General features: G+C 69.4%; 38 protein-coding genes and 1 pseudogene (1 of these 39 running past the window's edge). 22 read left to right on the top strand and 17 right to left on the bottom strand.

The features are described from left to right. From AC3WVS_RS26955 to AC3WVS_RS26930, 6 genes and pseudogenes are all read left to right on the top strand, one after another. A pseudogene (locus AC3WVS_RS26955) lies at positions 1-183 on the top strand (3-hydroxyacyl-CoA dehydrogenase); the annotation flags it as partial. A gap of 28 nt (positions 184-211) precedes the next feature. After that, a complete protein-coding gene (locus tag AC3WVS_RS26950) occupies positions 212-1,378 on the top strand; it encodes a thiolase family protein (protein WP_492321052.1) in 1,167 nt (388 codons plus the stop codon). Between the two features lie 17 nt (positions 1,379-1,395). Then, positions 1,396-1,794 carry a Zn-ribbon domain-containing OB-fold protein gene (locus AC3WVS_RS26945; RefSeq protein WP_492321051.1) on the top strand — a complete coding sequence of 133 codons (399 nt, stop codon included), beginning with the start codon at positions 1,396-1,398 and terminating at the stop codon, positions 1,792-1,794. A 65-nt stretch (positions 1,795-1,859) separates the two neighbouring features. Further along, positions 1,860-3,959 (top strand): acetate--CoA ligase family protein, encoded by a 2,100-nt coding sequence (locus AC3WVS_RS26940; protein ID WP_492321050.1) that lies wholly within the window; start codon positions 1,860-1,862, stop codon positions 3,957-3,959. A 66-nt stretch (positions 3,960-4,025) separates the two neighbouring features. Continuing rightward, positions 4,026-5,258 (top strand): acyl-CoA dehydrogenase family protein, encoded by a 1,233-nt coding sequence (locus tag AC3WVS_RS26935; protein ID WP_492321049.1) that lies wholly within the window; start codon positions 4,026-4,028, stop codon positions 5,256-5,258. 31 nt (positions 5,259-5,289) lie between these two features. After that, positions 5,290-7,029 (top strand): long-chain fatty acid--CoA ligase, encoded by a 1,740-nt coding sequence (locus tag AC3WVS_RS26930; RefSeq protein ID WP_492321048.1) that lies wholly within the window; start codon positions 5,290-5,292, stop codon positions 7,027-7,029. A 92-nt stretch (positions 7,030-7,121) separates the two neighbouring features. Here the strand turns inward: AC3WVS_RS26930 and AC3WVS_RS26925 are convergent, their stop codons facing one another. Beyond that, entirely contained in the window at positions 7,122-7,841 is a 720-nt protein-coding gene (locus tag AC3WVS_RS26925; RefSeq protein ID WP_492321047.1) for a hypothetical protein, read from the bottom strand. A gap of 222 nt (positions 7,842-8,063) precedes the next feature. On the opposite strand from AC3WVS_RS26925, the gene AC3WVS_RS26920 reads away from it, so the two are divergent. Beyond that, positions 8,064-9,227, top strand: a complete 1,164-nt coding sequence (locus AC3WVS_RS26920) for a CaiB/BaiF CoA transferase family protein (protein WP_492321046.1) — start codon at positions 8,064-8,066, stop codon at positions 9,225-9,227. Positions 9,228-9,477: 250 nt separating this feature from the next. After that, the gene (locus tag AC3WVS_RS26915) at positions 9,478-10,446 is read left to right on the top strand and encodes a Bug family tripartite tricarboxylate transporter substrate binding protein (protein ID WP_492321045.1); all 969 of its coding nucleotides are present in this window, start codon (positions 9,478-9,480) and stop codon (positions 10,444-10,446) included. Positions 10,447-10,476: 30 nt separating this feature from the next. Here the strand turns inward: AC3WVS_RS26915 and AC3WVS_RS26910 are convergent, their stop codons facing one another. Next, on the bottom strand, positions 10,477-13,233 hold the full coding sequence (locus tag AC3WVS_RS26910; RefSeq protein ID WP_492321044.1) for a winged helix-turn-helix domain-containing protein: 2,757 nt from the start codon (positions 13,231-13,233) through the stop codon (positions 10,477-10,479). Positions 13,234-13,546: 313 nt separating this feature from the next. Between AC3WVS_RS26910 and AC3WVS_RS26905 the strand changes: the two genes are divergently transcribed. The 7 genes from AC3WVS_RS26905 to AC3WVS_RS26875 all read left to right on the top strand — a co-directional run bounded on the left by AC3WVS_RS26905 (position 13,547) and on the right by AC3WVS_RS26875 (position 22,178). Next, positions 13,547-16,414: a winged helix-turn-helix domain-containing protein gene (locus tag AC3WVS_RS26905; RefSeq protein WP_492321043.1), complete on the top strand. Its 2,868-nt coding sequence runs from the start codon at positions 13,547-13,549 to the stop codon at positions 16,412-16,414. 203 nt (positions 16,415-16,617) lie between these two features. Beyond that, a complete protein-coding gene (locus AC3WVS_RS26900; RefSeq protein WP_492321042.1) occupies positions 16,618-17,757 on the top strand; it encodes an acyl-CoA dehydrogenase family protein in 1,140 nt (379 codons plus the stop codon). Between the two features lie 37 nt (positions 17,758-17,794). Continuing rightward, positions 17,795-18,982 (top strand): lipid-transfer protein, encoded by a 1,188-nt coding sequence (locus AC3WVS_RS26895; RefSeq protein ID WP_492321041.1) that lies wholly within the window; start codon positions 17,795-17,797, stop codon positions 18,980-18,982. Positions 18,983-19,008: 26 nt separating this feature from the next. Further along, entirely contained in the window at positions 19,009-19,449 is a 441-nt protein-coding gene (locus AC3WVS_RS26890; RefSeq protein WP_492321040.1) for a MaoC family dehydratase N-terminal domain-containing protein, read from the top strand. 14 nt (positions 19,450-19,463) lie between these two features. After that, positions 19,464-19,880 (top strand): MaoC family dehydratase, encoded by a 417-nt coding sequence (locus tag AC3WVS_RS26885; protein ID WP_492321039.1) that lies wholly within the window; start codon positions 19,464-19,466, stop codon positions 19,878-19,880. Between the two features lie 26 nt (positions 19,881-19,906). Next, positions 19,907-20,731: an SDR family NAD(P)-dependent oxidoreductase gene (locus tag AC3WVS_RS26880; RefSeq protein ID WP_492321038.1), complete on the top strand. Its 825-nt coding sequence runs from the start codon at positions 19,907-19,909 to the stop codon at positions 20,729-20,731. 298 nt (positions 20,732-21,029) lie between these two features. Then, positions 21,030-22,178: a porin gene (locus AC3WVS_RS26875; RefSeq protein ID WP_492321037.1), complete on the top strand. Its 1,149-nt coding sequence runs from the start codon at positions 21,030-21,032 to the stop codon at positions 22,176-22,178. 50 nt (positions 22,179-22,228) lie between these two features. Here AC3WVS_RS26875 and AC3WVS_RS26870 read toward each other — a convergent pair whose 3' ends face one another. Next, a complete protein-coding gene (locus AC3WVS_RS26870; protein ID WP_492321036.1) occupies positions 22,229-23,104 on the bottom strand; it encodes a pirin family protein in 876 nt (291 codons plus the stop codon). Between the two features lie 140 nt (positions 23,105-23,244). After that, complete coding sequence (locus AC3WVS_RS26865; RefSeq protein ID WP_492321035.1) at positions 23,245-23,823, bottom strand: acyloxyacyl hydrolase; 579 nt, start codon at positions 23,821-23,823, stop codon at positions 23,245-23,247. A 301-nt stretch (positions 23,824-24,124) separates the two neighbouring features. Between AC3WVS_RS26865 and AC3WVS_RS26860 the strand changes: the two genes are divergently transcribed. From AC3WVS_RS26860 to AC3WVS_RS26840, 5 genes are all read left to right on the top strand, one after another. Continuing rightward, positions 24,125-24,853 (top strand): hypothetical protein, encoded by a 729-nt coding sequence (locus tag AC3WVS_RS26860; RefSeq protein ID WP_492321034.1) that lies wholly within the window; start codon positions 24,125-24,127, stop codon positions 24,851-24,853. Continuing rightward, on the top strand, positions 24,850-26,247 hold the full coding sequence (locus AC3WVS_RS26855; protein WP_492321033.1) for an MFS transporter: 1,398 nt from the start codon (positions 24,850-24,852) through the stop codon (positions 26,245-26,247). The genes AC3WVS_RS26860 and AC3WVS_RS26855 overlap by 4 nt, the downstream gene beginning before the upstream one ends. An 87-nt stretch (positions 26,248-26,334) precedes the next feature. Further along, positions 26,335-27,363: a TGS domain-containing protein gene (locus AC3WVS_RS26850; RefSeq protein WP_492321032.1), complete on the top strand. Its 1,029-nt coding sequence runs from the start codon at positions 26,335-26,337 to the stop codon at positions 27,361-27,363. Positions 27,364-27,474: 111 nt separating this feature from the next. Next, complete coding sequence (locus AC3WVS_RS26845; RefSeq protein ID WP_492321031.1) at positions 27,475-27,762, top strand: GYD domain-containing protein; 288 nt, start codon at positions 27,475-27,477, stop codon at positions 27,760-27,762. A gap of 400 nt (positions 27,763-28,162) precedes the next feature. After that, on the top strand, positions 28,163-28,456 hold the full coding sequence (locus AC3WVS_RS26840) for a hypothetical protein (protein WP_492321030.1): 294 nt from the start codon (positions 28,163-28,165) through the stop codon (positions 28,454-28,456). Between the two features lie 138 nt (positions 28,457-28,594). Here the strand turns inward: AC3WVS_RS26840 and AC3WVS_RS26835 are convergent, their stop codons facing one another. From AC3WVS_RS26835 to AC3WVS_RS26805, 7 genes are all read right to left on the bottom strand, one after another. Continuing rightward, complete coding sequence (locus AC3WVS_RS26835; RefSeq protein WP_492321029.1) at positions 28,595-42,262, bottom strand: filamentous hemagglutinin family protein; 13,668 nt, start codon at positions 42,260-42,262, stop codon at positions 28,595-28,597. Positions 42,263-42,452: 190 nt separating this feature from the next. Next, on the bottom strand, positions 42,453-43,466 hold the full coding sequence (locus AC3WVS_RS26830; RefSeq protein ID WP_492321028.1) for a FecR family protein: 1,014 nt from the start codon (positions 43,464-43,466) through the stop codon (positions 42,453-42,455). 75 nt (positions 43,467-43,541) lie between these two features. After that, on the bottom strand, positions 43,542-44,057 hold the full coding sequence (locus tag AC3WVS_RS26825) for an RNA polymerase sigma factor (RefSeq protein ID WP_492321027.1): 516 nt from the start codon (positions 44,055-44,057) through the stop codon (positions 43,542-43,544). Continuing rightward, positions 44,054-44,572, bottom strand: coding sequence for an STN domain-containing protein (locus AC3WVS_RS26820; RefSeq protein ID WP_492321026.1), 519 nt, complete (start codon positions 44,570-44,572; stop codon positions 44,054-44,056). The genes AC3WVS_RS26825 and AC3WVS_RS26820 overlap by 4 nt, the downstream gene beginning before the upstream one ends. 408 nt (positions 44,573-44,980) lie before the next feature. Further along, complete coding sequence (locus AC3WVS_RS26815; RefSeq protein ID WP_492321025.1) at positions 44,981-45,508, bottom strand: YbjN domain-containing protein; 528 nt, start codon at positions 45,506-45,508, stop codon at positions 44,981-44,983. Positions 45,509-45,568: 60 nt separating this feature from the next. Further along, positions 45,569-46,312: a hypothetical protein gene (locus AC3WVS_RS26810; RefSeq protein ID WP_492321024.1), complete on the bottom strand. Its 744-nt coding sequence runs from the start codon at positions 46,310-46,312 to the stop codon at positions 45,569-45,571. A 10-nt stretch (positions 46,313-46,322) separates the two neighbouring features. Further along, positions 46,323-48,104, bottom strand: a complete 1,782-nt coding sequence (locus AC3WVS_RS26805; RefSeq protein ID WP_492321023.1) for a putative porin — start codon at positions 48,102-48,104, stop codon at positions 46,323-46,325. Positions 48,105-48,193: 89 nt separating this feature from the next. Between AC3WVS_RS26805 and AC3WVS_RS26800 the strand changes: the two genes are divergently transcribed. Beyond that, a complete protein-coding gene (locus AC3WVS_RS26800) occupies positions 48,194-49,243 on the top strand; it encodes an RNA-guided endonuclease InsQ/TnpB family protein (RefSeq protein WP_492321053.1) in 1,050 nt (349 codons plus the stop codon). Positions 49,244-49,330: 87 nt separating this feature from the next. Here the strand turns inward: AC3WVS_RS26800 and AC3WVS_RS26795 are convergent, their stop codons facing one another. The 4 genes from AC3WVS_RS26795 to AC3WVS_RS26780 form a co-directional block, all read right to left on the bottom strand. Further along, entirely contained in the window at positions 49,331-50,035 is a 705-nt protein-coding gene (locus AC3WVS_RS26795; RefSeq protein WP_492321022.1) for an energy transducer TonB family protein, read from the bottom strand. Between the two features lie 12 nt (positions 50,036-50,047). Continuing rightward, positions 50,048-50,458, bottom strand: coding sequence for an ExbD/TolR family protein (locus AC3WVS_RS26790; protein WP_316149055.1), 411 nt, complete (start codon positions 50,456-50,458; stop codon positions 50,048-50,050). Positions 50,459-50,473: 15 nt separating this feature from the next. Beyond that, a complete protein-coding gene (locus tag AC3WVS_RS26785; RefSeq protein WP_492321021.1) occupies positions 50,474-52,234 on the bottom strand; it encodes a DUF2341 domain-containing protein in 1,761 nt (586 codons plus the stop codon). 81 nt (positions 52,235-52,315) lie between these two features. Beyond that, positions 52,316-53,962, bottom strand: coding sequence for a ShlB/FhaC/HecB family hemolysin secretion/activation protein (locus AC3WVS_RS26780; protein WP_492321020.1), 1,647 nt, complete (start codon positions 53,960-53,962; stop codon positions 52,316-52,318). A 327-nt stretch (positions 53,963-54,289) separates the two neighbouring features. On the opposite strand from AC3WVS_RS26780, the gene AC3WVS_RS26775 reads away from it, so the two are divergent. Next, on the top strand, positions 54,290-54,643 hold the full coding sequence (locus AC3WVS_RS26775) for a hypothetical protein (protein ID WP_492321019.1): 354 nt from the start codon (positions 54,290-54,292) through the stop codon (positions 54,641-54,643). Positions 54,644-54,674: 31 nt separating this feature from the next. Here the strand turns inward: AC3WVS_RS26775 and AC3WVS_RS26770 are convergent, their stop codons facing one another. Then, positions 54,675-55,043, bottom strand: coding sequence for a hypothetical protein (locus tag AC3WVS_RS26770; protein WP_018315177.1), 369 nt, complete (start codon positions 55,041-55,043; stop codon positions 54,675-54,677). Then, positions 55,040-55,664, bottom strand: partial view of a DUF2950 domain-containing protein gene (locus AC3WVS_RS26765; protein ID WP_492321018.1) — the 3' portion only. It continues 293 nt past the right edge of the window; only the last 625 of its 918 coding nucleotides appear in the window; the start codon falls outside the window, past its right edge; the stop codon is at positions 55,040-55,042. Before AC3WVS_RS26765 ends, AC3WVS_RS26770 begins: the two co-directional genes overlap by 4 nt.

Raw genomic sequence — 55,664 nt, 5'->3', positions numbered from 1 at the left:
CAGATCTTCGCGGTGCGCGCCAACGAGATCATCCTGATGAGCCAGCCGCGCCCGGTGCGCTCGGTGCATATGAGCGAGGGCTGGACCCCTGAAACCGTGGGCGAGATCGCCATGCCGGCCATGCGCAACAGCTTCTTCAAGCTGGAGCGTTCCCCCGACGTGATCAGCTGGGATCCGATCTGACCCCCATGCCATCCCGGAGGACACCATCATGAGCATCAACGGCAAGGCCTATATCGTCGGGGCCTATGAGCACCCGACCCGCAAGGCACCGGACAAGTCGGTGGCGCAGCTGCACGCCGAGAGCGCCAAGGGCGCGCTGCAAGACGCCGGCCTGACGCTGGCTGACGTCGACGGCTACTTCTGCGCCGGCGACGCGCCGGGGCTGGGCGCGGTCAACATGGTCGACTATCTCGGCCTCAGGGTGCGCCATGTCGACTCCACCGACACCGGCGGCTCGGCCTACCTGGTCCATGTCTCGCACGCGGCGCAGGCCATCGCGGCCGGCAAGTGCAATGTGGCCCTGATCACGCTGGCGGGCCGCCCGCGTTCGGAAGGCTCCAGCGGCACCCAGGCGCGCAACTGGGGCGCCAACCTGCCCGACGCGCCGTTCGAGAGCCCGTTCAGCCCGGTCACGGTCAACCTGTACGCGATGGCGGCCATGCGCCATATGCACGAGTACGGCACCACCGCCGAGCAGCTCGCCTGGGTCAAGGTGGCCGCATCGCACCACGCGCGGCACAACCCCCATGCCATGCTGCGCGACGTGGTCACGGTCGAGGACGTGCTGAGCTCGCCGATGATTTCCGATCCGCTGCACAAGCTCGACTGCTGCGTGGTATCGGACGGCGGCGGCGCGCTGATCGTGGCGCGCCCGGAAATCGCCGCCACCCTGAAGCGGCCCAGGGTGAAGATCCTCGGCGCCGGCGAGTACATCAAGGGCCAGCTCGGTGGCGAAGTCGACCTGAGCTGGTCCGGTGCGCGCTTCTCGGGCGCGGCGGCGTTTGCCGAAGCGGGCGTTACCCCGGCCGACATCAAGTATGCGTCGATCTACGACAGCTTCACCATTACCGTGCTGATGCAGCTGGAAGACCTGGGCTTCTGCAAGAAAGGCGAAGGCGGCAAGTTCGTCGCCGACGGCAACCTGATCTCGGGCGTGGGCAAGCTGCCCATCAACACCGACGGCGGCGGCCTGTGCAACAACCATCCGGCCAACCGCGGCGGCATCACCAAGGTCATCGAAGCCGTGCGCCAGCTGCGCGGCGAGGCCCATCCGACGGTGCAGGTCGCCAACTGCGACCTGGCGCTGGCGCAAGGCACCGGCGGCTACCTGGGCTCGCGCCACGGCAGCGCCACCCTGATCCTTGAACGTGAATGATGCGCGAGAGCAATGACATGACGACCCCACATACCCCCATTGCCTACAAGGCGCCGGACCAGCAGCCCGACAACCTGCCCTTCTGGCAGGCCGCGCGCGAAGGGCAATTGCTGATCAAGGTCTGCGACGACTGCGGCAAGCCCCACTGGTATCCGCGCGTGCTGTGCCCGTTCTGCATGGGCACCACCTCATGGAAGCAGGCCAGCGGCCGCGGCACGATCTACAGCTTCAGCGTGACGCGTCGCGCAGGCCCCAATCCGTTCTGCATCGCCTATGTGACGCTGGAAGAAGGCGTGGCCATGATGACCCATATCGTCGACTGCGACCTCGACACGGTGCGGATCGGGCAGAAGGTGCAGGTGAAGTTTTCGCCCAGCGATGGCGGCGCCCCGGTACCGACCTTCACGCTGGCCTGAGCCGCGCGGTGCCGCAGGCCTTGCCTGCGGCACCGCCGCCTTTGCATCAACCCAAAGTGACTTCCATGACTGCATCCCCTTCCCTGGCCTTCCTGCTGCATCCCCGCTCGGTCGCCATCATCGGCGCTTCCGACGATCCCGCGCGGATCGGCGGGCGCCCCATCGCGGCCATGCGCGCGCTTGGCTACGCCGGCCGCATCCTGCCGGTCAACCCGAAACACGCCGAGGTACAGGGCCTGACCGCCTACGCCAGCGTCGCCGACCTGCCTGAAACGCCCGACGTCGCAGTGGTGGCGGTGCCGGCCGCGCACGTCCCGGACACCATCGCTGCATTGGGCGAGCGCGGCGTGCGCGCCGCCATCCTGTTCAGCGCCGGCTTCGCCGAAGTCGGCGGCGACGGCGAGGCACGCCAGGCAGAGTTGCTGGCCATCGCGCGCCGCACCGGCATCCGCCTGCTCGGGCCCAATGCCCTTGGCCTGGTCAATGTGCATATCGGCTTTGTCGGCAGCTTCGCGTCAAGCATTGGCCTGGGCACGCTGCGCGCCGGCTCGGTCGGCATCGTCAGCCAGTCCGGCGCCTATGGCGGCCACCTGGCGATGGCAGCCCGGAACGCCGACATCGGCCTGTCCAGCGTCATCATGACCGGCAACGAGGCCGACCTCACGCTGGGCGATGCGCTGCAGCTGCTGGTGGATGATCCCGCCACCCGGGTCATCGCCCTGTACTCGGAGGGCATCAACGACGGCAATGGGCTGGTGTCGGCCCTGCAGGCGGCGCGCCGGGCACGCAAGCCGGTGGTGATGATGAAAGTCGGACGCAGCGAGCTGGGCGGCGCCGCGGCGCGCTCGCACACGGCCTCCATCGCCGGCGACGACGCCGTGGTGGACGCGGTGCTGGCTGAACTGGGCGTGGTGCGCGCGCGCAGCACCGAGGACATGCTCGATATCGTGCGCCTGGCCCAGCGCGGCATCTTCCCCGCCGCCAACACGCTGGGCGTGATCACCGTCAGCGGCGGCGCCGGGGTGATCGTTTCCGATGCCGCTGAGGAGCTCGGCCTGGCGATGCCGGAGATGCCGGCCCCGGTGCAGTCGCGCCTGCTGGAGCTGCTGCCGATCTGCTCGCCGCGCAACCCGGTGGACACCACCGCGCAGTTCGTCAACGACCTGTCGCTGATCGAGCCCTTCACCGAAGCCATGGTGCGCGACGGCGGCTACCGCTCGGTGCTCGGCTTCTTTACGTATGCCGGCAGCACGCCGTCGGTGGCGCCCGAGCTGCGCAGCCAGCTGGCGCGCTTGCGAGAGCGCTACCCGGACCGGCTCTATGTGCTGGTGCTGCAGGGCCCGCGCGAGGTACTGCGCGCCTATGAAGACGAGGGCTTCACGGTGTTCGAAGACCCCACCCGCGCGGTCCGGGCGATTGCCGCCATGGGCCGTTACGGAGAGGCCTTCGCGGTGCAGGCAGAGCCGCTGCCCGCGGTCTCGCCGGTCGCCCTGCCCGACGAAACGCCGTCCGAAGCGCAAGCCAAGCGCCTGCTGGCTGGCGCCGGCATCGCGTGCGCGCCCGAGCGCGCCTGCACGGATGCAGAGTCCGCCGTGCTCGCCGCACGCGAGATCGGCTACCCGGTCGTGATGAAGATCCTGTCGCCGGACATCCTGCACAAGTCCGAAATCGGCGGCGTGCTGCTCGGCGTGCAGGACGACGCCGGCGTGCGCGAAGGCTTCCCCGCGCTGCTGGCCCGCGCCCGCAGCGCCGTGCCCGGCGCGCAGCTGGACGGCGTGCTGGTGGCGCGCCAGCTCAGCGGCGGCGTCGAATGCATCCTTGGCATCAAGCAGGATCCGGCATTCGGGCCGATCGCCATGTTCGGCCTGGGCGGCATCTTTGTCGAAGTGCTGCGCGATGTGGTCTTCCACCGCTGTCCGTTCAATGAAGACGTCGCCGAGCGGCTGATCCGTTCGATCCGCGGCGCGCCGCTGTTGCTGGGCGCGCGCGGCCGCCCGCCGGCAGACATCCGCGCGCTCGCGCGCACGCTGTCGCGGCTGTCGGTGTTCGCCGCCGGCGCCGGACCGCGCCTGCAGGCCGTGGACCTGAACCCGGTGATCGCGCTGCCCGATGGCCAGGGCGCCTATGCGGTCGACGCCGTGCTCGAACTCGGCAGCCCGGGCTGAACGCCCCCCTCAGAACAACGTGCGTCCCGCGGACCGGGACGCGGACCAACTAAGGAGAGCAGCAACATGGACTTTGATACCCCTGGCGAATGGGTCGAATTCGGCGATGCGCTGATCAAGTTCATCGACCGCGAAGTGGCCGCGCTGGAGCATGAGCACCGTGCCCTGCTGGGCAGCGAACGCACCATCTACGACGAGAACGGCCGCTACACGCCTGCCGTGCTGGCGCTGCGCCGCCAGGTGCGCATGCGCTCGGCGGAGCTGGGCTTCTATACCGCGCTCAGCGCCGAGTCTCTCGGCGGCGGCGGGCTCGGGCCGCAGGCATCGGTGTATATCCAGGAGCGGCTGAACGCGCACTGCGGACCGGAGCGCCACCTGGTGCAGACCGTGGTGCTGCCGTCGCCCTTCACCAACGGGCTGTCGCCGGTGCTCAGGCATATGGACCCGGCCCTGCTCGACACCGTGCGCGATGGGCTCGCCAGCGGCGACAAGACCATGTGCTTCGGGCTGTCGGAACCGGACGCCGGCTCCGACGTGCTGGGCATGCGCACACGTGCGGTACGCGATGGCGACCACTGGGTGCTGAACGGCACCAAGCAATGGATCACCAATGCCCCCTACGCCGACTACGCGATGATCTTCGCGGTCACGGATGAAGAGAAGGCGCGGGCCCGCAAGGGCGGCATCACCGGCTTCTTCGTGCCGACCGGTACGCCGGGCTTCTCGGTGCCGAGCGTGATCCCGATCATGGGCCACCTGGGCGCGGATATCGGCATCGTCTCGCTGGACAACGTGCGCGTGCCCGACAGCCACCGCCTCGGTCCGGCAGACCGCGGCCTGAATGTGGCGCTGGACGGCGTCAACGCCGGCCGCCTGAGCATGGCCGCCACCTGCCTGGGGCTGGCGCAATGGGCGCTGGCGCAGGCGCTGGAGTACGCCAGGGTGCGCAAGACCTTCGGCCAGCCCATCGCCGAACACCAGGCAGTGCAGATGATGCTGGCCGAAAGCGCCATGGACATCTATGCCGCCAAGTCGATGATCCGGCATTGCGCCTGGCTGGTCGACCACGACCTGCCGGCCACCAAGGAGGTGTCGATGGTCAAGGCCGGCGCCACCGAGATGGTGGGCCGCGTCTACGACCGCGCCATCCAGATCCACGGCGGCATGGGCCTGACCAATGAGCTCAGGCTCGAAGCCGGCTATCGCTGGGCGCGCACCATGCGCATCCCCGACGGCACCTCGGAGATCCAGCGCCGCACCATCGCGCGCCGGCTGCTGGATGGCGATACCGCGTTCTGACGGCAACTGCAACATGACAGAGGAGACAACCATGACCCACATCGATCTGCCCGATGCAGGCGTCGCCGCCGCCCCCACGGACCCGCTTGCGGTGGATGCCGCAGTGGCGCTCGGCGACGTGCCGCGCGTCTTCCATATGCCGCACACCACCCTGGCGGAGAACCTTGAGATCTCGGCCCGGCGCTTCCCCGACAAGGTCGCGGTCCAGTTCTACCACGGCGCCACCACCTATGCCGAACTGCTGGCGCAGGTGGAGCGCATGGCCGGCTACCTGCAGCAGGCATGCGGCGTGCGCCGAGGCGACCGCGTGGTGCTGCTCAGCCAGAACAGCCCGCAGTTCATCGTGGCCTACCACGCGATCCTGCGCGCCGATGCCGTGGTGGTGCCGGCCAACGCCATGCTGCTGGAAGACGAGCTGCGCCATATCGTCACCGACAGCGGCGCGGTGGCCGCGTTTGCCGCAACCGAACTGGTCGGCCAGGTGGCGCCGCTGGTCGGCACCACGCCGCTGCGCCACGTGATCGTGCATCACTATGGCGATGCCCTGCCCGCGCAGCCCGACGACAGCCTCGCGATTCCGGACTGGGTGCAGCAGCGCTCGTCGGGCGCGGCGTTGCCGGCCGGCGCCGTCCACTGGCAGCAGGCCATGGCCGCCGGCATCACGCCATCGCCGCGCGCCGCAGGCGTGGACGACCTGTGCATGCTGCCCTATACCTCGGGCACCACCGGGGCGCCCAAGGCCTGCATGCACACGCACCGCACGGTGATGGTGTCGGTGGCGGGCTCGCAGCTGTGGCGGCGCTCGCACGCCGAATCGACCTTCCTGGCGGTGGCGCCGATGTTCCACCTGCTCGGACTGCAGAACGGCGTCAACGCGCCGGTCTACATGGGCGGCACCATCGTGCTGCTGCCGCGCTGGGACCGGCGCACCGCGGCGCAGCTGGTAGCGCGCCATCGCGTCACGTTCTGGGCGGCGCCGCCGCCGATGCTGGTGGAGTTCTTCGCGCAGCCGGATGTCGAATCATTTGACCTGGGCAGCCTGGCCTGCGTGGTCGGGGGCGGCGCGGCGGTGCCCGACAGCACCGCGCGGGTGATGAAGGAGCGCTACGGACTGCAGTTCGTCGAAGGCTACGGCCTGACGGAGACCGCCTCGTTCATCATCGCCAACCCGCTCGCCGCGCCGCGCTCCGGGCACCTGGGCGTGCCGACCTACGGCGTCGACGCGCGCGTCATCGATCCCGCCACGCTGGCCGAAGTGCCGCGCGGCGAAGTCGGCGAGATCGTGGTGCACGGCGCGCAGGTGATGCTGGGCTACTGGAACCAGCCCGCGGCCAATGCCGAGAGCTTTATCACGATCGACGGCAAGCGCTTCTTCCGTACCGGCGACCTTGCCAGCGTCGATGCCGACGGCTACTTCGTCATGCGCGACCGCCTCAAGCGCATGGTCAACGCCTCGGGCTACAAGGTGTGGCCGGCCGAGGTGGAAGCGATCCTGCATACCCACCCTGCCATCCTGGAAGCCTGTGTGATCGCCGCGCGCGATCCGCACCGGGGCGAGACCGTGAAGGCCGTGATCGTGCGGCGTGACGGCGCCGGCGTTTCCGAGGAAGAGTTGCTGGCGTGGTGCCGCACCAGCATGGCGACCTACAAGGCGCCGCGCATCGTGCAGTTTGTCGAGCGCCTGCCGCGCTCCGCCACCGGCAAGATCGCATGGCGCGAACTGCAGGAGCAGGAGATGCAGGGCGCTCCGCTGCCGAACCATAAGGCCTAGCACAGCCGCAAGTAAAACGGCGCGCCGGTCCGCAAGGTCCGGCGCGCTGTTCTGTTCTTGCCGGCCACTGCAGCATGGCCGTCGCATCGCTTTCAGGCTGTCAATGCATCCCTTGCCGACATGGCGTTGCCGCGCCGGCTGATGGTCCAGGCCGTAAAGGGATCCGCCGCGCTGCGGTGCTGGGTCCAGCGCGTGCTGCAGGTATCGCACTGGTGCTCGCGCGTCTGGCATTGCACGCCGGCGGCCAGGCTGCGCCACTGCATGTCGCCCAGCGGACGCAAGGCACCGTGGCCGTTGGCACAGCGCGCATCCAGGCGCAGGCGCTCGCAGCGGCGGCACGGCGGCCGCACCGATGCGGCGGGCAGCACCCGCAGCTGCGCGGCAGCCGGTGGCGGCGCCACCACGGGCAGCACTGCGGCCTGCGCATCTTCCATCCGCGCGGTCATGCCGACGCGGCTGCGCGTGCGGTGCAGCGCCGCCCAGTACAACGCGCGCACCGCATCGGAGCCGTCGCACATCGCCGCGGCGCGGCAGCGCTCGGCATGCCGGTGCAGCGGCAGGCCGAACTCGGCGGCCGAGGCAAAGCAGACCACCTGCGCGCGCGGCGAGCCGTCTTCGATCCAGCGCTCGAACAACTGCGCCAGCCGATGGCGGCAGGCGTCGTCATCACCGTCGGCCTGCGCGAGCGCGAGACGATGCGCACGCCGGCTCAGCGAGCGCACCTCCTGCCTGAGCTCGCTCAGGACCGGCAACAGGCGTGCGGCCTGCCGTGTCCGCGTTGGCGCTGCAATTGCGCGCTGGGTATTGCTCACTTCTGGCTCCGGCTCACTTCGTCTTCCGGCCCGCACTGGCGGCCGCATGGTGAACCGATTATAGGAGCGCCTTTGTGCAGCGCAGGAAGGGTGGGCGGCCTCCTACCTGATACGGGTGGGGCTAGGGTGTGCCGGCTTTTGGTCTACTTGCAACCTGCAAAAGCGCAATCAAGGGCATGGGTGCATCCCATGCAAACAGGACTGGGCAAGAGGAGAACCACCATGGGTGTACTGAGCGGAATCCGCGTACTGGAATTCGAAGCCATCGGGCCGGGCCCGTTCGGCGCAATGCTGCTGGCCGACATGGGCGCCGACGTGCTGCGCGTCGACCGCCCGGCGGCGCCGGCCGACCTGGGGCCCAAGTCGGCCACCGGCAAACGCGTGGATATCACCGGACGCGGCCGCCGTTCGGTCACGCTGGACCTGAAGCAGCCGCAAGCGCAGCGCGCGGCGCTGGCGCTGGTCGAACGCGCCGACGTGGTGATCGAAGGCTTTCGCCCGGGCACCATGGAACGCCTGGGCCTGGGGCCCGACACCGCGCTGGCGCTCAACCCCAAGCTGGTCTATGCGCGCATGACCGGCTGGGGACAGACCGGCCCGCTGGCCGACCGTGCCGGCCATGACCTGAACTATGTCGCGCTGTCCGGCGTGTTGTCGGGTATCGGCCGCGCCGGGCAGGCACCGGTACCGCCGCTGAACCTGGTCGGGGACTATGGCGGCGGCGGCATGCTGCTGGCGCTCGGCGTGGTGGCGGCGCTGCTCAATGTGCAGCGCGGCGGCAAGGGCCAGGTGGTCGACGCGGCCATGACCGAAGGCGCCGCGCAACTGGGCGCGGTGTTCTGGGGCATGCTGGCCTCGGGCAACTGGCGCGAACAGCGCCAGGCCAACGTGCTCGACGGCGGCGCGCCCTGGTATGACAGCTACCGCACGCGCGACGGCAAGTACATGTCGATCGGCCCGGTCGAGGGCCGCTTCTACGCCGAGCTGCTGGACAAGCTGGGCCTTGCCGGCAAGGATCTGCCGGCCCAGTACGACCGCAACGGCTGGCCCGCGCTGCGCAAGCAGTTCGAGGCCGTCTTCCTGACCCGCACGCGCGACGAATGGTGCGCCGTGTTCGAAGGCAGCGATGCCTGCATCGCACCCGTGCTGGAATTCAGCGAAGCGCCCAACCACCCCCATCACCGCGCGCGCGGCAGCTTTGTCGAAATCGCGGGCGTGGTGCAGCCGGCACCGGCGCCGCGCTTCCTTGGCACGCCCTCCGGGATCTCCGGGCCCGCGCCGGCGCGCGGCGAGCATGGCGCCGCCGCGCTGCGCGACTGGGGCTTCGATGCCGATGGCGTGGCCCGGTTGCAGGCACAGGGCCTGGGCCTGATGGCAGAGCGCTAAGGCTCACCCGCGCGGCTGGCGCCGCTGTACAACGCAATCTCCACCTGGCCGGCATCGTCCGGCTGCGTGCTTTGCTCCGGCCTCATGCCGGAGCTTTCTTTTCCTGGCTGCCACGCTGACTGGCCGCCAACTAGGGCAATCCCGCCCAGCCGAATTGGGGGGCGTGCAAGCTGCCTGGCATCCTATAACTTCCCACATGCAGCCAGTCTTGCTGCGCAGCCTTCTACCCCCTTTCCCGAGGTATCACATCATGCGCATGAAGTCCCTGATCGCGATGGCAGCGATGGCGTGGAGCGCCGCCAGCGGTGCCCAGAGCTACCCGTCGCGCCCCATCACCTTTGTTGTCCCGGGCCCGCCCGGCGGCGCCACCGACACCGTGGCGCGCGCGCTGGCCGAGGACATGGGCAAGCGCCTCGGACAAACCATCATCGTCGACAACAAGCCCGGCGGCGCGGGCGTGATCGCGGTGCAGGCCATCACGCGCGGCGCGCCGGATGGCTACACGATCCTGCTCACCCACTCCTCGCCGCTGATCAACACGCCGCATCTGTACCGCAACGTGCCATACGACGTGCGCCGGGACCTGGCCTTCATCACCGAGGTGTGCGTCGGCAAGATCGTGCTGGCCGTGAACCGGGACGTGCCGGCGAAAAACGTGCAGCAGTTCCTGGACTGGGCCGCGAAGAACAAGGGCAAGGTCAGCTACGGCTCCTACGGCGTCGGCACCTTCCCCCACCTTGTCGGTGCGCACCTGAACCAGGTGCGCGGCCTGGACATGGCGCACGTGGCCTACAAGGGTGAAGCACCGATGGCGCAGGACCTGATCTCCGGCAACGTCGCCTGGGCGATCGGCTCGATGAGCACGCTCGGCCCACATATCAAGAGCGGCCGGCTTGCCGCCCTCGCCGTGATGGGCGACAAGCGCATCAAGGAACTGCCCGACGTACCGACCTTGGCCGAGGCCGGGCTGAAAGAGCAGGAACTGCGCTCGCCCGCCTGGCTTGGCCTGTTTGCGCGCGCCGGCACGCCGGCGGCGGTCCTGTCGCGGCTGGAAGCGCAAGCGCGGGCGTCGATCCAGTCGCCGGCCATGCGCGCGCGGCTCGAGGCGCTGGCCATGGATCCGGTGGGCAACTCTGCGGCGGAGTTCCGGCGCGAATTCGACGCGACCGAGCCCGTGGTCGCCCAGATGATCAAGGCCAGCGGCGCCACCGCGGAATAAGGCACGCGCGCAGCCGGCCGGCCAGCGCGGTCAGCCCGGCCGCTGCGCCGCGCTGCGCGCCACCAGGATGGCATCGTAGCGGCGCGAGACATTGAGCTTGCCGTAGATCTGCCGCAGGTTCCACTTGACGGTGTCGACGCTCAGGTTGAGCACCAGCGCAATGCGCTTGTTCGACATCGACTGCTCCAGCAGCGCCAGGATCTCGCGCTCGCGCGGGGTCAGCAGCCGGCCCTTGCCGACGTCGGCCGGCGGCAACGCGGCCGGCGCGGCGGCGGGCTCGGCCGGCCCGGGCGGCGGCGCCGGCATCGCGGCGGCCTCGCACAGGCGCGCCAGGTATGCTCCGCGCCCCGCCGCGCCACCGTCCTCCCTGCCAGCCATGCCTGCCAGCAAGCCGAAGGTACGTTCGCCTTCGTCGAGGATGGTGCGCACCAGCCCCAGCCGCTCGCCCGCCGCCAGCGCGGCTTCGAGGTACGGTGCCGCTTCATCGGGACGATAGAGGTCGTCGAGCGCGGTGGCCTGCAGCAGGTCGACCGTCACAAGCAGCGGTTCCCGCACCGAAGCCACGTACAGGCCACGCACGGTGCCAAGCGCGGCAAGCGCCTGCGCGGGCTCGCCTTGCGCCAGCGCCAGCCGGGCGCGGGCCAGCGCCGCCACGGCGGCGATTTCCTGGCCGCGCGGCGTAGCGCCCGGATCGTGCCGGCCGAGTTCCTCCAGCGAGGCCTGCAGCCGCTGCGCGTGGCGCAGGTCCTTGCCCAGCAGCGCCAGGCGCTGGCGCTCGGCCGCCACGCGCGCCACCCCGCGCGGCAGGCCACGGCGGTGGAACATGGCTTCGGCTTCCACCAGTTCCGCCAGGGCTTCATGGCGAGCGCCGGCCAGCCATTGCAGCCGGGCATGGCACAGCGCCGCTTCGATCAGCACGTCCGGGGTGCCGGTACGCAGCGTCTGCAGCCGGCCCGCCAGCACTTCGCTGGCTTCGGCAATGCGGTCCTGCTCGTACAGCGCGGCAGCCACCGGCACTGCGCACAGGCTGGCCGCGATCGAGCGGCGCCCATAGGCATGCTGCGCGGCCGCCAGCACGTCCGTGCCGAGCCGCAGCGTCTCGTAGGCATTGCCCTCGACCCAGGCCATCAGCGCCATCGTGCCGGCACCCATCAGCGCGATCTCGGTGTCGCCGGGCTGCGCCGCGCAGCGGTATGGCGCACGCGAGCGCGGCTGGCAGCCCAGCAGGGTGCCGTAGCGCAACGCCAGGCTCATGCGGATCTGCTCGAGCGCGGGATTGCCCGGCGGCCTGCCCTGCAGGCTGTCGAGCAGCGACTGCACCCGCGCGTGGTCGTCCTGCTGCGCGGCAATGGTCGCACGCATCACCGTGGCGTGCACGACGGTATCCACGCCGGGCCCGGCACTGGCTTCCCAGCGCCGGATCCAGTGCTCGGCGTGCTGCGGCCGCACCGATACCACGCATGCCCAGGCCGAGGCCAGCAGCAGCGCCGGGTGCAACGCCAGCCGCGCGGGTGCAATGCCGTCGGCCCACTGCAGGAAGTCGCGCAGCGGACTGACGCCGGGCAAGTGGGCCGCGGTTGCCTCCACCAGCGCCAGCACGCGGCCAAAGTCGCCGCTGCGCAGCGCGTGTCCGATGGCCTCCGCCGGCTTGCCGCAATGGTCCAGCCACGCGGACGCAAGCCCGTGCAGCCGCTGCAGCTCAGGCAGTCCATGCGGCCCGGGGCCCGTGCCGTGCTCCAGCTCATGCAGCAGGTGCGCCCGCAACAACGGGTGGAAACGGTACCAGCCGTGCCCGCTCCCATCGGCAACCTCATCCGGCTCGGGCGGGGCTGGCTCCAGGAACAGGCCGCGCGCGGCGATCTCGGCAAGGCGCGCCGGCGCCTGCGCGCAGCCGGCAAGCAGCGCGGCAAGATCGGCATGGATGCGGCGCGGCACCGCAAGACAGCGCATGAAGTCCAGCAGCGCCGGCGGCAATCCGGCGGTCACTTCCTCCTGCCAGTAGGCATGCAGGGCAGCGGATTGCGCATGCGGCCACGCCGGCTCCTGGCCCATGCGCAGCGATGCGGCAACCAGCTCCACGCCGGCGGGCCAGCCTTCGGTGACTTCCTGCAGCGCCACCGCCATGTCGATCGCGGCTTGCGAGTTCTCCCGGCGCGCGGTGTGTCCTTCCACGCGCTGGCCCACGAAGGCCAGGGTTTCGGCAACGCTGAAGGCCAGCTCGGCGCGGCCGGCTTCGGCCAGCTCCCGGCCGGCGCGCAGCCGGGCCAGGGCCAGCCCGGCCTCGCCGCGCGCCGCGGCGACGATATGCAGGTGCGGCAGGCGCGCGCACAGCACGCCCTGCAGGAAGGCCAGCGTGGCCGGGTGCCGCAGGCGGTCGAGACCGTCCAGCATCAGGTAGACCTCGCCGGGCACGCCGTCCAGCAGCGCGACGAAGGCAGGCAGCAAGGCGGCGGGGTGCGCCGGGTCGCTGCCAAATTCCTGGCCGGGGCGGCACAGCCGGATGCCGGCCTGCCGCAGGCTGGCATCGAGGCTGGCGCAGAACTGGCTCAGGTCGTCGTCTTCCGGCGCGAGCGTGAGCCAGGCCACGCGCGCGCCGCCGGCCATCAGGCGGTGGCGCCACTGCGCCATGACCGTGGTCTTGCCGTAGCCGGCCGGCGCAGTCAGCAATATCAGCCGGCCATGCCGGGCATGGTGCAGGCGCTGCAGCAGGACCTCGCGCGCAATCGAGCGCCGGTTCTGGCGCGGCGGCACGAGGCGGGTCGCGACGGCAGCATGTATGGTTTCCATGGGCGTCCAGCGGTGCGCAATCGAAGCGGGGCAAAGGGACGAAGGAGCGAAGGCATGAACAGGCACGCGCTTCGCCAGCGGGCTTGCCGCTGCGCGAATATAAGGCGACGCCCTGTGACCGGACATCCGGCAAACCCTTCCCCACCTGTTCCGGGTGGCCCGCGGGTGCTGTGCGCGTCTCACCCGGGCCACCCGGACAGCCGGCCTGGCCGCGTCTGCCAGTACAATTGCGACAACGTGCCGCCTTTGCCCGGCATCGCGCTGCCCCACCCGCATTTCCTCCGCACCTCACCTGCACCGTCCTGCCTCGTCCATGCCCCAGACGCCAGCCAATCCGCCAGCCGCTCCCCGTAGCCAGCCCGCCGCGCCAGTCTCGCAGCCGTCCCGGCCGGCGTCGCTGCGCAGCGCGGCGCGCGTGGTCGCGCGCGAGCGCCTGCTGGCGCAGCTGACCGAGGCACGGCGCCGGCGCTGCATCGTGCTGCAGGGCCCGGCCGGCTACGGCAAGACCGCGCTGCTGACCGCGTGGCGGCTGGACCTGCTCGCGCTCGGCTTCGACATGGCCGCGCTGACGCTGGAGCCGGCCGACAACGAGCGCCAGCGCTGGCTCGACCGCCTGCTCGGCTGCCTGTCCGAGGTCAGCCCCGCGCTGACGCGCGAAGCCATGGTGCTGGCCGACCGCGGCACCGACGACGAAGCCGTCGAGCGCGCCATCATCGCGCTGGTGCGCGGCATTGCCGCCCATCCGCGCGACGTGACGCTGGTGCTCGACGACGTGCACCACCTGACGGCGCGCGTGCTGGAGCCGCTGCAGTGGCTGCTCGACTATGCCCCGGCCAATTTCCACGTGGTGCTGGCCTCGCGCGTAGCGCTGCCGCTGTCGCTCGGGCGCCTGCGCGACCAGGGCATGCTGCTGGAGCTGGACCAGCGCGACCTGCGCTTCACGCTGGCTGAATCGCAGCATTTCCTGCGCGCCCAGCTTGGCGACATCAGCCCGCGCGATGCGCGCATGCTGCACGAGCTGACCGACGGCTGGGTGGCCGGCCTGCAGCTCTTTGCCGCGCACTGGAAGCGCAAGAAGGCCAACGCCAGCGGCCTCACCTTTGCCACCGGCTTCGTGCAGGCCAGCGTGCAGGATGCCGGCGCCTTCGCCGAGTATTTCGAACGCGAGGTGCTGTCGCGCCTGGCGCCGGACGAAGCCGAGCTGCTGGTGCGCGCCGCCTCGTGCGAACGCTTCACCGCATCGCTGTGCGAGGCGCTGGGCGAGCAGGCAATGGGCGGCGAAGGCGAGATCCTGGCGCTGCTGACACGGCTGGAACAGGAGAACCTGTTCATCACGCCCGCGCAGGGGCCCGAACGCGAAGCCTGGTACCGCCTGCATCCGCTGCTGCGCGAAACACTGGCGCAGCGGTTCCGCTCGCGCAGCGAGTCGCAGCAGCGCGCTGTGCACGCGGCGGCATGGCGCTGGTTCCGCGACCATCGCATGCTGGAAGAGGCCGTGCGCCATGCGGTGCTGGCGGGCGATGCCGACACCGCGGCCGACCTGGTGCAGCGCTTTGCCGACACCCTGATGATGCGCGGCGAGGTGCGCAAGGCGCTCGGCCTGCTGCGCGCCATCCCCGCCGATCAGGTGCAGGCGCGCCCCGAACTGCGCCTGCTGGCGCTGCGCATGCAGATGTTCTCGCGCGACCTCGACCAATGCGCCGCGGCCGCCAACCGGCTGGAGGCCGATATCCCGCCTGGCGACAGCTCGCTGCGCTACCGGCTGTCGCTGCTGCGCTTTTCCCTGGCGGTGCTGCGCGACGATACCCAGAGCGCCCTGGCGCTGCTGCCGCAGATCGAGGCAGCGCCCCCCGACCTTGCGGCCCTCTTCATCGGCTCGCGCAACAACCTGCTGTCGTGGCTCTACATGCACCTGGGCGACTACGAGCGCGCCCGCCGCATCCAGACCGAGGCGCCGCCCCTGTTGATCGACGGCGCGCCGCTGCTGGGCACCGCCAGCGGCATGCTCAACGGCCGCTGCATGATCGGCTTCAGCCATGCGCTGGAAGGCAACGTGATCCAGGCCGAGCGCGTCGCCCGCGACGTGCTGCGTGAAGTCGAACAGGTGGGCCACGGCGGCGCCGGCGCCGGCCCCGAGCCGGAATACTTTGCCGCGGCGCTGCTCGGCGAAGTGCTGTATGAACAGAACGACCTGGACGCTGCGCGCCGGCTGCTGGAAGACCGCGTCGACGTGCTCGAACGGGTATCGATCCCCGATTCGGTGCTGCGGGTGCACACCGTGCTCGCGGCCGCGCACTGGCTCAGCGGCCACCGGCTTGATGCCTTCGCCCAGCTGGAGCGGCTGGAGGACTACGGCACGCAGCTGCACCTGGACCGCCTGGTCGCGCAGAGCCTGGCCAACCAGTTCCGGCTGCACCTGGCCGGCGGCGACATTGCCGCCGCCGAGGCCGTGCTGGCCCGCCTGGACGCCATTGCCGCACGCCATCGCAACGCGCCGCGCGGTTCGCTGGACGCGATCCACATGGTGACCGAGCGCGCCCACGTGCTGCTCAGCCTGGCGCATGACGACATGCGCGGGGCCGCGGCCCGCATGGCGCCGCTGATCGCCTACTGCGAGACGCGCGGCTGGCAACGCCATGTGGCGCAGCTGCATATGCTGGCGGCGGTGGTGGCATCGCGGCGCGGCGAGACCGGGCCGGCACGCGCGCATGTGCTGGAAGGCTTGCGCCGGGGCCACCGCCTCGGCCTGATGCGCAGCCTGATCGACGCCTGCCCGGGCGCGCTCGCCCAGATCGCCGGCGCGGCCGCCGACCCCACGCTGGATCCGGTGCTGGCCTTCTATGTCGAACGCCTGCAGGCCGCCGTGCCGCCACGTGCCGACGCAGCGGGCGCGGCCGGATGCACCGCCGCCGTCGCAACCGCCGGTGGCACCGCCAAGGCCGACGCGCGCTTTGAGGAACTGAGCGATCGCGAAGCCGATGTCGTGCGCCTGCTCGGCCAGGCCCTGCCCAACAAGAAGATCGCGCGCACCCTGGGCCTGTCGCCGGAGACGGTGAAATGGCACTTGCGCAACATCTTCCGCAAGCTGGGCGTCAGCAGCCGCGACGAGGCCGTGGCCCGCGCCCGCGACCGCGAACTGGACCAGGCCGGCGGCGCCCAGCCGCCTGAAGCGCCGCACTGACGGCGCGCCCTCTCCCTCTCCCTCCCCCGCTCCCCCTCCCCAACGCCGCGCAACCCATGCGCGGCACCCCCTCTTTGCTGTCTCCGGCCACCTGACGCGGGTGGTGTTCGCGGCCCCCTCCTCCCCGGTACCTTAGCGCCATACCAGTGGCCGCATACCTTGGCCGAGGCAACCTCCCGCAGACCGATATCCGGAGTCACCCAATGGAAATCAACCGCACCATCTATCGTGACGACCACGAGATGTTCCGTACCACCGTACGCCGCTTCCTGGAACGCGAATGCCTGCCCAGGCAAGCCGAATGGGACAAGGCCGGCAAGGTCGACCGCGAGACCTGGCTCAAGGCCGGCCGCGAAGGCCTGCTGTGCGTGACGCTGCCGACCGAGTACGGCGGCGGCGGCGGTGACTTCGGCCACTGCGCGGTGTTCGCCGAGGAATACGCCCGCGTCGGCCTGAGCGGCGTCGGCTTCGGCGTGCACTCGGACATCATCGCGCCATACATCGCCCGCCTCGGCAATGAAGAGCAGAAGCAACGCTGGCTGCCCAAGGTCTGCTCCGGCGAATACATCCTGGCCATCGGCATGACCGAGCCGGGCACCGGCAGCGACCTCAAGGCGATCCGCACCACCGCTACCCGCGACGGTGACGAATACGTGATCAACGGCAGCAAGACCTTCATCAGCAACGGGCTCAACGCCGACCTGATCATCATGGTCTGCAAGACCGACCCCGCCGCCGGCGCGCGCGGCGTCAGCCTGATCGTGGTGGAAGCCGACCGCGAAGGCTTCCGCCGCGGCCGCAAGCTGGACAAGGTCGGCCAGCACGCGCAGGACACCGCCGAGCTGTTCTTCGACAACGTGCGCGTGCCGGTGGCCAACCTGCTGGGCGAGGAAGGCAAGGGCTTTGCCTACCTGATGACCGAGCTGCCGCAGGAGCGGCTGTCGATCGCCGTCAGCGCCGCCGCCAAGCTGGAGGTCTGCCTGGAGCACACGCTGGCCTACGTCAAGGACCGCAAAGCCTTCAACCAGACCGTGTGGGACTTCCAGAACACCAAGTTCAAGCTGGCCGACATCAAGACGCAGGCCATCTCCGTGCGCCTGATGATCGACCACTACATCGGCGAGCACGTCCGCCGCCGGCTGACGCTGGAAGAAGCCGCCATCGCCAAGCTGCATTCGACCGAAGTGCTGGGCATCGCGCTGGATCAGATGGTGCAGTTGCACGGTGGCTACGGCTACATGATGGAGTACCCGGTGGCGCGCGCCTTTGCCGACATGCGCGTGACCCGCATCTACGGCGGCACCAGCGAAGTGATGCGCGAACTAATCGCCCGCAAGCTGTAAGCACCGCCCACCCACAGACATTCTTCGGAGCACACACATGACTCGCAAGGTATTCGTCGCCGGCGCCGGCATGATCCCGTTCAAGAAGCCGGGCAGCAGCGACACCTATGACGTGATGGGCGCAACGGCCGTGCGCCAGGCGCTGGAAGACGCCGGCCTCGGCTATGAGGACGTGCAGCAGGCCTACGCCGGCTACGTGTATGGCGATTCGACCTGCGGCCAGAAGGCGCTGTACCAGGTCGGCATGACCGGCATCCCCGTCATCAACGTGAACAACAACTGCGCCACCGGCTCGTCGGCGCTGTTCCTGGCGCGCCAGGCGGTGCAGAGCGGCGCGGTGGACTGCGCGCTCGCCGTCGGCTTCGAGTTCATGCAGCCCGGCGCGCTCAAGTCGCGCTGGGACGACCGCGCCCCGGCGCTGGAGCACGCCCTCGACCTGGTGGACGACCTCGTCGACCGCAAGGACCTGCCCAATGCCATCCGCCAGTTCTCCGGCGCCGGCAAGGCCCATATGGACAAATACGGCACCAGGCTGGAAACCTTCGCCAGGATTCGCGCCAAGGCCAGCCGCCACGCCGCCAACAACCCGCTGGCCGTGTTCCGCAACGTGCTGACCACCGAGGACGTGCTGGCCGCGCCGGCGCTGTGGGAAGGCGTGCTCACGCGCCTGATGGCCTGCCCGCCGACCTGCGGCGCCGCCGCCGCCATCGTGGTGTCGGAAGAATTCGCCCGCAAGAAAGGCCTGAAGACCGATGTGCTGATCGCCGGCCAGGCGCTGACCACCGACCGCCCCAGCACCTACGACGCTCGCGACATGATCCGCGTGGTCGGCTTCGACATGACGCGCGAAGGCTCGCAGCAGGTGTATGAGCAGGCCGGCGTCGGCCCGCAGGACATCGACGTGATCGAGCTGCACGACTGCTTCGCGCAGAACGAGCTGCTGACCTATGAAGGCCTCGGCCTGTGCCCGGAAGGCGGCGCCGAAAAGCTGGTCAACGACGGCGACAACACCTACGGCGGCAAGTGGGTGGTCAACCCGTCGGGCGGCCTGCTGTCCAAGGGCCATCCGCTGGGCGCCACCGGCCTGGCGCAATGCTACGAGATGGTCCGGCAGCTGCGCGGCACCGCCGACCAGCGCCAGGTCGAAGGCGCACGCCTGGCCCTGACGCATAACCTCGGCCTGGGCGGCGCCTGCGTGGTCACGCTGTACCAGAAGCACGCCTGAGCACACACCGACACAGGAGCCCATCCATGATCGACAAGAAACATATCGGCCGGGTGATTGCGGACTTCCGCACCTCCGCGCCGGCCAGCCAGCTGCGCTTTTTCGCCAAGGCCACCGGCCAGACCGATCCGGTCTATATCGACGAGGCCGCCGCGCGCGACGCCGGCCACCCGGGCCTGCCGCTGCCGCCGACCTTCCTGTTTTCGCTGGAACTGGTCAACCCGCCAACTGGCTGGCGCGACGAGCTCGGCATCAAGGTCGAGCGCATCCTGCACGGCGAGCAGTCCTTCACCTACCACCGCATGGCGTATGCCGGCGACACGTTGCACTTCAAGACCACCATCACCGACATCTACGACAAGAAGGGCGGCGCACTGGATTTCGTCGTGCGCGAGACGCGCGTGACCAACCAGAATGGCGAGCACGTGGCAGACCTGCGCGGCGTGCTGGTCCAACGCAACGGCTGAACCGGAGACATCGAATGAGCAACCTGAGCTTCGACCAGATCCAGGTCGGCGACACCCTGCCCCCGCTGACGCTGGAGCCGATCAACCGCACCACGCTGGCGCTGTTTGCCGGCGCCTCGAACGATCACAACGCCATCCACATCGACACCGACTTCGCCCGCAAGGCCGGCATGCCCGACGTGTTCGCGCACGGCATGTTGTCGATGGCCTACCTGGGCCGCCTGCTGACGCTGTGGGTGGACCAGCGCCAGCTGCGCCAGTTCGGCGTGCGCTTTGTCGGCATCACCCACCTGGGCCATCGCATCACCTGCACCGGCCGCGTGGTGGACAAGCTGGAAGTCGACGGCGAGAAGCGCGTCAAGCTGGAAATCCAGACCGCCAACCAGTATGGCGAAAGCAAGATCCTCGGCGACGCCGTCGTTGCCCTGTAAATCCAATCAAGCACAAGGAGTCTGAAATGGGAGCACTTGAAGGCAAGGTGGCACTGGTCACCGGTTCGGGCCGCGGCATCGGCAACGCCATCGCCATGCGTCTGGCACGCGAAGGCGCGCGCCTGGTCATCAATGACCTGGACGCCGAGCCGGCGCAACAGACCGTCGAGGAACTGAAGGCAATAGGCGTTGAAGCCGTGGCCTGCGTGGGCAATGTGTCCGCACCGGACTTTGCCGACCGCTTCATCAACACCGCGATGAGCAACTTCAAGAGCATCGACATCATCGTCAACAACGCCGGCTTTACCTGGGACGACGTGGTGCAGAAGATGAGCGACGAGCAGTGGTACGCCATCCTGGACTGCCACATGACCGCGCCGTTCCGCATCCTGCGCGCCGCTTATCCGCACATCAAGGCACTGGCCGCCGCCGACAAGGAAGCCGGCCGCGAGGTGTACCGCAAGATCGTCAATATCTCGTCGACCTCGGGCCTGAACGGCAATGCCGGCCAGATCAACTACTCCGGCGCCAAGGCCGGCGTGATCGGCATGACCCGCGCCATGGCGCGCGAGTGGGGCCGCTTCAACGTCAACGTGAATGCGGTCGCGTTCGGGCTGATCCACACCCGCATGACCTCGGCCGACGCCAAGGCCGGCGCCACGGTCAATATCGAAGGCCGTGAAATCCGCGTCGGGCTGAATCCCGAGATGCTGAAGTCGCACGCCCAGCGCAATCCGCTTGGCCGCGGGGGCACCCCGGAAGAAGCCGCGGGCGGCGTGTACCTGTTCTGCTCGCCGGATTCCAACTACATCACCGGCCAGGTGATCGCGGTCGCCGGCAACGTGCAGTAAATCCAGCCGCACCGGAACGGGGGCTCGCATTGGCGAGCCCCCGTTTTCTTTTGTGCTTCGCGGGCAGCGTGCCTGCGCCGCGCCTCGCTTGAACGCGTCCCGCTTTCATGCTGAAACGCATTCCAAGTCAATAGGGGCTCTCCTCCTGCCATCAACCGTGCGGCATTGCAACACCCGGCCCCCGATTCACTCCTTTTAGGAGGGGGCCTGACACCACGCGCAAAGGTCTAATGGAACAGAGCCGGGCGTAGCAACCGGCCAGCGCCTTCCATAAAAAACCGACAGGAGACAACTTAGCATGAAGAAATCGATAATCACGCTGGCTGTACTGGGCGCGGCTGCAGGCAGCGCCAATGCACAGTCCGGCGTGACGCTGTATGGGGTCATCGACGGATCGATCGAGTATGTCAACCGCGTGGCCGCATCCGCCGCCACGCCCACGCAGGGCGGCAAGCGCATCGGCATGCCGCAGATCGGCGGCCTGTCCGCCTCGCGCTGGGGCCTGCGCGGCGTGGAAGACCTTGGCGCCGGCAACCAGGCGCTGTTCGTGCTGGAAAGCGGCTTCCAGTGGGACAGCGGCAACCTGCAGAGCGCGCCGCTGTTCAATCGCCAGTCCTATGTCGGGCTGCAGAACAAGAGCATCGGCAAGCTGACCTTCGGGCGCCAGTACACGTCGTTCTTCGACGGCATGGCCAACTTCGCGCCGATGCGCTTTGCCGCCACCTATGAGCCGGGCATCTGGTGGATGGGCCTGAACTACCGCGAAGACAACATGGTCAAGTACACCGGCCAGTTCGGTCCGCTGCAGGCGGTGGCGCACTTCTCGTTCGGCGCCGGCGTGGCGGTGCAGAATGCCGCCATCCTGCTGGCCAACGGCGGCGCGGGCGAGGTGCCGGGGCACTTCAGCGACAACATCGCCTATGGCGGCTCGCTGATGTACCTGAACAGCAGCGGCTTCGGCGCCTCGATCGGTGCCGACGTCTGGCGCCCTGCCGCGGTCACCGGCCAGCCCGGCACCATGACCAAGCTGGGCGCGGCCGCGCTGTATAACACCGGCCCATTCAAGTTCACGCTCGGTTACCGCTACAACAAGGCAGAGTTCGCCAGCGGCGACACGCTGCTGCGCGACGACTACTGGTGGGCCGGCGTCAACTACCAGGCCACGCCCGCGCTGGGCCTGTCGCTGGCCTACTACTACGCCGACGTGAAGGGCGCGCGCGCCACCGCCACGGCCGCCGAAACCAACCCGTCCAACATGCAGCAGGTCAGCTTCATCGCCGACTACAACTTCAGCAAGCGCACCGACGTGTACCTGTCGGCCGGCTATGCTCGCAACGGCGGCCTGAGCTTCGACGGCGCGGCCACCGCCTTTGCCTTCAGGTACCCGACCATGGCCGGGCAAAAGAGCATGGTGGGCGTGACCGTGGGGATCCGGCAGATCTTCTGATGCCGGAACGGGGCGAGCCGCAAGGCTCGCCCCGTTGCTGCAGCAGCCGCCTAGCGGCCGCCCGCCGCGATGCTGCCGAAGTGGCCGCTGCTGAAGTCGCGGAAGGCATCGGCGATCTGCTCTTCAGTGTTCATCACGAACGGGCCATGGCCGACGATCGGCTCGTCGATCGGCTCGCCGCTGAGCAGCAGCACCACCGCGTCCGTGCTGGCTTCGATGTTCACATCCTCGCCGGCACCGTCCAGCACCACCATCTCGGCATCCCGCACCGTCGCCTCCGCGTTGACGGTGATCTTGCCGCGCAGCACCACCAGCGCGGTATGCCAGCCCTCCGGCAGCGCCAGCCGCGTGCTGGCCCCCTGGTTCAGGCGCATATCCCACACATGCATCGGCGTGAAGGTGCGCGCCGGACCGGCCTTGCCCGCGTACTCGCCGGCGATCACGCGCGCCGTGCCGGCGCCATCGGGCATCGGCACCACCGGGATATCGCGGTCGACGATGGCCTGGTAGCCGGGCGTGGTCATCTTGTCGCGCGCCGGCAGGTTGACCCATAGCTGCACCATTTCCAGCGCGCCGCCGCTTTGCGTAAAGGCCGGCGAGTGGAATTCCTCATGCAGGATGCCGGCGCCCGCCGTCATCCACTGCACGTCGCCGGGGCCGATCACGCCGCCCTGCCCGGTCGAGTCGCGATGCGCGACCTCGCCCTTGTAGACGATGGTCACGGTCTCGAAGCCGCGGTGCGGATGCTGGCCAACGCCGCGCGGGCGCTGCGTCGGCGTGAAATCGGCCGGCCCGGCGTAGTCCAGCAGCAGAAACGGGCTCAGCTGCTTGCCGTGGCTCATGTAAGAAAACATCGAGCGCACCGGAAAGCCATCTCCGACCCAGTGCTGACGCGGTGCGCTGTAGACACCCAGAATGCGCTTCATGTCTGATCTCCGAGTATGCCGGCCGATAGTGGCAGGCAATGATCCATGGAGCAATGATAGGTGGCACAGACGATGCGCGGTAGGCGGTGGGATTGCGATGCAGTGTCCTGCGGCTGGAACGATGCCCGGCCGCCCCCCCGTCAGAAGCGGTAGCGCACGTAGCCCATGCTGAAGTTGGTGCCGGGATTGGGGTGCTTGATGCCGGCATTGGACAGGTGCTGGAAGCGGTAGCCGATGGCGAGCCGCTGCGCCTTGCCGAAGGCAATGCCAACGCCAACCATGTCGGAAAACTGGAAAGCCGAGCCCATGCGATGGCCGTCGGCGATCTCGGTATGGCTGAGCACGCGCAAACCCACTGAGGCTTCAACAAACGGCGTCGCGTATTCGCCCGCATAGCTGAGGCGGAAGATCGGTGACACGCCGAACTCCGTCAACTGGCTCGACGGCCGGGACGACAGCGCCCGCCAGTTCGCGACATTGACCTCGCCGTCCAGGGACAGCGCAAGGCGGCTGGACCACTGCCACTGCACGATATCGTCCCAGCGCGCGGCCACTTCGTATTTTTCAACACCGTGGCGGTTGTCGCGGCCATAGCCGCCCTGCATCGAGAAGGTTGCCGCGTCGGCTGCGGCCGGCAGCGCGCACAGCCAGGCCGCAAAGGGAACGGCGGCAGCAAGGTGCGCCAGCCGGCTTGATGAGATTGCCTTCTTCACTGACATCCGCGGATTTCGGGCAGCGTCGGCGTGTATCGCGGCGCTGCCACTTTGTTCTGGTCACGGCGCTCGAAGATAGCAGCCCTTCAGATTTGCGGAAGCCTGCCAGAAGCAAACACAGTGTTCCAATGCCGGAACAATGCGCAGTCACGGCTAAAGAATTGGCAAAGCCACGCACAATTGTCGAAACTTGGTAGTACGCGGCGGTCACAGGGCCGCCCACCAGCGGAAGGAAGCCATCATGCGCGCCTGCCGACAAGCCCGCCCTGCCGCCAAAGCCGCCGCAGTCTGGCTGCTGGTGGCGGCCATGGCCACCGCGGCCTGGCTGCTGCCGCGCCTCGCGCAGCCGCCGCAATACCATCGTTATGCCGACCCTTACGTCTGCTTCGGCGCGCCCCACTGCCTCGACATCGGCTCCAATCTGCTGTTCCTGCTCGCGGGCGCGGCCGGCCTGCGCTATCTGGGCACCACGGCCGCCAGCCGCGCCTTTATCGCGCCAGCGGGGGCCTGGCCTTACCGGCTGCTTTTCTTCGCCGTCTTCCTGGTGGGCCTGGGCTCCGCCTATTACCACCTTGCACCGGACAACCAGCGGCTGGTATGGGACAGGGCCCCGCTTGCGTTCGCGCTGATGTGCTGGCTGGGCGCAAACCTGTGCGATCGGGTCAGCCTCAAGGCCGGCTTGCGGCTCCTGCCGCTGCTGCTGGTCGCAGGGCCGGCCAGCGTCGGCTACTGGGCCTGGAGCGAAATCCGCGGCATCGGCGACCTGCGTCCTTACCTGCTGGTTCAGGCATGGGCCATGCTGGTGGTGCCGCTGCTGCTCTGCCTCTATGCGCCGCGCTACACTGGCGACCGGGAGGTGCTGGCCATCACCGGCTGCTATGTGCTGGCCCTGGCTTGCGATGTGCTGGACCACCAGGTCGCCGCGCTCACCGGGCTGGTCAGCGGGCACACGCTCAAGCACGTGTTCGCGGCACTGGCCGTCTATGGCGTCCTGCTTCGGCTGAAGCGGCGCCGCATCGTGGAGGAAGGAACATGACCGTGCCCCAACCGGGTAGCCACGCTCGCACGCCCCGCATGCCCTCTGCCCTGGGCGTCGATGTACGGCCGCGCGAAGTGTGGGCATGGGCCATGTACGACTTTGCCAACTCCGGCTACACCACGGTGGTCATCACCGCGCTGTTCAATGCCTACTTCGTCGCCGTGGTGGCCGGCAATGCGCCCTGGGCCACGCTGGCGTGGACCGCGGCGCTTTCGCTCTCCTATGCGCTGGTGGTGCTCAGCGCGCCGCTGGTCGGTGCCTACGCCGACCTGCGCGCAGCCAAGAAGCCGCTGCTTGCGGTGACGACGGCGGGTTGCGTGGTGTTCACCGCCCTGCTCTATTTTGCGCAGCCCGGCACCCTTGGCCTGGCCATCCTGTGCGTGGTCCTGTCCAACTTCTTCTTCGGCAGCGGCGAAAACCTGATCGCGGCCTTCCTGCCGTCGCTCTCCACCTCCCGCGCCCTGGGCAGGGTATCGGGATGGGGCTGGAGCCTTGGCTATATCGGTGGCCTGGTCACGCTGGGCGCATGCCTGCTCTATGTCAACTGGGCCAGCGCACGCGGCCACGTCGCCAGCCAGTTCGTTCCCGTCACCATGCTGATCACGGCGGCCATCTTTGCCCTGGCGAGCCTGCCGACCTTCCTGCTGCTGCGCGACCGCGGCGCGCCACGGATCGCTGCGTCCGCGCCGGCTGGCGAACCGGTCCGCGGCACGGCCTGGGCCAGGGTATGGCAACGCCTGGGCCAGCTGCGCCAGTTCCGGGACCTGCGCCGCTTCCTGCTGTGCACCCTGTTCTACCAGGCCGGCATCCAGGCGGTGATCACGCTGACCGCAATCTACGCCAACCAGGCCATGGGCTTCACCATGCAGCAGACCCTGATCCTGGTGCTGGTGGTCAACCTGACGGCGGCGGCCGGCGCCTTCCTGTTCGGCCCGGTGCAGGACCGCATCGGACACGTGCGCGCCATTGCCCTGACGCTGCTGGGCTGGATCCTGACCATCCTGCTGGCGCACGCCGCGCGCGAAGCGCCGCTGTTCTGGCTTGCCGCCAACGTGGCCGGCCTGTGCCTGGGCGCCGCCCAGTCCGCGGGACGGGCCATGGTGGGGCTGCTGGCCCCGCCCTCGCGCGCGGCCGAGTTCTTCGGTCTGTGGGGCCTGGCGGTCAAGCTGGCCTCGATCGCCGGGCCGCTGACCTATGGCATGGCAAGCTGGCTGACGGGCGGCGATCACCGGCAGGCGCTGCTGGTCACCGGCAGCTACTTCGTGGTCGGGCTGGGCCTGCTGTGCGGGGTCAACACCGTGCGGGGCCGGCGGGCTGCCTTGCGCGCCGAGCGCATGGTCAGGCTCGAGACCGGGTACGGCGCCGCCACTGCCAGCCCTGCTTGCCATTAGCAGCGCGGATGATAGGCTAATGCAACTGCCCTTTGGCGATTGGATCGCCCTTTCGGCTTCCGGACGCTGAAACTCTGGCGACAGCCCATGCCAGCAAACCTCACCCCAGAGTACAAGCAGGCCGAACAAGCCTATCGGCAGGCACGCCAGCCGCGCGAGCAGCTCGAATGCCTGAAGGAAATGCTCCGTGTCATCCCGAAACACAAAGGGACGGAGCATCTGCAGGCCGATATCAAGTCGCGGATCAGGGAACTCACCCAGGCATCTGCGGGCCACGGGAAGGGCGCGCACAGAGGGCCGGCACATGCGGTGCATCCCGAAGGCGCGGCCCAGCTCTGCCTGATCGGCCCGCCCGGCGCGGGAAAATCCAGCCTGCACGCGAGGCTGACAGGGTCGGGCAGCGGGGCCGGGCCCTACCCCCACTCTACGCAGGTGCCGGTCCCCGCCATGTTGCCGCTCGACGACATTGCTTTTCAGCTGGTGGATCTGCCACCGGTATCCGTCGACTTCATGCAACCCGGGCTCACTGACATATTGCGCGCGACAGACGGCGTACTGCTCGTGGTCGACCTGAGCGCGCCAGACTGTACAGAACAGTTGGCTTTGATTCTGCGGCGGCTCGCCGAGGCGAAGATCATCCTGTCGGAGCGCTGGCCGGGTCAGGCCGACAGCCCTGGGACGACGGCGGAACCGGTGGCTGACCCGTTCAGTGTTCACCTCCCCGCGCTGCTGCTGGCCAACAAGACTGATCTCGCCAACCCGGAAGACGCGGCCGTGCTCGAAGACCTGCTCGGTGTACGCTTTCCGGCGCTCGCAACCTCGGCAACCGACGGGCGCGGACTGGCCGCGGTCGGTCCGTTCCTTTTCAAGGCCCTGGGGATCGTGCGTGTCTACACCAAGGCACCCGGGAAACCCGTCGACCAGCGTCGGCCTTTTACGATGCGCCGCGGCGACACCGTGCTCGATGTCGCCTTGCGCGTGCACCCCGATCTCGCGCGTACATTCAAGTTCGCCCGCATCTGGGGCAGTGGCAAGTTCAGCGGCCAGCAGGTGGGCGCCGATCATCCGGTAGCCGATCATGACGTGGTGGAACTGCATTCGCAGGCGCATGGCTGACCAAAGCCATGGCGCGAGCGCCGATGGCATAGACTGAAAGACCTGCGGCCGGTTGTTCCCGCATGACTGCCGTGCCGGTTTGTGGAGCAATTTCTTGCACGGAGGTATGCCATGACTACATACGTCATCCTCAGCCGTCTCGCTCCTGATGCGTTCACGGATCCCAGGGACATGAAGCAGCTCGCCGCCACGGTGGCCGAGAAAATCAAGGCCGAATGCCCTGCCGTCACCTGGAAGGACAGCTATCTGACACTCGGGCGCTTTGACGTGGTGGACATTGTCGAGACGGACGACCTGAAGCAGCTCGAGCGTGCGGCGTTGATCATCCGCGGCTATGGACACGCCGCGACCGAGACGCTGCAAGCAACGCCGTGGGACGAGTTCATCGCGGCCCTGTAGCGCCGATCGACGGACCAGGCCGCGCACGCGGCGGCGCAGCCAGATTCAGGTTGACCTGACCGTCGGCTGCCCTATACTGAAAGTGCTGACTGAGACACGCTTGAGTAAAGCGAAGGTAGGTCGGCGAAACGATCATGTTTCCTGGCTGATCTGCCAGATGAAGCGTGATCGTGCAGGCGACATATGCCTGCAAGTCCGGACCGGATCATAAGTTGCTGACCCGGTTCGGACGCACCCCGATTGAAGCGCTGGGCACCTGCAGAAGGTGCTCTTTTTATTGGTGGCATGGGGCGATGTTGACCACTCGCCTCGCGTGCGCCGCCATCGAGCGATCGGGTAATGCAAAAGTGGACGGATCGGATCAGAGCCGTACCTGATCCGAACTGAAACAAGGAGTCGCATGCGCGCCCGCTCACGCCCTCCGAACGCCGGCTACCGCTGGCTGTGGCAGCTGTCTGCCGCCGGCTGGGGGCACTGCGGCCTGGCCTATGTCAGCGGCGCGCTGCTTGCACCGTGCTGGTGGCCCGCAAGGGAGGCCATGCCCCTGCGGGACCGTTATTCTTCGCGGCGCACGGCGCTGCTGCTGTACACCTTTGCCTATCGTGGCGGTGGGGCACCCGCCAGCGCCATGCCACCGCGCGATGGCTTTACCTGGCGATACCAGTGCTGGTCCCAAGGGGTTGGGATGGCCTGATGCCGGAAGCCAGCCACGCGCTTGTCGCCGGCACCGACGATGGCCCATGAGCGGACAAAAAAATGAGGAGGCTTGCCTTGGCTCATGCCGAGCCCAGGCAAGCCTCCCCAAAGCGCTCCCTCGATCGTCAGGGCGCCATCAGCGCTGCAGGTTGCTGCGCTCGGTCGGCGTCAACTGGCTCAACTGCGCCTCGCTCAACGCCATCTGCCCCAATACCTGCACCGGCCCCTTCGGATCGTAGCTGGCCGGCGTTGCGCTCGCGCCTTCGCGCGGGCGCGGCGTGCCTTCGGCCGGCTCGGTGCCGGTGCCCAGCACCCGCACCGTGAACACCGACGGCAGTGCCTGGCGCGCCGCGGCCCGGTCGCGCTGCACCGCGTCCTGCGCGGCGCTGGCTGCCTGAGAGGCGGCGGCGCTGGCATTGGTCAGGGCGCCGACGTTGACCGCCGCCACCACCGGGATGCCGGTCGACTTGCCCTGCACCTGGATGTTCTCGGCATTGACCACCCGCAGCGCGGCCAGGTTGACGTTGCCCGATACCCGGATGCCGGCCTCGCCCGCGTCGATGGTGCCCAGCGGTGCGATCAGGTCGATGTCGCCGGGCGGAACCTCGGCAATCGGGTTGAGCGTGGCGATGCCAGCGCCGGTGTTCGGCGTGGTCGGCGACAGCGTGACCAGGCCCATCTCGTCGTACACGCGGCGCTGCGGCGTGTAGACCACGGTGGACTTGGAGCCGCGCCCGGCGTTGATGTCGCCCTGCGCCGACCAGCCCAGGATATTGCCGCCGAAGGTGGTGAAGATGCGGCTCTGGCCCAGCAGGATGCTGTCCTTCGCGTACATCTGCACCTCGCCCGCGCCCTGGGTCAGCATCCCCGAGCCCTCGCCCGGAACGAAGCCGCCGTCCACGCCGACCAGGGTGCGCCCGCCCGGCGTCAGCACGCTGATGTCGCCGCCGAAGTTGGTGTGGATGCCGGCATCGAGCACATCGTAGTAGGGCACCTCGTAGCTTGGGCTGCCCGCGCCCACCCACTCGGCCTTGGTCAGGTACTTCACGCCCGCCCTGGGACGGGTGGTGAAAATGCCGTCCTGGCTGGTGATGCCGCTCATGTAGTACCGCGCGCTGCTGAACATGGTCAGGTCGCCCCGGTAGTCGCGCTTCTCGCCCTGCTGGTCCTGGCCGGGAATCAGCGTGGCGATGGCCTCGCGGCCGCGCAGGTAGCTGCCGGCGCGCGGGCCGCCGGCATCGTTGTATTCGCGGCCCGATGCCTTGAGCTCGGCGTAGTACACGTTGCGCAGGTAGGCGCGCTGCTGCTCGGGCGGCAGGGCCGCAAGGAACTGACGCGCATCCATGGTGGCCGGGTCGAAATGCACGCCCAGGCCATTGCTGCCGCCGAAGCGGTCGGTCAGCCAGTTGACCAGGTACAGCTGGCTGGCCAGCCCGAACTCGCGCGTCAGATCGCGGTTGGCCGCGCTCTCGCCGCTGGACAGCGCCCCTTGCCGCGCCTGGTCCAGCGTGGCCTGCCGGGCGGCCAGGAAGGCCGGCGCGCCGGCCTCGTTACCGTCATAGCCAAACTCCGTGCGCAGCCAGTCGGCCAGCGTCAGCTTGCCGCCGTAGATGGTCACCGCCTTGCCCGGCTGCCCGGCCAGCGGGCGGCCGGCGTCGGCCTGGTTGGCCGGGTCCAGGTAGCGCGCGGCGAAGGCCTGGAAGCCGAGACCGTCGAGGCCCCTGGCGCCCACCCCGGCGGCCACAGCGATGCCGGCGCCGCTGGAACGGTCGCCCGGCGTCACATTGGCCACCGCGCCGAGGCTCTTGAGCTCGCCCTTGTCGGCCAGGTAAAGATCGCGCCCGGCGGTCACTTCCAGCAGGCCGGATCCGGCCACGTAGAAACTGCCGCCGCGGACATCGCGGCCGGCCGAGACCACCGAGACATCGTCCGCGTTGTTGTGCACGATCAGGTTGCCGCGCGCGCTGCCGGCCGAGATCCGGGTGGGCCGCAGCGGCGCGTCAGGCTCGCCGCTGTAGAACATACCGAACCAGCCCAGCGCCTCTTCCGGCGCCAGCTCGAAGCTGCCCAGGGGCGTGCCGGCATTGACGATATCGCGCCTGGCGCGGATCGCCACCGGGCCGCTGCCCTCGTACCAGGTTTCGTGGCTGCCCGGCGCGCCATTCAAATTGCCGCGGTAGACGATGGTGCCGGTGCGCAGCCCGACGATATCGCCGTCGCTCGCATAGAAGCGCGCGGGCGGCTGGCCGACGCGTGCGTAGCCGGATGCCGTCGGCGGGGTGAGGCTGAACAGCGGGTAGAGCTGCCCGCTCTCCAACGCCTTCACGAACATCAGGCTGGGCGCCAGCGCCTGCGGGTCGAGGTTGCCGACATTGTGCGCCCCGAACCAGGCCTTGCCCACGACGCCGACAAAGGCCGGGTTGAACGGGCTGGGCAATGCGGTGGGATCGGCGCCGGACTGCGTCACCGCATAGCCGGCGGCATAGATGGAATCGCCCGCCAGCAGTTCGAGCGCGCCGGTGCCCTGCACGGCGAAGCGCGGGCTCACCGGCGACGGCGCCAGCACCAGCCCGAGCGGAGACTGGTCCGGGCGGCCGTTGTTCAACCGGCCCGAACTCGCGTTGCCGTAGTAGAGGCTGCCGCTGGGCGCCGCCGCGCGCAGGATAGCCGGCATCACGAAGCGCCCGTCGGTGGCGCTGTGGTTGCTGCGCGTGCGCTGGTCCATCCAGGCCATCGATGGCGTCAGGTTGCCGCCCGCGCTGAACAGGTCGATGGCAGTGGCCGGCGTCCACAGCGAGAACCAGCTCCAGCCTTCGCCATCGTGGGCGGTGCCGCTGAGCGTGAAGGGGGTGCCGTTGTGGAACTGTGGCACGCGGCCGGGATCGCCCACGCCGCCGAGCGCCAGGTCGCCGCGCGCGTCGATGCGCACGCCGGCGTCGCCCGGCACCAGCACCGGCCCGCCGCCCGCGATCGCCGAGGTCGCGACATAAGGCTGGTAGGCGCGCGACTCCATCGGATCGGCACGGTCGTAGCGCAACTCGATGCCGCCCACCGCGCCGGCTTCGAGGCGCATCGCCCCGCGCAGGTTGACAAAGGTGCTGTTCAGGTCCAGCCGCGGGTTCTGGAAGCGGGTGTCGGGCCGGATTTCGCCACCGGAATCGGGCTGGGCGCGGACTTCCGCCACCGGGTTCAGGCCGCCGCCGATGCGGATGTCCAGGTCGCCGCCGCCGGTCAGCGTCAGCTGGCTGCCATCTGCCGAAACGCGGCCGGTGCTGGCCACGGCCAGGTTCAGGCCCTGGCTGCGCGACAGGAAGCCGGCGCCATTGCCCATGCGCGACTCCAGCATGCCGGCATTGCCGCCGGCTTCCAGCACGAGGTTGCCGCCGCCGAGTGTGCCGATGCCGGTGAAGCCCACCAGGAACGGCGCGGTGCCATGCAGCCCACTGGGGTCCGGAATCGCCTCCACATAGCTGCCGAAGTTGATCCACCACGCCGTGGGCACGCCCTCGCCCGCCGCCGCAGCGCTGCCGGTACCCTGGCGCCACAGCCATCCGCCCACGGCGGAGTTGTCGAAGTTGCCGCGCATCACGCCCAGCGCATCGTCCATGCGTTGCGAACCGGGCTTGGTGCCGATCACATCGCCGCGCACGTCCCCCTGGGCCCGCACCAGCACGTTGCCGCCATGCTCGGGATACCAGGCCCGGTAGAGGCTCTGGCTGCCGCCGTCGATAAAGGGTTCGAGAAAGCCGCCGTGGGCGCCCAGCAGCGTGCCCCCGTAGCCGACCGCGCGGCGCTGGTTGTAGGCGGCGTCGACGCCCGCGGCCTGGGTGCCGGCGGTATAGACGCCGAACGGCGAAGTCATGGTGAAGTCGCCGGCGGCGAGCAGGTCCAGGTCGCCGGTGCCGGTGCGCAGCACGCTGAACAGCTGCTGGCGCGCGGGCGTCATCTTGTCGTCGTATTCGGGCGGCGTGCCGTCGGCCACTTTGACCACGAGCACCCCCATTCCCGCGTTGTTAAATTCGGCCACCGACGCCTCGCCGCCCCAGTCGTCGAGGTTGATCGGCGTGCCCGCGGGCTCGCCAAAAAAGGGTTCGGCGTCCGGCCCCCAGACGTACTGGCCCGGCAAGCCGGTGCCCGGCCTGAGGACCCGTTCCGGCCCGAGGCCGTAGTGCGTATCGGCCAGCAGGATCTGCCCGCGCGTGCTCGGAGGCAGCAGCGCGCGCGTATCGGCCGCCGCCGTGTCGGCGCCGCCCACCAGCCGCATCGACCACGATTGCGAGCCCTCGGCCAGCATCGGCGCCAGCGCCCAGGTGCGGCCCTGGTTGCCGCTGGCATCGGCGGCGCGCAGCAGCACGCTCTGGGCATCGCCCGGCAGTTTCACCACGGTTTCGCTGGGGATCATCGCGCCCTTGCGCAGCGGCAGGTCGCCCGCCAGCACCACGCCGTTGACGGGAATCCAGCCGCCCATATCGTTCACGGCGCCGTCGGGGAACGGCAGCGGCACACCGGCCGGCCAGGTCATTGCGGCCACCCTGGCCGCGCCCGGCAGGCGGTTGCCAGCGTCGAGCTGCATGCCATTCGTGAGCGTGAGCGCCGCGGACAATACCGTGCCGGCGGTATGGATCACATTGCCCGCCGCATCGCGGATGGCGCCGCCCAGCACCGTGCCGGCCGGCAGCAGCAGGTCCGCCGTGAGCGTGGCGCGCGTGGCCAGCTCGGTGCCGGCGCGCAGGCTCATGGCCTGCATCGGCAAGGCGTAGTTGAGTGCGCGGCCGGGATTGAAGAAGGTGCCGTCGGCAAGCGTGACGGTGCCGTCGACCGGCACCACCACGTCGCCGCCCCAGGGCACGCGGCCCTTGAGCAGCATCCAGCCCTGGTCGTCCGGCGTGACCGGCAGCGCCGCGCCGTCGAAGCCGTCCGACACGCTGCCGAAGACCTTGAGGTCGCCGCCGGCGCGCAGCACCAGCGCGCCCGCCTCGCCCGAGCCGCGCGCGGCGCCTTGCTGCGTATGCGGATTGATGCTGGCGTAGCGGAAGCCCGACAGGTCGATATCGCCGTCAAGATGCAGGTCGCCGTCCGGCGTGGCGCTGACGATCTCGACGCCGGGGCGCAGATGGAAGGCGTCCGCGTAGCGGCGCAGGCCGGCCAGCCTGCGGCCCATCAGGTCGCCGTTGGCCAGCGCGTGGGCCATGAAGCCGACGCTGTCGTCGTGCTTCTCGTTCAGGTAGGCCTGGGTGACGGACTGGTAGCCGCCTCCGTCGGCGGTGCCGCCGGTGACCAGCGGCGCATCGTTGTAGGTATGGAAGGCGTTGACCGTGACCGCGCGCGCGCCGTCGATCCGCACCGTGCCGGCCGCGTCGATATCGATATCGTTGCCGGTGGCGCCGCCCAGGCGGCGCGCGCTCAGCTCCACCGTGCCCAGCGACTGCGCCGCGCCGTCGGTGCCGGCACGCACATCCATGCGCGCGCCGTCTGCCAGCAGCAGCCGCCCGTTGCCGGCGTTGATGTCGATCACGGCGCGGTTGGGCGCCTCGATCAGCTTGCCGTAGCTGTCCACGCGCAGCACGCGGCCGTGCGCGTCGAGCAGTGCCGCGCCACCGATGGTGACGCCGTCGCGCGCTGCCAGGCGGATGCTGCCGGCCTGCTCGCCGCTGGCGTCGACCGTGCCGTTCACCACCAGGCGGCCGCCGTCCACCGAGACGCTGATCTCGCGCGCCTTCAGTTCATCGCCCACCGTCAGGTCGCCCTGCTTGAGCTGGAAGCCGCGGCTGCCGTGCACCTTGCCCTCGTTCAGGCGCTGGTTGAGCCCGGCGAAGTCGGCAATATGCTGGCCGCGGATATCGGCGCCGCCGGCCGCGAACGGCACCAGCGTGCCGCCGGCATCGTAGTGGCCCGTGCTGGCGCCCGCGATGGCGCCTTGCAGGTCCACCGTGCCGGCGCCGCTGCCCACCGCCACGGCGGTGAGCTTGCCGGCGCGGTTCTCCTGCGCGGACAGGTCGATGCGCGAGCCCGCCGCCTGGCGGATATCGCCGGCCCGGCTTTCCAGCACCACGTCGCCGCCCCAGCTGTACTTGCTGACATCGAAGAAATCGATCCTGCGTCCGGCGAGGTCGAGCTGCGCGCGCTCGCCGAGCAGCACGTCGCCCGTGGCCGACAGCGTGAGCTTGCCGCTGGGCAGCGCCACCGCCGTGTCCAGCGCCACGCTGCGCCCCTCGAGCGCCACCTCGGCGCCCAGCGCCGCCGCCAGTTCCTGGCTGGACAGCGGCGCCGCGGCCGCGCCGGCCGGCGCTGCGACACGGATATCCCCGCCCGCGCGAAGCTTGCTGACCGAGCCGGCCTGGCCGGTCAGGAGCGGCGTGCTGACCTGCAGGTTGCCGCCGCTGTACTGGTAGCCATTGGTGGCCGCATCCCATGCGCCGCGCGCCTGGTAGACCGAGAGCGAGCCCTTCTGGTTGGCCGTGATGCGGTCGCTGGCATTGAGCTCCACCTGGCCGAAGCCGAGCACCAGCCGGTCCATGTCATGGATGGTATCGGGCCGCGAGCCCGGACCGTAGCCGAATTCGATCCGGCGGGCGTCGATGGCAAGACGCCCGCTGCCCGTGCCGGCGCCGCCGGCTGCCACCTGTCCCGGCGCGGTATTGGTGCCGTTCCAGACCAGCACGTCGGTGCGGATACGCGCCTGCGCATCGGCATCGCCCAGGCCATAGATGGCCGGCGAGGTCAGCACCAGCCGCTCCAGCGAGGACTTGCCCGTGGCCGCATCGATGGTGGACAGCTCGATCGAATCGTAGAAATTGACGGCATCGCGCGCGGTCAGCACCAGGTTTTCCAGCGCTGGCGCGCCCGCGCTGGTGTCGCCCCGCAGCAGCCGGTCCAGCACGCCCTGGTTGAGCGTGAGCCCGGGCGCGAGGGCATTGCGCGCCGCCACCGCGGCCAGCGATGCCTCGCTGCCGACATTGATGCCGCCGACCGCCAGCGACAGATTGCGCGTGCCATAGCGCGCCGTGTCGCGCAAGTCGAAGCTCTGGTCGGTGACGGCGGCGATGGTGCCTTCGGAGTACAACTGCGTGGTGCCGTTGCACACGGCTCCGGGCTTGCAGGCGCCGATGTCGATGCGGCCCGGGCCACGGTCCGGATCGTTGGAGGCCGTGGGCGCCAGCACGTCCAGCCAGCCGTTGGATACCGCCAGCACCGAAACCGGCCCGGGCTCGTACACATAGCCATTGGTGGAATCCCAGGCTGCCTTGCCCTGGCCCAGCGTATTGATGCCCGCCCCCTGCTCGATGACGATGCCGCCGTGCTTGTTGCTGGTGACCAGGAACACCTCGCCCGCCCTGAGCACCGCGCCTTCGCGCAGCATGATGTTCCTGCTGTTGCTGGAGAAGACCGCAACGTTGTCGCGCTGCGTGCTGCCGGTGGCGCTGACGGCCACCGCGGGCAGGCCGCCGATGCCCAGGCGGTTCGCGCCGATGGCGTTGAGGTCGTCCGCGCGCAGGGAAATCAGGCTCATCAGGCCGGTGCCGGCCACCGGGGTGGGCGCGGCGCCCGCCGCCAGGATCTCGTAGTTGCCGCTGTCGCTCAGGACCACCGCGCTGCCGCCGTGGCCGCCCTGCGGCGTGCCGTAGTCGGTCGAGCCAGCGAAGCGCAGCGGCGGCGCGTCGCCAAGCTTGCCCTTCGACGTATCGGGAATGAAGTCCAGCCTGAGCGTCTTGGCGTCGCGCTCCAGCATGCTGCGCGGCACGCCGTCGCGCTCGGCCCGGGCCAGGCCGAAATCGGCGTAGCTCATCTCGTTGTATTGCGAATACCGGCGCAGCACATCGGCGGACGTCACCAGCGCCTGTGTCGGCAGGGCGTCGCGGATGCCGGTGTTGACCGTGCCGAGCTGCGCGCCGGTGGCATACGAGCCATTGCGCAGGGCCAACGCCTGGCCTGGCGGCACGGCCTTGCTGCCGATGCCGTTGAGCTCGACGCGGAACGCGCCCGGCAACAGGGCGAAGGTCGAGGGCAGCAGGGTATAAGTGCCGGCGGGCAGGCCCGGCACGCCCGCGCCGATGGTGATCTGCCGGCCGATGGCCGGATCGCTGGCGCCCTTCTCCACCACGATCGGCGCATAGCCTGCCTGCACCCCCGGCACGATGGCATAGACCGGATTGGTGGCCAGCCCCGGCAGCGTGAAGCCGCCCTTGCGCGACACCTGCGCCAGCGGATGCAGGCGCGCGTCGGTGGAGCCGCCCCGGCCCGCCAGGAAGGCGGCGCCCTTGAGCTCGCCGCCGCCGCGCAGGTCGAGCAGCGCATCCTTCTGCACGTCGATGGCGTGGCCCGACAGCACGATGGCTGGCCCCGTGCCCACGCGCTCGAACTCCGCATCCGTGCCGTTGTGCATATAGCTCAGGCCGTCGAGCGAGCCGCCGTATGGCATCACCAGCCCGTTGGCGCTGACCGAGGTCACGCTGCCCGGCAGCAGGTTGACCTGGCCGGTTTCCTCGCCATGCAGCTTGGATCCCACCGAGACGGTGCCCAGCGGGGCCCGCAGCACGCCGCCCTGGTTGACCGTGGGGCCGGCGAGGATCAGGCTGCCGAACACCGAATACGGCATCGCGGGCAGCGCCTCGCCCACGCGCTCGATGGTCAGGCTGCGGGCGGGGTCGAAGCCGCGCGCCGGATTGCCCCATTGATCGATGGTGTTGCGCAGGCCGGCCACGACCTTGCCGCTGTCGTGCATGGCCGGGTAGATCTGCGAGGCAGCGAGCGTCAGGTCACCCGGCTGGTACAGCACCGCGGCGCCGGACAGGCGGATATCCGAGGCGCTGCGCAGCGTCATCCGGTCGAACGCCTCGCGCTCCACCTTGAGCGGGTCGCCGGCGTTGCGGATGATCTCGCCGCGCGCGCCGATGCCGAGCTCGCCCACCAGGTCGAGAAACTGCGCATCCGCGATCAAGCTGGAGCCCTCGGCCACCAGCGGCACGCCCAGCGTGCCGGCGGCCGCGCCCGCATTCTTCGAGCCGCGCACCGGGTTGGGCATGATGGTGTTGTCCGCCTGCCTGCGCGTATCGCCGGCCAGCCGCATATAGGGCGCCGCCAGGCTGACGTGCGTGGCGGGCGCGGCCGGGTCCGCCAGGCCGATGGCGCTGGCGGTCAGGCGCAGGCTCTGGCCCATGGCCAGGTTCACATCGCCCTCGAAGCTGATCAGGCCGTTGGCCAGCAGCGCAAGGTTGTCGAAGCCGCCGGCCTGGATGCGGTCCACGCCGATGCGGGCGGTGCCATAGCGCAGCGCGCCGTCGCGCATGCCGGGCCGCAGCCCGGCGGCGAGTCCGCTCTCGCCCTGCACTTGCGCCAGCACCAGCTCGCGCGGCACGCGCACCTCGTCATCTGCCGCCGGGCCCTTCAGGGTGTTGCGGTCCACGTTCAGGTAGACCGGCGTTTCCAGGTTCAGCGCCAGCGTGCCGCCGGCGGCGCCCTGCCCGCCCGCGGCCGCGCGCACATCGCCTTCCAGGTACAGCCCGCGCATCGAGCTGGCCGCGATCACGCCGCCGTTGCCGGCTATCCTGGTCGCGCCCATACCCGGCACGTCCAGCACCGCCATCGCGCCGGACGCGTCGAGCCGCGCGCCCGGGCGCACGATCACAAAGGCATCGGCGGCATCGACCTCGCGGGCGCCTTCGACATGGCGCGCGCCGATTTCGATGGTGCCGCCATCGGCAACCACGCCGTAAGTGCGGCCTTGCGTGTCGCGCGCGGTGACGGCGCGGCCCGCCACATCGAGCGCGGCGCCGCTGCCGATCCAGATCGACTTGGTATCGGGCTGGCCGCTCGGCGCCGCGGTGTCGGGGGTGGCGCCGAGCGCGGTCTGCAGCACGGCGATCTTGCCGCCCCAAGCATTAAGCGTGCCGTCGATGGTGATCTGGCCATTGCCGCGCAGGGTCAGCGCGCGGCCCGGGTCCACCGTCACGGTGGCGCCCCGCCCAACCACCACCGGAGCCTGGCCGTACACGTTGCCGCCGGTCAGCACCAGGTCGGCGCCACGCCGCTGCGTCAGCACGGCGTTCCCGGCATCTTCCTCCCAGAGCGGCGGCAGCTCGCGCCACAGCGCCTGTTCCGGCGCGGCCCCGGTGAGTACCGCGTGGGCGCTGGCCTGGTCGTGGCGCAGTACCGGCATGTTCACGTCGATGCTGGCGCCTGCCGCGACCTGTGCGCCTTGCTGGCCGGCCACCTCGTAGCGGCCGAAGCCGGTCTGGAACAGGCTGGCGTCGAGCACCAGCAGCGGCTTGACCGCGACCTCGGCGGACAGCACCACGCCGGCGGGCAGGCGGTCCCCCGCGGCCAGCACGCGGTCCTTGCCGAACGGCGTGCCGGCCTTGATGGTGGTGCTGAATTCCGCCACCGGCATGCCATCCGGAAACACGGTTGCGGGCACGACATAGCCTGGCGCCATATCGCTCTGCGTGCGCGTCAGCACCGTGCCCGCGGGCACCGTCATACCCGATGAATACCAGCGTCCAGACTCGTCGTAGACCACGAACGGGTTCCAGTTGACGCCCTGCGGCACCACCCAGTCCGCCCCCAGCCTGAGCGTGCGCTCGGCCGTGATCTGGATCGTCCCCGGCGCCATGTCGCCGGGCGCGGCGACATCCGACGCATAGGTATAGTCGACCGGCAGCACCGTGCCTGCCGCGATGGTGAAGGCTTGATCCAGGGTCAGGTGCACCGGCACCGACTCGCCCGCCTTCAGCCGCCCGGCCTCGGCCAGCAGGCCGCCGCCGATGGCCACGCCCAGGCCCGAATCGAGGGTCAGCGTGCCGCCGCCGCGCACGCCGTAGCCGCGCAGCTCGCCGTCCATGCGCAGGGTGCCTGAGCCGTTGCCGTCAATGTCATACTGGTTGGAGCGCAGCGCGATATTGCCGCCGCGCCCGCCTTGCAGCGAGCCGTTGGCCATCAGCGCGGCGCCCGAGGACACGTCCAGCACGCTGCCGCTGCCAAGCAGGACATCGCCCGAACTGCTGAGCGCGATGGTGCCGCCGTTGACATAGGGCAGCCCGCCGATATCGCCCGCGTCCTGCCTGAGGTTGGTCCACAGCCCGCGCGCATCCAGCATCACGCCCGGCGCCACCGTCACCACCGCCTGCCCCGCCGGCGCCGCGGCGATGGGCATGTCGAGCCAGTTGAGCGTGCTGCTTGGCCCCAGCCTGCTGACGATGTCGCCCAGCGCAATGGTGCCGCCGCGCGCGGCCAGGCCGGCCTTCACCTCCACCCGGGGCGCGTGCAGTGCCAGCGTGCCGCCCGGCGCCACCGACAGCGGCGCATCGACCGCGATGCCCTCGCCGGCGAAGACCCTGAACGCGCCCAGCCCGAGCCCGTTCAGCCAGCCGGCATCCAGGCGGACCTTGCCGACCAGGTCTTCGGGCAACGCATCGTCAGCCGCGAGCCCCTGCGCGATGCGCTGCACCGCGCCGATATCGACCTGTCCCGCCACCGCCGACGGGTTCTCGCGCAGCATGCCGGTGCCAGTGTCGAACACCGGCACCAGCTTGCCCAGCACCAGCTCCCCGGCCAGCGGCGCGGCCAACTGCGACTGCCGGTAGCCATCGAGGCCGGCGTCGCGCGCTTCGCCCTGGCGCGGCCCCTGGTACACCGTGGCCTGGATATCGCCCTCCAGCACCGCCGTGCCGGTGCCGACCAGCACGCGCCCGGCGTCGCGGCCCACGCTATAGCCGTTCTCCAGCCGCTGCTGTGGCGCGATCAGCGGGTTGTAGAACTGTTCGGTGGCGCTCTTGCCCCAGCGCTTGTGCTCGTTCTCGTAGCCGCGGTACAGGCCCTGGTAGCGGATGTCCGCCGGCGCCGTGGCCAGGTTGTAGAGCTGCCCGTCGGCGCCGCGCAGCCAGCTCTGGCGGATCGTGCCGGTCTGCACGTTGAGCGAGCCGCCCGAGATATTGATGGCCGAACCGGCCTGCGTCACCAGTTCGCCGCCATCGAACCGCACGGTTCCGCCCAGCGCCGCCCATTCGCCGATGCCGTGGCCGCTGGTGTTCAGGTAGCCGCTCACCTCCAGCAGGCCGCCGCCGGTGTACCAGCGGTCGGTGGTGTAGCCGTTGGTGCCCGCCGGCACGCGCACCAGATAGCGGCGGTCGACCCACATGGTGTTGTTGTTGAGGGTCTTGGAGTCGCGGTTGCCGGGCGCGTCGCGCTGCTCGTTGCCCTGGACGTTGATCTCGACGTTGTTCGATTCCATCGCCACGTTGACGCCCACTGCACCAGCCACGTCGAGGATGGCGCGGTCGGCCAGCAGCGTGCGGCGCGCGGCCGCCACGCTGACCTGGCCGCCGGTGGCCAGCGCCAGCGAGTCGGCCTCGAACAGCACGTCGCCGGCCGAGGCAATCTGCACCAGCGACTGGTCGCGCCGGTTGTAGCCGCCGTCGCTGACATTGGCGGACTCGCGCAGCAACGCGTCGCGCTGCACGTCGAGCGCGGTGGCGTTGCTGTCATCGAGCAGGATGGCGCTGACACTGCCCGGCGCCAGCACCACCTGGCTCTTCGTGTCGCCTTCGGCGCGCAGGTGCAGCGTGCCGCGCGTGTTGACCGAGGTGCTGGACAGCAGCACGCCCTTTTGCTCGACGACATGGCCCTTGAGCGTGATGTCGCCGGTGGCGGCCTGGATCAGGCCGCTGTTGCTGACGCGCCCGGCCTCGCTGCCGGGCAGGCGCAGCACGTCGACCTCGTTGCCGCGCGTGCTTGAATTCTGGTTGCTGTCGGTCCCGAGCCCGCGCCGGATCACGAAGCTGTCGCCCGCGGCCAGCACGGTCTGCCCGGCCGGGGTCACGATGGTGCCGCGGTTGTGCGCCTCGCGGCCGGCCAGCAGCACGTAGCCGCCGCCTTCGGTGACGGTCTGCGGCTTGCGCGTCCCGATGCGCGCGCCCGCCTCCACCACCACGTCGGCAGTGGCATTGCCATGGGTCACCGCGGTGCTCGACACCGCCAGGTCGTTGGCCAGCGTGGGCACATGGCCGTTGCCCTTGGCCTCGCTGTAGAGGCCCTTGTCGAACTGCGCGTTGGTCATGCCGGCGGCGGCCGCGACCAGGTTGCGGGTGTTGACCTGGCTGGTGCCGGTGAAGACGATGCCGTTGCGGTTGACGATCATCACCGTGCCGTCGGCCTTGATCTGCCCCTGGATCTTGCTGGGCCGCGCCTGCGGATCGTTGACGCGGTTGAGCACGGCCCAGTCGGGGCGCTGCTGGAACTCCACCGTGGTATTGCGGCCCACGTTGAAGGTTTCCCAGTTCAGGATGGCGCGCTCGCCGGTCTGCTCGATGGTGACGTGGGTCTTGCCGTCCACCACCGCCGCGCTTGGCTTGTTCGCATTGATCCAGCCGGCGGTAAGGCTGTTGGTGTCGGCCTTGAGGCCGCCTTCGGCCAGGCCATCGGGCACCGATGGCTCCCGCGCCGCGGCCTGCCGCGCCGCTTCCTGCGCGGCCTGCATGGCGGCAATGCCCTGCGCGGCCTGGCCCAGGTTCTGGATCGAGCGCTGCAGCTGCTCATTGGCGCGCTGCTGCTGCGCCTGCGGGCTGGTCAGCGCCGCCGCGGGGGTGCCGTTGGGCAGGCGGCCAGTGGTGGCCGCGCTGTCCTGCATCATGTTCTTCTGCGCCATCCAGGCGCGGCTGAACGGTGGCGCGGCATGCGCACTGGCCAGCATGCCTCCCGCCGCCACCAGCAAGGCCACGGCCCGGGCCAGCGGCCTCGCCTCCGGTACGGCCAGCCTGAACCTGGCCTTGTGCCGCGCAAGCATGGTCCTGTCGTCAACGCGCATCTGCATGGTGCCCTCAATCCCGTCAAGCAAGTTGGCGGACCAGTGCACGCTTCGGAACGATGCGGCCCGGTCCTGTCGTCATTGCCACCGGCGGCGCCTGCCGCCGGTGCTCCTGGGATCTAGACTTTTTGGCGCGCCCGAATCGGCAAGCTTTTCCTTGAAGATTTCGTGACAGCGCCGCCGGGGCATCACCCGTTCAGGAGAGCAGCACCACGCCACCGGGCAGGTGGCGCGCGCTCAGGCCAAATGATTGCTGGATCTGCGCAATGGCCTTGTCGAGCGCACGGATCTGGAAGCGGCCCGTCACCGGCCTGGCGGCCAGTTGCTCATTCATCAGCACCAGCTTGCCGCTGCGGTAGCGGTTGAGTTCATCGACCACATCGCGCAGCGGCGTGTCGGCAAAGCGCAGGTAGCCCTCGCGCCAGGCTGGCATGCGCGCATCGTCGACGCTGACCACGCGCGCCAGCGCGCGGTCAGCGTAGGCCACCTGCTGCCGCGCCGACAGCGTGGCCATGCCGGCTGGATGTGCCACCTGCACCAGCCCTTGCAGGCAGGTCACGCAAACCCCCGCGGTGGTGTGGCGCACCTCGAAGCGCGCGTGCGTGGCGATGGTTCGGCCCGCGCCCGCTACCACGGCAAAGGGATGGCGTGCCTCGGCCATGTCGATGGCGGTCTCGCCCGCGATCAGGTCGATGCCGGGCACGCGGCCCTGCTGGCGCACGGCAATGCTGGTGCGCGTATTGAGTTCGACGGTGACATCGCCGGCCAGTGCCAGCCGGCGCTGCTCGCCGGCGACGGTACGGTAGTCGGCGCGCGGTTCCCCCCCCGACGGCCACAGCCCAAGCGGCGGGTGGATCAGCGCGGCGGTGGTCGCCGCCGCGGCGCCAAGCGCCCCGCCGAGAAAGGCGCGGCGCTGCCAGCGCACCGGCGTGGCCCTGCGTGCCGGTGCCGGCCTGGCATCGGCGCGTGCCGCGTCCGGGTCGCGCTCCAGCACCAGCCGGCCGGCCGCCGCAAGCTGCTCCCAGCGGCGCTGCGCAGAGGCAAAAGCCGCTGCATGCGCGGGATCGGCGCGGCACCAGCGCCGCAGCGCATCGCCGTCGGCGTGCGTCATCTCTCCCGTCGCAATCTGGCGCGCCCAGCGCAATGCTTCGCGCTCGACCCGGCTCAGCCCGCGTGGCTGTTGTAGCGGAGGATTCAAGGTGGATGTCATGGCGTCTCGCAAGCTCCCCGTCCTGTATCGCCTGCATACAAGACGGTTCTGGCACCACGGATCGGCACGGTTTCTTCAGTCATGCTTGTCCATGTGGGCCACGCAGTATTCGTGGGCACGCTTGAGCTCCAGCCCGATCAGCCGCGCCGACACCCCGAAGCGCACCGCCGCCTCCTGGTTCGACAATTCCTCGACGCGCACCGCCAGGAAGATCGCACGCCGCCGCGGCGGCATCCTTTCGATCAGGCTCGCCAGCGCCTCGACCTCGCCGCGTGCCGCGACCGTCTGGGCGGGGCCAGGCGCGGGATCGACGATCTCCGTCATCAGGGATTCGAGCTCGTCCGCACTCATGTAGCGGCGGTCGCGCTGCAGCCGGTCCAGGGCCAGGTTGGTGGCCATGCGCATCAGGTAGGCCGCGGGGCTGGCGACCGGGCCGTTGGCATCGTTGCGGTCTTCCAGGTGGACCCAGGTGTCGTGCAGCGCGTCGCTGGCCAGCTCCGCCGAGCCCAGGCGCCAGGTCAGGCGCCGCTTGAGGTCGTCGTAGCGTTGGGTAAGCAGCTCGCGCAGGCTGGAACGGATGCTCTCGCTCATCGGCTGTCCCGCTGCGCTTCGCAGGGCGAGGCGCAGGCCTGGCCCTGCTCGCACTGCACCGGCCGCACCAGCAGCACGAACGGTTTTTCGGGCTCGGCCGGCGCGCGGCCGATGTCGACCTGGCGCACGGCCTGCACGATCGCGGCATCGCGGCCGCGGTCGCCGGTGGTGTCGAGCAGGCGCGCGCGCCGCACGCGGCCGGCGCCATCGATGTGCACGGCAAGCGCCAGCCGGTAGGTGCCCAGCGCCAGCGCCGGGCGCGCGCATAGCGCCTGGCGGACATGCGCCTGGACCAGGCCGTCGTAGGGCCGACGCGCGGACGGCTCGCCCTGCGCATCGGACGACGCCGGTTCCTCGCCGGAAGGCACCAGCACGAAGGCGTCACCGGCGGCGGCCCGGGCCGCAAGCCCCGTGCCCTGCAGCAGGCGGTGCAGCGCCTGCTCGGGCGTCAGCGTGCCATGCACGGCGTGCGAGGTGCGGCCTTCGGCCAGCTCGGATGGATAGAAGACAGACATATTGGTCTGCGCGTCGTAACGCGAAAGCGCCGCCTTCAACGGTTGGGCTGGCAGGTCAAAGGCCATCTCCGCAGCGGCCCTGGCCACGCCTGGCCACGCCAGGCTCGTTGCGAGCGCGATGGCCGCGGCGCAGCCTGTCAGTGCGCGCGCACCGGTGGAGGCAGCCAGACATGCCATGGAGATCGGATGACCTGTTCATAGGGGTGCGTGCCGGTCCGGCGCAGGCGTTGGGTCCGCCCGGATCCTTCGATGCGGCCGGCGGTGTGGCCGGCGCGATATCGACTGGGATCGTAAAGACCCCGTATGACGTTGGGATTACAGAGCAAAAAGGAGGACAGCGCGCCCCCGGAACACCATTTCCTTCCGCGCCGCCCTCGAAGCCGTGCGCCGGCCTGGCCGCTGCCGCGGTCAGGCCTCGGCGACGGCGGCGGAGCCGGCCGAGGCGGCGGGCTGCAGCCCGTCGGCCCCTTCCGGCGCTTCCGGCCGGTAGTTGCGCAGATGCAGGAAGAACTGGCCCATCATCTGCGTCCACAGCTGCAGCGATACCGACAGGTATTCCGCGCTGACGCCGCCGGTCACCATCACATCCATCTCCAGCACGATGAAATCGCCGTGTGCGGCAACGCGGGCAAAGCGCCGGCTGCGATGCCATTCGGCCAGCAGCGCTTCGGGCAAGGTTCCGCCCTCGACCCGCAGCGGGCAGCTCAGCGTGAAGTCCAGGTACTGGCCCGGCGCCAGCCGGTTGCCCCACAGCACCTGGAAGCCGATGCCGTGGCTGGCGCTATGCAGGCGCGCAACGCCTTCCTCTTCGATGATGTTGACGGCGCAGCCGGCCGCGCGGATGGCCTGGGCCACCTGCTCGGCATTGACGGCGGCAAGCAGGGCCGGTGCGGCAGCTGCGGTGGCTTCGGCGGCAACGGAAACGGATTCGGTCATGGCAATTCCTTGAAAGCAAAACGTGGTGCGGCAAGGCAAGTCGTCTTGCCGCGATTCATGTCACAGGCGCGGCGCGGCGGTGCCGGCTTCGGCCTTGGGCTCGGCCGCGGCCTTTGCCGGGGCAGCATCCGTCTGCGGCGCGGCGGACTCGCCGGTGCTGCGCGCGTCGAAGCGGCCCTGGTAGAGCTTGTCGCCGTACTCCTGCGCGATCTGCTCGTAGCGCACGCGGCTCTGCGCCGCGAACGGCTGGCGCGCGGCCAGCACGGTGCCCAGGTCCACGGTTTCGTAGGCACGCAGGATGTCCTGGCCGACCGCGTAGAGCTGGGCGTTGGCCGCCTCGCAACGCGACAGCGCGGTCTGCCGCGCGGTGGCCTCGGCCGCCAGGCGCTGGCGTTCGGCTTCCAGCCCGCGCGCCATGCGCAGCAGCTCGTCGTAGGCGCCGCGGTACTGCGCGATCTGGCTGCCGGCCTTCTCCGCCACGGCCTGGCTGTGCTGCTGGGCCTGGCGGGCGCTGCCGGCCAGCCTGTCGCGCGCGTCGCGCTCGGCGGCAAGCTGGGCGCGCGCGGCGTCGAGCTCTTTCCTGAGCGTCCCGGCATCGCCGCCGCCCGCGCCGCCGCGGGAGGACTGGCCCGCCTTCAGCGTCGCCAGCTCGCTCTGCGCCTGCTGCAGCTGCGTGGTGGTGATGCGCAGCTGGTTGCGCAGGCGTTCTTCCATGCTCTGGCCCTGCTGGGCATGGGCGGCGCCCGCCGCCAGCGCCAGCAGCAGCGCCACGGCCTTCATGCGGCAAAGGAGCGTTGTGGACACGGCATCCTCCTCAGAAGCGCGCATTGACTTCGACCTGCAGGGTATCGATCGACAGCGGCGGGCCGAAGACTTCCTTGGTCGAGATCCAGCGGCCGGTCACCCAGGCATTCTTGTCGAAGGCATAGGAGCCGCCCAGGTAATAGCCACGGGCATTGGTGCCGCCCTGGTGGAAGGTCGGGTCGTTGTAGCCGTCGGGCATCGCATCGGGCTCGATGCGCTTGTAGCCGGCCAGCACGTTCCAGTCGCCGCGCGCCGCCGGGCTGGGCTTGCCGAAGGTGGCCTGGAACATATAGGCGTTGCCGCCGCTGCGGAAGTCCGCGCGCGTGGTGCCGCCGCTGCCGCCGAAGTTGTTGACGATGCCGCCGTTGGCGCGCGCCCACATCTCGTCTTCGTTGTAGGCCAGGTTGCGGATGTAGTTGGCGTCAAGGCGCAGGCCGTAGCCGGCCACCTTGGTATCCCAGCGCAGGTTCAGGTCGATCAGCTGGAACTCCGAGGCCAGGCCCACGTACTGCGGCTGCGGGGTATTGGCCGGATCGAGCGGGTTGAGCGCGATACTGCGCAACAGCATCAGGGTGTTGCCCTTCTGCATGAAGGCCGGGCGGGTCCAGTCGGTGCTGCAGCCGTCGGCGCCGGCGTACAGCGCACAGGGCTCGGAGACCTTGCCGCTGACATTGCGGAAATCGTAGTAGGCCAGCGCGCCGCGCAGGCGGTTGTCGGTGTTCACCTTCCAGCTGGCGCCGAACTGGGCGCCGAGCAGCCACTTGTTCTCGCTCTTCATCTTCTCCTGGCTATGCTTGGGCGTGCTGTCGGCCGAGTACTCCAGCGGGATGAAGCCAAGCGTGCCGAACAGCGACACATCCTTGTCGGGAATCGCCTTGTCGAACTGCGCCGCGATCCCGTCGAAGTTCAGGTCGTTCGAAAAAAGCGTGTCGCTCGAGACGAAGGGATTGCCGAAACGGCCGCCGGTCAGGTTCACCCACTCCGCGGGCCGGTACGACAGCCAGCCCTGGTCCAGCCACACATCCTTCTTGGCCAACCCGCCGCCCAGTGTCTGGTTGGTCGAGACCGGGCTGTCGTCGTTGCCGGTGGCGATGCGCACGCCGGCCTTGACGCTGTCCGAGATGTCGGCCAGCACGCCCAGGCGGGCGCGCGCACGCCACTGGTTGGTGCGGTTCTGGCGGGTATTGAGCAGCGGCGGCAGCGTCAGGTTGGTGTTCGGGTTGACATCGAAACCATTGCCGTCGTTGATGGCAGCCCAGTCGATCTGGATGTCGCTGTTGTTGCCCGAGTAGAAGCGCGATTCGTTGCGCACGCGCACATCACCCTCGATATGGATGCGCTTGGTCCATTCCGGCGTCTCGTTGGGCGCGGCCCAGCCTTCGGCCTTGGCCTGGGCCATGACCTCGCCCTTGACCTCGTCGCGGATCTGGTCGCGCACGGTCTCGGGGATATAGGGCACGCGCACGTCGCCCGCAGCGGCGCGCGCGGCACCGGCAGTGGCCGCACCGGTTGCGGCACCAGCAGCGCCCGCGGCGGGCGCCGCCGCCACGCGCTGCGCCTGCTGCGCAGCCATGGCTTCAGTCTGCGCCTGGGCCAGCAGGGCCTCGCCGGTGTTCTTGTCGAGCGCGCCGCTCTGGATCAGGCCGCGGATCAGCTTGACCATGGCACTTTCGGCCGGCGCCGCGGCTTGCGCATGGGTGGCACCCGCGGCGCCGAGCAGCACGGCTGCCACGGCGGCGGCCAGCACGCTGGCGCGGCCCGCATGGCGATGGGGATGGACAAAGTGGTTCATCAGACTTGCTCCGAGAAACCCCGACCTTCAGTGCGGGGCGTGAAAGGAGTGCTGCCGGCAGCAAGCAATCCCAATTTAGAATGACCGGCATGCTTCTCGTCCATCGCTACCGGGTGAAGTCGCTGAACGGCCTGCTCAATCAGCAGAGCCGCGCGGTGAACTACGTCTGGAACTTCTGCAATGACACACAGAAGCACGCGCTCAAATGGGGCAAGAGGTGGCCCACGGGTTTCGATCTGAACGTGTTGACCACCGGCAGCAGCAAGGAACTCCGTATCCATTCCGGCACCGTCAACGCGGTTTGTGAGCAGTACGCCAAGTCGCGTAGCCTGCATCGCCGGCCGTACCTGCGCTATCGCGGCCGCAAGTCCCTCGGCTGGGTGCCCCTCAAGGGGCGAGATCTCAAGCGTTCTGGCGATGCGTTCCGCTTTGCCGGCAATACATTTCGCGTTTTCAGTTCCCGCCCCCTTCCAGACGGCAAGATCATGGACGGCACCAATTTCTCCCGCGACGCGCGAGGCAACTGGTTCCTGAACATCGTGATTGAAGTTGCCGACACCCAGGCCCGCTCCCCGGCATGCGGCGTCGGCATCGATCTCGGCTTGAAGCACCTTGCGACACTCTCTACTGGTGAGAAGATCGAGAATCCGCGTCACTTTGGCCAACTCGAGCAAGCCCTTGCCAAGGCGCAGCGTGCGCGCAAGAAACGACAGGCCACGAACCTCCACGCGCGCATCAAAAATGCACGGCGTGACTTCCTGCACAAGCTCTCGCATCGCATCGTGCGGGACTTCGACTACATTGCGGTGGGTAATGTGAATGCCGCCGGCCTTGCCAGAACCAGCATGGCAAAGTCCGTCCTCGATGCGGGCTGGTCGTCCTTCCGCACAATGCTCGCGTACAAGGCGATTGCGCATGGCGCGTGGTACGAGGAAGTCGACGAACGTTTCACCACCCAGGTCTGCTCTTCGTGCGACGCGATGCCGCCGGAGAGGCCGAAAGGTATCGCAGACCTCGGAATAAGGCAGTGGGTATGCAGTGAATGCGGTGCTGTACATGATCGCGATGTGAACGCTGCGCTAAATATCCTTGCCCGATCGGGACATCGATCGCCTGCAGAGGGAATCTCCTCCCTTTAGGGAGGGGAGGATGTCAACGGTTCGTTCTGAAATCTGTTGGGATGAAGAGAAACGTCGGGCCGGCGCATGGCCAGGCTTTCAGGACATTCATGGCCGCCGGCCCTTGATCGACATGCGCATCGGGAAGCGCAGCGATGCCGGTGGCCGCTCGTCGGCGCGGAAATCGCGCACCATGGCAAGCACCGCCTGATCGGTTGTGGCATTGCCCGAGCTGCCCGCCAGTTCGACCCGGGTGACGCGGCCCTCCGCGTCCAGCCAGAGCTCGATGCGGAGGTCGTCGAAGGCCAGCTGGCGGGTGCGCTGGTCACGCACAAAGGCTTGCTGCAAGGCACTCGAGACATAGGCGGAATAAGACCGGCTGCCCAGCCCGCCGCCACCGCCGGTCATGCCGCCACCACCGCCGGCACGGATGCCGAAGGCATCGGTGCCGGCCTCGGCGGCGCCGTCGATGGTGACCGGGTCGCCCAGGTCCTGCGAGGGGCTGGGCGGGCTGTCGTCCTGCGGCGCTTCGGCCGGCTCCGCGGGCTTGGGCTCGGGCTCGACCACTTCGGGCTTCACCGGCTCGGGCTCGGGCAGCTTCTCCGGCTCGGGCGGCGGCGGCGGCGGAGGCGGCAGCACCAGCGTGGGCGTGGCGGGTGCCTCGCGCCGGGTGGCTGCCGTATCCGACAGCAGGTACCAGACCAGCGAGGCCAGCGCGGCGAACACCAGCGCGCCGGTCAGGAGCCCGCCCCAGCGCCGCCACAGCGCGGCGGCGCGCTGCGCGGGCACGGGCATGGGTTCGCGATGGTTCACGGCTGCGCTCCCTTATGCCGGCTTGCCGGTCACCAGACCGATCTGGTTCAGCTCGATCCGCCGCAGCAGGTCGAGCACCTCCACCACCTTGGCGTACTGCACCGAGGCATCGCCGCGCACGATCACCGGGAAATCCGGCGACAGCGCCTTCTCGGTGCGCAGGCGCTCCTCCAGCTCGGCCAGCGTGACCGGGTAGGCGTCCAGGAACACCTGCCCCGCGTTATCGATGGTGATGGCCTTGGTCTTGGGCTTTTCCAGCGCGACCGAGGCGCTGGCCTTGGGCAGGTCTACCTTGATGCCGGGGATGCTGGCGTTGCTGGTGAGGATGAAGATCACCAGCACCACCAGCAGCACGTCGACAAAGGGCGTGATATTGATGCCGCCCGTGCGCTTCCTGACGCCGAACCTGGTTGCGTTTGCCATGATTGCCGGCCCCGCTCAGGCGCGCTGCAGGACCGGGGCGCGCCGGCCCTCGCCCTGCTCTTCAGCCAGCCGCGTGGCGAACTCGTCCACGAACACGGCCATGTCGGCGCCGATGGCGTCCGAGCGCGAGGCCAGCCAGTTGTAGCCGAACAGCGCCGGAATCGCGACGCCCAGGCCCGCGGCGGTACACAAGAGCGCCGCCGCCATGCCCGGCGCGACCGAGTTGATGTCCACCGCGCCGGCCATGGCCGCCACCACGAACACCAGCATGATGCCGATCACGGTGCCGAACAGGCCCACATAGGGCGCGCCTTCGATGGTGGTGGACAGCCAGTTCATGCGGCTGGCCATGCGCTCGTTCTCGCGCACCATGACGCCGTCCATGGACGCGCGGATGGCGCTGATGGTGGCATCGGTGACCGCGTTCAGGTCGTAGCCAAGCTGGTGCCGGCGGTGCAGCTCGTCCACCGCGACTTCATACAGGCGCCACAGCGACGAATGCTCGCGGACCTCGGCCGGCACCCGGTTGGTCTTGGCCAGGTGGTCCAGCGACACCCCGGAGGCCTCGCGGAAATGCTCCATGAAGGCGGCATTGGCGCGCGAGACCGCGCCGAAGTTGCGGCCCTTGCCGATCATGATGGCCCACGACAGCGCCATCATGATGCCCAGCACGCCCACCACGATCCAGGCGTCCAGCGGCATGGCGGCGAGGATATAGCCGAAATGGCTCTTGCCCGCCTGCTGCTCGTCCGGACCGAACACCACCAGGCGCGAATCGGCGCCCTGCGAGACGGCGTCGGCCAGCAGCAGCGCCGCCGGGCGCGCCACCTTCGACACCCGCACTTCGTCGACGGCACCGGTGAAGGCGCCCTGCCCCGCGCTGTCCGCGCCGATGAAGGCGGGGCTGTTCATGGCGGGCAGCGCCGCCTCCAGCGAGGACGCGGCGCGGCCGGCCACGAACAGGGTCACGGTCTTGCCGTCGGCGTTGAGCGCCAGGTGCGACCACTGCCCGGCCTGCACCGGCTGGCCCGGATTGCTGCGCCGGCCATTGACCTGCACGAAGGGAACGCCCTGGTCGATGCCGACCAGCAGCTCGCCGGCGCCGTCGCGGCGGGCATAGACCAACTGCTGCGGACCGAGCTGGTCAGGCCGCACCCATGCGGAAAACGCCAACGGTGCGCCCGCCTGCAGCGCCAGCGAAGGCGAGGCCGGCAGTGCCAGCGCGGCGACGCCAAGCTGCGCGCCCTTGCCGATCACGGTGCCGTCCAGCGACGTCACCGCGGTCTGGCTGTGGTTGCCATAGGCGGTGGTGTCGCGCGCCGGCGCATTGCCTTCGGCAAAGTGGTAGACCAGCGTGAAGTCCGGATCGAAACTGCGCTGGCCGTTGCCGGATGCAGGCGCCTTGGGATTGCCGTAGTACATCCACAGCTGCTGCTTGGCGCCCGCCGAGACCGCGGGCACATCCACCCATACCAGCGCGATGCCCAGCAGCGGATCGAACTGCTCGATCTGGTGGTTCAGCACGGTCTTGTCGTCGCCGGCGACAAAGCGCAGGTCGGCGCCGGTCTCGCTCACGCCCTCGAAGCTGAAGTTGCCGGTATGCAGGCGCAGCAGCACCGGGGTGCGGCCGGCATCGCCGCCGATGGCGCCGCCCTGCGGGCCGGCATCGATGGTGACGGGCTTGCGGTAAGCCCAGTCAGGCTGCCACCAGGCCTGGGCCAGGCCCGGCAGGAGCATGCTCGCCAGCGCGAGCAGCAGCAGAAGGGAACGTCGCATGACAATGGTTCTCCGTTGGCTTGTATCGGAATGCAAGGTGGTGAGGCGTGGCGCGCGGCCGCGGCCGTGGTCGTCAATAGGTCAATAGCTCGCGGTCACGCTGAAATTCAGGCGCGGGTCGTGCCGCTCGGTGCGCTGTCCGTCCTTGAGCGGGTAGCCCAGGTCGAGCCGGCCGCTGACGCGCCGCGCCAGCCGGAAGCTCGTGCCCAGACCCACCGAGGCCAGCGAGAAGCGGCTGTCCTGCTCGGGCAGCGGCTCGCGCAGGCGCACCTGGCCGGCGTCGACGAAGGCATAGACGCGCCAGTCCTCGACCACGCCGCCGAAGAAGTCCAGCGGCGGCGAGCGCAGCTCCACCGAGCCCACCACGCCGTAGTCGCCGGTGCTTTCCGCCGACAGGTAGCCGCGCACGGAATTCATGCCGCCGGCCGCGATCTGCTCGCTCGACACCAGCGGCGAATCGGTGATCTGCGCGGCCAGGCGCCAGGCGAGCTGCGCGTTGCCCTTGAAGTTGTAGGTGCCGCTGGTATCGCCCTTGAGCAGCAGGAAGCTGGGCGAGGCCTTGTAGCGCTTGTAGTCGAACTGTTCCCAGTTGCTGCCATAGCCCAGGAAGCTGCGCGTGCCGGCGACCAGCGCGGCGTTGATGCCCAGCTGGCCGCGCTCGGTCTGGGTGAAGCCCGCATAGGCAAGCGTGATCGGCGCGTACTTGAGCGGCACGGTGTCGCCGGCATTGCCCAGGCGCGTGACCTCTTCGTTGTCCTTGAAGTCCACGCCCAGGCTCAGCGTATGCCACCATGCCCCGGTGTCCGGCACGGTATAGGTGCCGCGCAGGCCGACGGCGTGGCCCTTGCCCAGCACGCTGGTGCCGTTCACCGTGGCCACGTTGCTGTCGGAAAGATAGCCCGACGCCTCCACGCTCCAGTTGCTGCCGCGGATCGGCGCCACATAGGAGCCGGACCACACCTGGGTCTGGTTCAAATCCTGTGGCGCGCCGAAGAAGCTCACTGAGGCGCTATGGCCCAGCTGCCAGAGGTTGTCGTGGCCCAGCGAGGCGAAGGCGCGCAGCTCCTTCGTATCAGCGCTGTAGTCGTTGTTCAGGCCAACGCTGGCGCGCCACGGACTGCTGTCGTCGACCTTCAGGTCGACGTCCATGGTGCCCGGCATCGCGCCCTGCCGCACCAGCGGCACCACCTGGCGCTTGGCACTGCGGTTCAACGCGGTCAGCTCTGTCTGCGCCTGCGTGAAATCAGGCACCACGCCTTCCGCCAGCGCCGGCACCTGCTCGCGCACCTCCAGCGGCGAGTTGTACTCGGCACCGACCACGCGCACCCGGCCCACGCGGGTCTCGCTGACCTGCAGGATCACGATGCCGTCGGTGACCTGCTGTTCCGGCAGGTCGACGTAGACCGATTGGTAGCCCTTGGCCTGGTAGACCGCCAGCAGCGCATCGCGGGCGCCCTCGATATCCTTCATGGTGCGGGCCGGGCCCAGGAACGGCGTGACCGCCCGCTCGATCGAACGGACATCCAGCACCGTATTGCCGCGCACGATGTACTCGTTCACGTTGACGCGCCGCTCGGCTTCGGCGGCCTGCGCGCTTGCCGGCGCCTCGGCCGCGTGCTCCGCTGCCGCCTGCTGCGCCGCCGCCGTCCCCAGGGTTCCCAGTCCAATCACTGCCAGCCACACCGCCCGCCAGCACGAAGGCGGGCCGCTCTTCTTCACGTCATGCATTGGATTGACTCAAGCTTCTTGTTCGAATCGATTGCCGCCGCGCCCCTGCCGCAACGCCCTGACCAAGGGCACGGCAGGCGCGCATCCGATCGCAGGACATGATGGCGTGCCCTCATGTCAGCATTGCGCACGGTGCCTAGACGGACGGCACTGGCGCCGCCTGTCGTTTGTCACAAAAGATTCATCGAAGAAGAAAGAGGGAGGCGCGGGGACGGCGAGTCAACGGCAAATCCCTGCGCGAGGATGGTTCCCGCTGCCGCAGCATGCTGGCTATACTGCAGCGGCTTCGCCAGCGCCCTGCCTGGCGGCCAACGAAGGAGGGATCGGATGCGGACCTGGCTGACGCTATGCGCCGTAGCGGCGCTTGGACTGGTCGACATCGCACCCGCCGCCGCTGCGGGACCCGGGCCCTGCGTCGAAGTCGAGGTCAACGGCGAGCGCGCGCCTTCGTTCCCGTGCCTGACGCAGAAGCTGCAGCCTGCCAACGCAGGCAGGCCGGCACGGCCTGACAGCGGACTGGCGGCCGAGGCGATCGCGCAGCGGCCCTCGAACCAGCTCGGCCTTTACAACCACGCGGCCACCAGCCATCGCATGGGCAACACCTTCGGCACGTCGGTCTATCCGCAGCGCCCGGCCAGTCCGGCGCCGGCGGCGCCGGTCATTCCGCGCGCGCAGCCTTGAGTGGTTGGCGGCAACGGCGGCACAGCACGCCTTAGCGGCCCATGCGCGCGTCGTAGCTGCGCGAGATGCGCTCGAGCAGACGCGGATCCGACGGGTCGGTGCCGTCGAACTGCACCCGCACCGTGCCGTCGGCCTGGCGGCGCACGCTGGCCCTCACCGGCAGGTTGTTGCGGGTTCCTTCCACCGTCCCGGCCACGGCATCCTCGGTGCTGATCGCCACGCCCTGGTCGCGCATGGCGCCGGCGGCCGCGGCAAAGGCGCGGTCGTAGCGGCTGGGCTGCAGCCCCGGGTAGGTGGTCGGGACCACCTCGGCGGGGTAAGGGTAGGGATAGCATGCCGTCAGCACCGGCACTGCGGCGAACACGGCAACGCCCGCCAGGAGCCCGAGCCCATGCTTCATGGCGTCACCTTGCTCCAGCCAGGGCCGGGATCGAAGGTCTTGGTCGCCGCGGCCTTGCCGGCGCTGTCGGTGCCCAGGTCGCGTTCATAGACCTGGCCATCGTGGCTGACCATGAAGCTCTTCACGCCGGTATCGCCATACCGCACCGGCCAGGCCAGCACGGCGAAGCCGCCGAACAGCTTGCCATTGACGACATAGTTGTACGCGCCGCCGGGTGCGTTGGGGCCCTGGGCCGTCAGCAGCTTGTAGTGATAGCCGTAATAGCCGCCCTGCCCCGGATTGCGCTTGCCGGCCGTCAGGAATGCGGCCCCGAGCGGGCTGGGCGGTGCGCCATCCGATGTCGGCCAGTACAGCCCGTCCTGCTTGCCCGGCGTACTCGCAAGCTTGCCTGCGTAGGCCAGCAGGCCGTCGCCGTCATGGTCGGTCCGGGCGTATTCGCGCTGGGCGTCGTAGATCGCCAGCATGGTCTGGATCACCGAGAGTTCATTGCGGCCGATGCGGCGTATGCGCATCTCGTCGACCCCGGCACGCGTATCGAACTGCCAGCCCTTCGATGTCTTCACCAGCGGCACTGGCAGGGTCCAGCCGTCATTGCCTACGGCGATGCGGGCATGGCTGTCG

This window comes from Cupriavidus sp. CPT47-8839-RL05A (genome assembly GCF_058792255.1).
Note: the sequence above shows the minus strand (reverse complement) of the source record. Positions and strands in the feature narration are given on the sequence as shown.

Bases quoted from the DNA above. Each gene is read 5' to 3' on its own strand.
- AC3WVS_RS26840 (WP_492321030.1), top strand. From the start codon at position 28,163: ATGCGCGCCCGCTCACGCCCTCCGAACGCCGGCTACCGCTGGCTGTGG.
- AC3WVS_RS26850 (WP_492321032.1), top strand. From the start codon at position 26,335: ATGCCAGCAAACCTCACCCCAGAGTACAAGCAGGCCGAACAAGCCTAT.
- AC3WVS_RS26930 (WP_492321048.1), top strand. From the start codon at position 5,290: ATGACCCACATCGATCTGCCCGATGCAGGCGTCGCCGCCGCCCCCACG.
- AC3WVS_RS26835 (WP_492321029.1), bottom strand. From the start codon at position 42,262: ATGCAGATGCGCGTTGACGACAGGACCATGCTTGCGCGGCACAAGGCC.
- AC3WVS_RS26790 (WP_316149055.1), bottom strand. From the start codon at position 50,458: ATGGCAAACGCAACCAGGTTCGGCGTCAGGAAGCGCACGGGCGGCATC.
- AC3WVS_RS26880 (WP_492321038.1), top strand. From the start codon at position 19,907: ATGGGAGCACTTGAAGGCAAGGTGGCACTGGTCACCGGTTCGGGCCGC.
- AC3WVS_RS26775 (WP_492321019.1), top strand. From the start codon at position 54,290: ATGCGGACCTGGCTGACGCTATGCGCCGTAGCGGCGCTTGGACTGGTC.
- AC3WVS_RS26785 (WP_492321021.1), bottom strand. From the start codon at position 52,234: ATGCGACGTTCCCTTCTGCTGCTGCTCGCGCTGGCGAGCATGCTCCTG.
- AC3WVS_RS26905 (WP_492321043.1), top strand. From the start codon at position 13,547: ATGCCCCAGACGCCAGCCAATCCGCCAGCCGCTCCCCGTAGCCAGCCC.
- AC3WVS_RS26950 (WP_492321052.1), top strand. From the start codon at position 212: ATGAGCATCAACGGCAAGGCCTATATCGTCGGGGCCTATGAGCACCCG.
- AC3WVS_RS26830 (WP_492321028.1), bottom strand. From the start codon at position 43,466: ATGACATCCACCTTGAATCCTCCGCTACAACAGCCACGCGGGCTGAGC.
- AC3WVS_RS26825 (WP_492321027.1), bottom strand. From the start codon at position 44,057: ATGAGCGAGAGCATCCGTTCCAGCCTGCGCGAGCTGCTTACCCAACGC.
- AC3WVS_RS26940 (WP_492321050.1), top strand. From the start codon at position 1,860: ATGACTGCATCCCCTTCCCTGGCCTTCCTGCTGCATCCCCGCTCGGTC.
- AC3WVS_RS26875 (WP_492321037.1), top strand. From the start codon at position 21,030: ATGAAGAAATCGATAATCACGCTGGCTGTACTGGGCGCGGCTGCAGGC.
- AC3WVS_RS26860 (WP_492321034.1), top strand. From the start codon at position 24,125: ATGGCCACCGCGGCCTGGCTGCTGCCGCGCCTCGCGCAGCCGCCGCAA.
- AC3WVS_RS26935 (WP_492321049.1), top strand. From the start codon at position 4,026: ATGGACTTTGATACCCCTGGCGAATGGGTCGAATTCGGCGATGCGCTG.
- AC3WVS_RS26805 (WP_492321023.1), bottom strand. From the start codon at position 48,104: ATGAACCACTTTGTCCATCCCCATCGCCATGCGGGCCGCGCCAGCGTG.
- AC3WVS_RS26770 (WP_018315177.1), bottom strand. From the start codon at position 55,043: ATGAAGCATGGGCTCGGGCTCCTGGCGGGCGTTGCCGTGTTCGCCGCA.
- AC3WVS_RS26895 (WP_492321041.1), top strand. From the start codon at position 17,795: ATGACTCGCAAGGTATTCGTCGCCGGCGCCGGCATGATCCCGTTCAAG.
- AC3WVS_RS26885 (WP_492321039.1), top strand. From the start codon at position 19,464: ATGAGCAACCTGAGCTTCGACCAGATCCAGGTCGGCGACACCCTGCCC.
- AC3WVS_RS26945 (WP_492321051.1), top strand. From the start codon at position 1,396: ATGACGACCCCACATACCCCCATTGCCTACAAGGCGCCGGACCAGCAG.
- AC3WVS_RS26845 (WP_492321031.1), top strand. From the start codon at position 27,475: ATGACTACATACGTCATCCTCAGCCGTCTCGCTCCTGATGCGTTCACG.
- AC3WVS_RS26865 (WP_492321035.1), bottom strand. From the start codon at position 23,823: ATGTCAGTGAAGAAGGCAATCTCATCAAGCCGGCTGGCGCACCTTGCT.
- AC3WVS_RS26870 (WP_492321036.1), bottom strand. From the start codon at position 23,104: ATGAAGCGCATTCTGGGTGTCTACAGCGCACCGCGTCAGCACTGGGTC.
- AC3WVS_RS26900 (WP_492321042.1), top strand. From the start codon at position 16,618: ATGGAAATCAACCGCACCATCTATCGTGACGACCACGAGATGTTCCGT.
- AC3WVS_RS26820 (WP_492321026.1), bottom strand. From the start codon at position 44,572: ATGTCTGTCTTCTATCCATCCGAGCTGGCCGAAGGCCGCACCTCGCAC.
- AC3WVS_RS26915 (WP_492321045.1), top strand. From the start codon at position 9,478: ATGCGCATGAAGTCCCTGATCGCGATGGCAGCGATGGCGTGGAGCGCC.
- AC3WVS_RS26910 (WP_492321044.1), bottom strand. From the start codon at position 13,233: ATGGAAACCATACATGCTGCCGTCGCGACCCGCCTCGTGCCGCCGCGC.
- AC3WVS_RS26920 (WP_492321046.1), top strand. From the start codon at position 8,064: ATGGGTGTACTGAGCGGAATCCGCGTACTGGAATTCGAAGCCATCGGG.
- AC3WVS_RS26815 (WP_492321025.1), bottom strand. From the start codon at position 45,508: ATGACCGAATCCGTTTCCGTTGCCGCCGAAGCCACCGCAGCTGCCGCA.
- AC3WVS_RS26890 (WP_492321040.1), top strand. From the start codon at position 19,009: ATGATCGACAAGAAACATATCGGCCGGGTGATTGCGGACTTCCGCACC.
- AC3WVS_RS26800 (WP_492321053.1), top strand. From the start codon at position 48,194: ATGCTTCTCGTCCATCGCTACCGGGTGAAGTCGCTGAACGGCCTGCTC.
- AC3WVS_RS26855 (WP_492321033.1), top strand. From the start codon at position 24,850: ATGACCGTGCCCCAACCGGGTAGCCACGCTCGCACGCCCCGCATGCCC.
- AC3WVS_RS26780 (WP_492321020.1), bottom strand. From the start codon at position 53,962: ATGCATGACGTGAAGAAGAGCGGCCCGCCTTCGTGCTGGCGGGCGGTG.